58 protein-coding genes, 3 tRNA genes and 1 rRNA gene (1 of these 62 running past the window's edge) are annotated in these 56,162 nt (G+C 71.3%); 52 read left to right on the forward strand and 10 right to left on the reverse strand.

Going from position 1 to position 56,162, the window contains the following annotated elements; genetic code table 11:
• From rrf to DEI83_RS13370, 6 genes are all read left to right on the forward strand, one after another.
• Positions 1-99, forward strand: a 5S ribosomal RNA gene (rrf, locus tag DEI83_RS13345); the annotation flags it as partial.
• 109 nt (positions 100-208) lie between these two features.
• A complete protein-coding gene (gltX, locus tag DEI83_RS13350; protein WP_111082441.1) occupies positions 209-1,696 on the forward strand; it encodes a glutamate--tRNA ligase in 1,488 nt (495 codons plus the stop codon).
• A gap of 5 nt (positions 1,697-1,701) precedes the next feature.
• Positions 1,702-2,625: an NAD(P)/FAD-dependent oxidoreductase gene (locus DEI83_RS13355; protein WP_375334674.1), complete on the forward strand. Its 924-nt coding sequence runs from the start codon at positions 1,702-1,704 to the stop codon at positions 2,623-2,625.
• A 44-nt stretch (positions 2,626-2,669) separates the two neighbouring features.
• Positions 2,670-2,744: transfer RNA gene (locus DEI83_RS13360), tRNA-Gln, on the forward strand.
• A gap of 84 nt (positions 2,745-2,828) precedes the next feature.
• The gene (locus tag DEI83_RS13365) at positions 2,829-3,239 is read left to right on the forward strand and encodes a zinc ribbon domain-containing protein (protein ID WP_146243345.1); all 411 of its coding nucleotides are present in this window, start codon (positions 2,829-2,831) and stop codon (positions 3,237-3,239) included.
• Positions 3,240-3,259: 20 nt separating this feature from the next.
• Positions 3,260-3,892 (forward strand): MBL fold metallo-hydrolase, encoded by a 633-nt coding sequence (locus DEI83_RS13370; RefSeq protein WP_111082444.1) that lies wholly within the window; start codon positions 3,260-3,262, stop codon positions 3,890-3,892.
• 71 nt (positions 3,893-3,963) lie between these two features.
• Here the strand turns inward: DEI83_RS13370 and DEI83_RS13375 are convergent, their stop codons facing one another.
• Positions 3,964-4,773, reverse strand: a complete 810-nt coding sequence (locus DEI83_RS13375) for a DUF72 domain-containing protein (RefSeq protein ID WP_111082445.1) — start codon at positions 4,771-4,773, stop codon at positions 3,964-3,966.
• Between the two features lie 103 nt (positions 4,774-4,876).
• On the opposite strand from DEI83_RS13375, the gene DEI83_RS13380 reads away from it, so the two are divergent.
• The 5 genes from DEI83_RS13380 to DEI83_RS13400 all read left to right on the forward strand — a co-directional run bounded on the left by DEI83_RS13380 (position 4,877) and on the right by DEI83_RS13400 (position 6,785).
• Positions 4,877-4,952 (forward strand) — tRNA-Glu (locus tag DEI83_RS13380).
• A 33-nt stretch (positions 4,953-4,985) separates the two neighbouring features.
• Positions 4,986-5,061: transfer RNA gene (locus DEI83_RS13385), tRNA-Glu, on the forward strand.
• 250 nt (positions 5,062-5,311) lie between these two features.
• Positions 5,312-5,815: a CrcB family protein gene (locus DEI83_RS13390; RefSeq protein ID WP_111082446.1), complete on the forward strand. Its 504-nt coding sequence runs from the start codon at positions 5,312-5,314 to the stop codon at positions 5,813-5,815.
• Positions 5,812-6,186, forward strand: a complete 375-nt coding sequence (crcB, locus tag DEI83_RS13395; protein ID WP_111082447.1) for a fluoride efflux transporter CrcB — start codon at positions 5,812-5,814, stop codon at positions 6,184-6,186. Before DEI83_RS13390 ends, crcB begins: the two co-directional genes overlap by 4 nt.
• Positions 6,183-6,785 (forward strand): histidine phosphatase family protein, encoded by a 603-nt coding sequence (locus DEI83_RS13400; protein WP_111082448.1) that lies wholly within the window; start codon positions 6,183-6,185, stop codon positions 6,783-6,785. Before crcB ends, DEI83_RS13400 begins: the two co-directional genes overlap by 4 nt.
• 16 nt (positions 6,786-6,801) lie before the next feature.
• Here the strand turns inward: DEI83_RS13400 and DEI83_RS13405 are convergent, their stop codons facing one another.
• Both DEI83_RS13405 and DEI83_RS13410 read right to left on the reverse strand, forming a co-directional pair.
• Positions 6,802-7,239, reverse strand: coding sequence for a GNAT family N-acetyltransferase (locus DEI83_RS13405; protein WP_111082449.1), 438 nt, complete (start codon positions 7,237-7,239; stop codon positions 6,802-6,804).
• Positions 7,240-7,347: 108 nt separating this feature from the next.
• The gene (locus DEI83_RS13410; protein WP_111082450.1) at positions 7,348-8,415 is read right to left on the reverse strand and encodes an FUSC family protein; all 1,068 of its coding nucleotides are present in this window, start codon (positions 8,413-8,415) and stop codon (positions 7,348-7,350) included.
• Between the two features lie 145 nt (positions 8,416-8,560).
• Between DEI83_RS13410 and leuC the strand changes: the two genes are divergently transcribed.
• From leuC to DEI83_RS13440, 6 genes are all read left to right on the forward strand, one after another.
• Complete coding sequence (leuC, locus tag DEI83_RS13415) at positions 8,561-10,012, forward strand: 3-isopropylmalate dehydratase large subunit (RefSeq protein WP_111082451.1); 1,452 nt, start codon at positions 8,561-8,563, stop codon at positions 10,010-10,012.
• Complete coding sequence (gene leuD / locus DEI83_RS13420) at positions 10,012-10,608, forward strand: 3-isopropylmalate dehydratase small subunit (RefSeq protein ID WP_111082452.1); 597 nt, start codon at positions 10,012-10,014, stop codon at positions 10,606-10,608. The genes leuC and leuD overlap by 1 nt, the downstream gene beginning before the upstream one ends.
• Positions 10,608-11,975, forward strand: a complete 1,368-nt coding sequence (gene murA, locus DEI83_RS13425; protein WP_110826129.1) for a UDP-N-acetylglucosamine 1-carboxyvinyltransferase — start codon at positions 10,608-10,610, stop codon at positions 11,973-11,975. Before leuD ends, murA begins: the two co-directional genes overlap by 1 nt.
• Position 11,976: 1 nt before the next feature.
• Positions 11,977-12,852 (forward strand): 1-acyl-sn-glycerol-3-phosphate acyltransferase, encoded by an 876-nt coding sequence (locus DEI83_RS13430; protein ID WP_258371214.1) that lies wholly within the window; start codon positions 11,977-11,979, stop codon positions 12,850-12,852.
• Between the two features lie 106 nt (positions 12,853-12,958).
• Positions 12,959-13,972, forward strand: coding sequence for an NAD(P)H-dependent glycerol-3-phosphate dehydrogenase (locus DEI83_RS13435; RefSeq protein ID WP_111082484.1), 1,014 nt, complete (start codon positions 12,959-12,961; stop codon positions 13,970-13,972).
• Positions 13,973-14,003: 31 nt separating this feature from the next.
• Entirely contained in the window at positions 14,004-15,134 is a 1,131-nt protein-coding gene (locus DEI83_RS13440) for a D-alanine--D-alanine ligase family protein (protein WP_111082453.1), read from the forward strand.
• A 68-nt stretch (positions 15,135-15,202) separates the two neighbouring features.
• On the opposite strand, the gene DEI83_RS13445 is transcribed toward DEI83_RS13440, so the two are convergent.
• Positions 15,203-15,685, reverse strand: coding sequence for a DUF3515 family protein (locus tag DEI83_RS13445; protein ID WP_111082454.1), 483 nt, complete (start codon positions 15,683-15,685; stop codon positions 15,203-15,205).
• 63 nt (positions 15,686-15,748) lie between these two features.
• Here DEI83_RS13445 and thiL point away from each other — a divergent pair, with 63 nt between their 5' ends.
• Positions 15,749-16,795: a thiamine-phosphate kinase gene (thiL, locus tag DEI83_RS13450; RefSeq protein ID WP_111082485.1), complete on the forward strand. Its 1,047-nt coding sequence runs from the start codon at positions 15,749-15,751 to the stop codon at positions 16,793-16,795.
• Positions 16,796-16,943: 148 nt separating this feature from the next.
• On the opposite strand, the gene DEI83_RS13455 is transcribed toward thiL, so the two are convergent.
• Positions 16,944-17,507 carry an RsmD family RNA methyltransferase gene (locus tag DEI83_RS13455; RefSeq protein WP_111082486.1) on the reverse strand — a complete coding sequence of 188 codons (564 nt, stop codon included), beginning with the start codon at positions 17,505-17,507 and terminating at the stop codon, positions 16,944-16,946.
• A gap of 180 nt (positions 17,508-17,687) precedes the next feature.
• Between DEI83_RS13455 and DEI83_RS13460 the strand changes: the two genes are divergently transcribed.
• The 7 genes from DEI83_RS13460 to DEI83_RS13490 all read left to right on the forward strand — a co-directional run bounded on the left by DEI83_RS13460 (position 17,688) and on the right by DEI83_RS13490 (position 26,854).
• The gene (locus DEI83_RS13460; protein WP_111082487.1) at positions 17,688-19,889 is read left to right on the forward strand and encodes an ATP-dependent DNA helicase RecG; all 2,202 of its coding nucleotides are present in this window, start codon (positions 17,688-17,690) and stop codon (positions 19,887-19,889) included.
• Positions 19,890-19,917: 28 nt separating this feature from the next.
• Complete coding sequence (gene coaD, locus DEI83_RS13465) at positions 19,918-20,406, forward strand: pantetheine-phosphate adenylyltransferase (RefSeq protein WP_111082455.1); 489 nt, start codon at positions 19,918-19,920, stop codon at positions 20,404-20,406.
• A gap of 82 nt (positions 20,407-20,488) precedes the next feature.
• The gene (locus DEI83_RS13470; RefSeq protein WP_258371215.1) at positions 20,489-21,067 is read left to right on the forward strand and encodes a DUF177 domain-containing protein; all 579 of its coding nucleotides are present in this window, start codon (positions 20,489-20,491) and stop codon (positions 21,065-21,067) included.
• Between the two features lie 46 nt (positions 21,068-21,113).
• The gene (rpmF, locus tag DEI83_RS13475) at positions 21,114-21,317 is read left to right on the forward strand and encodes a 50S ribosomal protein L32 (RefSeq protein WP_022905230.1); all 204 of its coding nucleotides are present in this window, start codon (positions 21,114-21,116) and stop codon (positions 21,315-21,317) included.
• Between the two features lie 13 nt (positions 21,318-21,330).
• On the forward strand, positions 21,331-22,062 hold the full coding sequence (gene rnc, locus DEI83_RS13480; RefSeq protein WP_111082457.1) for a ribonuclease III: 732 nt from the start codon (positions 21,331-21,333) through the stop codon (positions 22,060-22,062).
• 4 nt (positions 22,063-22,066) lie between these two features.
• On the forward strand, positions 22,067-23,032 hold the full coding sequence (gene mutM / locus DEI83_RS13485; RefSeq protein WP_111082458.1) for a bifunctional DNA-formamidopyrimidine glycosylase/DNA-(apurinic or apyrimidinic site) lyase: 966 nt from the start codon (positions 22,067-22,069) through the stop codon (positions 23,030-23,032).
• Positions 23,033-23,062: 30 nt separating this feature from the next.
• Entirely contained in the window at positions 23,063-26,854 is a 3,792-nt protein-coding gene (locus DEI83_RS13490) for a chromosome segregation SMC family protein (protein WP_111082459.1), read from the forward strand.
• Between the two features lie 84 nt (positions 26,855-26,938).
• On the opposite strand, the gene DEI83_RS13495 is transcribed toward DEI83_RS13490, so the two are convergent.
• Positions 26,939-27,967, reverse strand: a complete 1,029-nt coding sequence (locus DEI83_RS13495) for a TerC family protein (RefSeq protein ID WP_111082460.1) — start codon at positions 27,965-27,967, stop codon at positions 26,939-26,941.
• Between the two features lie 264 nt (positions 27,968-28,231).
• On the opposite strand from DEI83_RS13495, the gene ftsY reads away from it, so the two are divergent.
• The 3 genes from ftsY (at position 28,232) to ffh (ending at position 31,121) form a co-directional block, all read left to right on the forward strand.
• The gene (ftsY, locus tag DEI83_RS13500; protein WP_111082461.1) at positions 28,232-29,101 is read left to right on the forward strand and encodes a signal recognition particle-docking protein FtsY; all 870 of its coding nucleotides are present in this window, start codon (positions 28,232-28,234) and stop codon (positions 29,099-29,101) included.
• Positions 29,102-29,233: 132 nt separating this feature from the next.
• Positions 29,234-29,401: a hypothetical protein gene (locus DEI83_RS16030; protein ID WP_181431227.1), complete on the forward strand. Its 168-nt coding sequence runs from the start codon at positions 29,234-29,236 to the stop codon at positions 29,399-29,401.
• Positions 29,402-29,567: 166 nt separating this feature from the next.
• Complete coding sequence (ffh, locus tag DEI83_RS13505; RefSeq protein WP_111082462.1) at positions 29,568-31,121, forward strand: signal recognition particle protein; 1,554 nt, start codon at positions 29,568-29,570, stop codon at positions 31,119-31,121.
• Positions 31,122-31,180: 59 nt separating this feature from the next.
• Here the strand turns inward: ffh and DEI83_RS13510 are convergent, their stop codons facing one another.
• Complete coding sequence (locus DEI83_RS13510) at positions 31,181-32,311, reverse strand: glutamate--cysteine ligase (RefSeq protein WP_111082463.1); 1,131 nt, start codon at positions 32,309-32,311, stop codon at positions 31,181-31,183.
• 92 nt (positions 32,312-32,403) lie between these two features.
• On the opposite strand from DEI83_RS13510, the gene DEI83_RS13515 reads away from it, so the two are divergent.
• From DEI83_RS13515 to trmD, 5 genes are all read left to right on the forward strand, one after another.
• On the forward strand, positions 32,404-34,518 hold the full coding sequence (locus DEI83_RS13515) for an FAD-dependent oxidoreductase (protein ID WP_258371216.1): 2,115 nt from the start codon (positions 32,404-32,406) through the stop codon (positions 34,516-34,518).
• Positions 34,519-34,716: 198 nt separating this feature from the next.
• On the forward strand, positions 34,717-35,127 hold the full coding sequence (gene rpsP / locus DEI83_RS13520) for a 30S ribosomal protein S16 (RefSeq protein WP_111082464.1): 411 nt from the start codon (positions 34,717-34,719) through the stop codon (positions 35,125-35,127).
• 3 nt (positions 35,128-35,130) lie between these two features.
• Positions 35,131-35,367, forward strand: coding sequence for an RNA-binding protein (locus DEI83_RS13525; protein WP_110826143.1), 237 nt, complete (start codon positions 35,131-35,133; stop codon positions 35,365-35,367).
• 19 nt (positions 35,368-35,386) lie between these two features.
• A complete protein-coding gene (gene rimM, locus DEI83_RS13530) occupies positions 35,387-35,947 on the forward strand; it encodes a ribosome maturation factor RimM (RefSeq protein WP_111082465.1) in 561 nt (186 codons plus the stop codon).
• A 2-nt stretch (positions 35,948-35,949) separates the two neighbouring features.
• Positions 35,950-36,636, forward strand: coding sequence for a tRNA (guanosine(37)-N1)-methyltransferase TrmD (gene trmD / locus DEI83_RS13535; protein ID WP_111082466.1), 687 nt, complete (start codon positions 35,950-35,952; stop codon positions 36,634-36,636).
• Between the two features lie 110 nt (positions 36,637-36,746).
• Here the strand turns inward: trmD and map are convergent, their stop codons facing one another.
• Positions 36,747-37,529 carry a type I methionyl aminopeptidase gene (gene map, locus DEI83_RS13540; protein WP_111082467.1) on the reverse strand — a complete coding sequence of 261 codons (783 nt, stop codon included), beginning with the start codon at positions 37,527-37,529 and terminating at the stop codon, positions 36,747-36,749.
• A 164-nt stretch (positions 37,530-37,693) separates the two neighbouring features.
• On the opposite strand from map, the gene rplS reads away from it, so the two are divergent.
• The 9 genes from rplS (at position 37,694) to DEI83_RS13580 (ending at position 44,951) form a co-directional block, all read left to right on the forward strand.
• Positions 37,694-38,047: a 50S ribosomal protein L19 gene (rplS, locus tag DEI83_RS13545; protein WP_110826147.1), complete on the forward strand. Its 354-nt coding sequence runs from the start codon at positions 37,694-37,696 to the stop codon at positions 38,045-38,047.
• A 160-nt stretch (positions 38,048-38,207) separates the two neighbouring features.
• Positions 38,208-38,957, forward strand: coding sequence for a signal peptidase I (gene lepB, locus DEI83_RS13550; protein WP_111082468.1), 750 nt, complete (start codon positions 38,208-38,210; stop codon positions 38,955-38,957).
• On the forward strand, positions 38,954-39,649 hold the full coding sequence (locus DEI83_RS13555) for a ribonuclease HII (RefSeq protein WP_111082469.1): 696 nt from the start codon (positions 38,954-38,956) through the stop codon (positions 39,647-39,649). The genes lepB and DEI83_RS13555 overlap by 4 nt, the downstream gene beginning before the upstream one ends.
• A gap of 67 nt (positions 39,650-39,716) precedes the next feature.
• Positions 39,717-40,040: a DUF2469 family protein gene (locus DEI83_RS13560; RefSeq protein ID WP_110826150.1), complete on the forward strand. Its 324-nt coding sequence runs from the start codon at positions 39,717-39,719 to the stop codon at positions 40,038-40,040.
• Between the two features lie 77 nt (positions 40,041-40,117).
• Entirely contained in the window at positions 40,118-40,468 is a 351-nt protein-coding gene (locus tag DEI83_RS13565) for an Lsr2 family protein (RefSeq protein WP_111082470.1), read from the forward strand.
• A 189-nt stretch (positions 40,469-40,657) separates the two neighbouring features.
• Entirely contained in the window at positions 40,658-41,044 is a 387-nt protein-coding gene (locus DEI83_RS16270) for a YraN family protein (protein ID WP_181431228.1), read from the forward strand.
• Positions 41,041-42,564 (forward strand): YifB family Mg chelatase-like AAA ATPase, encoded by a 1,524-nt coding sequence (locus tag DEI83_RS13570; protein WP_181431229.1) that lies wholly within the window; start codon positions 41,041-41,043, stop codon positions 42,562-42,564. Before DEI83_RS16270 ends, DEI83_RS13570 begins: the two co-directional genes overlap by 4 nt.
• Positions 42,561-43,823 (forward strand): DNA-processing protein DprA, encoded by a 1,263-nt coding sequence (gene dprA / locus DEI83_RS13575; RefSeq protein WP_258371217.1) that lies wholly within the window; start codon positions 42,561-42,563, stop codon positions 43,821-43,823. The genes DEI83_RS13570 and dprA overlap by 4 nt, the downstream gene beginning before the upstream one ends.
• A gap of 150 nt (positions 43,824-43,973) precedes the next feature.
• Positions 43,974-44,951 (forward strand): tyrosine recombinase XerC, encoded by a 978-nt coding sequence (locus tag DEI83_RS13580; RefSeq protein ID WP_258371218.1) that lies wholly within the window; start codon positions 43,974-43,976, stop codon positions 44,949-44,951.
• An 8-nt stretch (positions 44,952-44,959) separates the two neighbouring features.
• Here the strand turns inward: DEI83_RS13580 and DEI83_RS13585 are convergent, their stop codons facing one another.
• Positions 44,960-45,670, reverse strand: a complete 711-nt coding sequence (locus tag DEI83_RS13585) for a murein hydrolase activator EnvC (protein ID WP_220036804.1) — start codon at positions 45,668-45,670, stop codon at positions 44,960-44,962.
• Positions 45,671-45,921: 251 nt separating this feature from the next.
• On the opposite strand from DEI83_RS13585, the gene DEI83_RS13590 reads away from it, so the two are divergent.
• The 10 genes from DEI83_RS13590 to DEI83_RS13635 all read left to right on the forward strand — a co-directional run bounded on the left by DEI83_RS13590 (position 45,922) and on the right by DEI83_RS13635 (position 54,707).
• On the forward strand, positions 45,922-47,364 hold the full coding sequence (locus tag DEI83_RS13590) for a sugar porter family MFS transporter (protein WP_258371219.1): 1,443 nt from the start codon (positions 45,922-45,924) through the stop codon (positions 47,362-47,364).
• Between the two features lie 282 nt (positions 47,365-47,646).
• Positions 47,647-48,561 (forward strand): 30S ribosomal protein S2, encoded by a 915-nt coding sequence (rpsB, locus tag DEI83_RS13595; protein WP_111082473.1) that lies wholly within the window; start codon positions 47,647-47,649, stop codon positions 48,559-48,561.
• A gap of 89 nt (positions 48,562-48,650) precedes the next feature.
• Positions 48,651-49,478 (forward strand): translation elongation factor Ts, encoded by an 828-nt coding sequence (gene tsf / locus DEI83_RS13600; RefSeq protein ID WP_111082474.1) that lies wholly within the window; start codon positions 48,651-48,653, stop codon positions 49,476-49,478.
• 106 nt (positions 49,479-49,584) lie between these two features.
• Positions 49,585-50,304, forward strand: a complete 720-nt coding sequence (gene pyrH / locus DEI83_RS13605; RefSeq protein ID WP_111082475.1) for a UMP kinase — start codon at positions 49,585-49,587, stop codon at positions 50,302-50,304.
• Between the two features lie 54 nt (positions 50,305-50,358).
• Positions 50,359-50,913, forward strand: coding sequence for a ribosome recycling factor (gene frr / locus DEI83_RS13610; RefSeq protein ID WP_111082476.1), 555 nt, complete (start codon positions 50,359-50,361; stop codon positions 50,911-50,913).
• A gap of 50 nt (positions 50,914-50,963) precedes the next feature.
• Positions 50,964-51,905 carry a phosphatidate cytidylyltransferase gene (locus DEI83_RS13615; protein WP_111082477.1) on the forward strand — a complete coding sequence of 314 codons (942 nt, stop codon included), beginning with the start codon at positions 50,964-50,966 and terminating at the stop codon, positions 51,903-51,905.
• 67 nt (positions 51,906-51,972) lie between these two features.
• The gene (locus DEI83_RS13620) at positions 51,973-52,521 is read left to right on the forward strand and encodes a DivIVA domain-containing protein (protein ID WP_111082478.1); all 549 of its coding nucleotides are present in this window, start codon (positions 51,973-51,975) and stop codon (positions 52,519-52,521) included.
• A gap of 198 nt (positions 52,522-52,719) precedes the next feature.
• A complete protein-coding gene (locus DEI83_RS16275) occupies positions 52,720-53,616 on the forward strand; it encodes a lytic transglycosylase domain-containing protein (RefSeq protein WP_258371220.1) in 897 nt (298 codons plus the stop codon).
• A gap of 12 nt (positions 53,617-53,628) precedes the next feature.
• Positions 53,629-53,934, forward strand: a complete 306-nt coding sequence (locus DEI83_RS13630; RefSeq protein ID WP_181431230.1) for a hypothetical protein — start codon at positions 53,629-53,631, stop codon at positions 53,932-53,934.
• Entirely contained in the window at positions 53,931-54,707 is a 777-nt protein-coding gene (locus DEI83_RS13635) for an alpha/beta hydrolase (RefSeq protein WP_111082479.1), read from the forward strand. Before DEI83_RS13630 ends, DEI83_RS13635 begins: the two co-directional genes overlap by 4 nt.
• A gap of 108 nt (positions 54,708-54,815) precedes the next feature.
• Here the strand turns inward: DEI83_RS13635 and DEI83_RS13640 are convergent, their stop codons facing one another.
• Positions 54,816-56,162 carry the 3' portion of a hypothetical protein gene (locus tag DEI83_RS13640; RefSeq protein WP_111082480.1) on the reverse strand. Its footprint extends 486 nt past the window's final position, so the window shows 1,347 of its 1,833 coding nt (coding positions 487-1,833); its start codon lies beyond the right edge, outside the window — the gene reads right to left on this strand; it ends in the stop codon at positions 54,816-54,818.

A 56,162-nucleotide genomic window follows, 5' to 3' on the forward strand; every position in this document is an offset into this window, starting at 1 on the left:
AGGGAAACGCCCGGTCACATTCCGAACCCGGAAGCTAAGCCTCTCAGCGCCGATGGTACTGCAAGGGGGACCTTGTGGGAGAGTAGGACGCCGCCGGACTCCTTTTCACAAAAAGAGCCCCTGGACGGGCGAGCAGCAATGCTCACCCGCCCAGGGGCTCTTTTGCGTCCCCGGCGGGCGGGCCGCGCCACGGTAGGATCGGGAGGTCATGACTGCGCCATTCTCTTCTGCCACCGAGACCGACGTCCGCGTCCGGTTCTGCCCGTCGCCCACCGGAACGCCGCACGTCGGTCTCGTCCGCACCGCCCTCTTCAACTGGGCCTACGCGCGGCACACGGGCGGGAAACTGGTGTTCCGCATCGAGGACACCGACGCGGCCCGTGACAGCGAGGAGTCCTACGCGCAGATCATCGAGGCGCTGCGCTGGTTGCGGCTCGACTGGGACGAAGGCGTCGAGGTCGGTGGCCCGCACGGTCCGTACCGCCAGTCGGAGCGGACCGAGGTCTACGCGGACGCGATCGCGCAGCTCCAGGCCGCCGGTCACGTGTACGAGTCCTTCGTCACGCCGGAGGAGATGGAAGCCCGGAACATCGCGAACGGTCGTGACCCGAAGCAGGGCTACGACAACCACGAGCGCGACCTGACCGAGGCCGAGCGTCAGGCCTTCCGCGACCAGGGGCGGGTGCCGGCACTGCGCCTGCGGGTGCCCGACCGGGACCTCGGGTTCCAGGACCTCGTCCGTGGCGAGATCACCTTCCCGCAGGGCTCCTTCCCCGACTTCGTCGTGGTCCGGCCCAACGGCAAGCCCCTGTACACGTTCACGAACCCACTCGACGACGCTCTGATGGGCATCACCCACGTGCTCCGAGGCGAGGACCTGTTGTCCTCCACGCCGCGGCAGATCGCCCTCTACGAGGCCCTGTACGAGATCGGCCTCGCGCAGTTCATCCCGCAGTTCGGCCACCTGCCGTACGTCACGGGGGAGGGCAACAAGAAGCTCTCGAAGCGCGACCCGGAGTCGAACCTCTTCCACCACCGCTCGAACGGCATGGTGCCCGAGGGGCTCGTCAACTACCTCGCGCTGCTCGGCTGGTCGATCGGCCCCGACCGTGACGTGTTCTCGGTCGACGAGATGGTCGCGGCCTTCGAGATCACCGACGTCAACCCCAACCCGGCGCGGTTCGACCACAAGAAGGCCGAGTCGATCAACGGAGACCACATCCGCCTCCTCGACCCTGAGGACTTCCGTGGCCGGCTGAAGCCGTACCTGACCGCGTACCTCGACGAGCCGGTGACGGCCGAGCAGGATCGCGTCCTCGCCCTCGCGGCCCCGCTCGTGCAGGAGCGCATGCAGCTCCTCAGCGAGGCGCCGTCGATGCTCGGTTTCCTGTTCACCTCCGACCAGGAGCTGGTCGTGGAGGACGACGCCCTCGCCTCGCTCAAGGGCGACCCGCTCCCGGTCCTGCACGCCGGCATCGCCGCCCTCGAGTCGCTCGACGACTGGCAGACGGCCGCGATCGAGCAGACCCTCCGCGTCGCGCTCATCGACGGTCTCGAGTTGAAGCCCCGGGTCGCGTTCGGTCCGCTCCGGGTCGCGGTGTCCGGCCGTCGGATCAGCCCGCCGCTCTTCGAGTCGATGGAGATCCTCGGCAAGGAGTCCACGCTCGCGCGACTGCGCTCCCTCGCGGCGCGCTGACCTCCGTGTACGACGTCGTCGTCGTCGGCGCGGGTCCTGCCGGGCTCAGCGCCGCGTTGAACCTCGTGCGCGCCAGACGGACGGTCCTGCTCCTCGATGCCAACCGGCCGCGGAACGCAGCCACCCTCCGGTCGCACGGGTTCATCACCCGGGACGGGATCTCGCCGCTCGAACTGCGCCGGCTCGGCCGTGACGAGGTCGCCGGCTACCCCGAGGCGACGGTGACCCAGGCCGTCGTCGACCGGGTGGAGCACGACGGGGAAGCGTGGCGGGTGCACGGCACCTGGCGTGGAGCCGAGGTGGACGCGACCGCGCGTGCGGTCGTGCTCGCCACGGGCCTCCGCGAGGTGTTCCCGGCCCTGCCGTCGCTCCGCGCGTTCTACGGCACGGACGTGCACAGCTGCGTCGAGTGCGATGCGTACGACAAGGCCGGCCAGCCGCTGGCCTTCATCTGCGAGGCCGACGACGTCGTGGACCGCGCGCTGCTCGTCGGCGCGTGGACGGACGACCTGGTCGTCTACACCAACGGGGTGGCAACGGTGTCGGATGCCGGACGAGCGCGGCTCGACGGTGCCGGGATCCGACTCGACGACCGTCCCCTCGCCGACCTCGAGGGGGACCGCACCGGGATGACCGGCGTGCGTCTCGCCGACGGACACGTCGAACCGCGGTCCGGTGCCTTCGTGCGACCGGTGTGGCACGCCGACCTGGACTGGGTCGACGCGGAGCTCGACCGCGACGAGCTCGGTCTGGTGCGGGTCGACCGGCTCGGTCGGACGGGCGCGCCCGGGTTGTACGCCGTGGGGGACATCACCCCGCCCGGACCCGAACAGCTCATCGTCGCGGCCGGTCACGGTGCGTCCACAGCGGCGGCGGTGCACCGTGACCTCGTGGGTGGTCTCGAAGACCTCCGGGATGCTGTACAGTAGTTGATCGTGCCCCGGACAACGGGGCGCAGGACCGCAAGGTCCATTGGGGTATGGTGTAATTGGCAACACAGCGGTTTCTGGTACCGTCGTTCTTGGTTCGAGTCCAGGTACCCCAGCCAGCAACGTGATCGAAGGCCCTCGGGAGTCCGAGGGCCTTCGTCGTTCCCGGGGCGGTCCTCGCGTCAGTCCGGCAGGCAGCACCGGTGGCGGGGGATAGCGTGGGGTGGAACACGCTCGCCACGCCCGAGTGCCGCGCTGGAGCCCGGACCGGACAGCACGAGGGCAGCACGGGCAACCCGAGCAGCACCACCACAGGGGACGTCATGATCATCTTCGGCAGCCGCACCAGGACCGCCCTCGTCGGCGTCCTCTTCTTCGCCTGCGCACTCTGCGGATCGACCGCCGCGCAGCGCCTGCACCGCCTGCGCACCTGGTTCACGCTCTTCTTCGTGCCGGTGTTCCCGTTCGGACACGGCCGGTACGTGCTGCAGTGCTCGTACTGCGGGGGTCAGTCGGCGATGCCCCGTGACGGCGCCGAACGCTTCATCGCCGATGCCGAGCGCGCCCAGGCCGCGCACCTCGCGCAGGAGACCCTGCCGCCCGACGCCCGGTAGGGCGGCGTACGCTCGTCGCCATGCTGGTCACGAAGCTCGAGCACGCCTGCCTCGTCGTCGAGGAGGACGGCGCCCGTCTGGTCATCGACCCCGGCGCGTTCACCCGTCCCGTCGAGGCGACGGGCGTGGTCGCCGTCGTCGTCACGCACGAGCACCCGGACCACGGCACCGCCGAGCAGGTGGCCGGACTGCTCGACCGCAACCCGGGCATCTCCGTCTTCGGTCCTGCCGGGGTCGCCGCGGCGCTCGCCCAGGTCGTCGACGTCGACGTCGTGACCGACGGGGAGGCCCGGAGCGTCGGGCCGTTCCGGCTCACCTTCCACGGCACACGGCACCAGCTCATCCACTCCTCGGTCCCGGTGGTCGACAACACCGGGGTGTTCGTCAACGGGGTGCTCTTCCACCCGGGTGACGCCTACATCGACCCGGGCGTGCCGGTCGAGGTCTTCGCGACACCGGTGGGTGCCCCGTGGCTCCGCGTCGGCGACCTCATGGACCACCTCGCGTCCGTCGCACCCCGACGGGCGTTCCCGATCCACGAAGCGACGCTCTCCGACATCGGCTTCGCGGGCCACACCGACCGCATCCGACAGGTCGTCGAACCCGCGGGCGAGGTCGTCGTGCTCGCGCCGGGGGAGTCGCTCACGGCCTGACGTCCCTCGTCGGACGTCGGTCAGCACCCGGCGCCGTCCCCGCCTGCCGTCGGTCGCCGGGCGGGGCCCGGTCAGTCGACGAGCCGGGCGAGTCCGAGCGCGTCCCAGGGAGCGTGCCGTTCGGCGTCGTTGTCGAAGTAGACCCACACGTCCCGGCCCGCGTCCACGTGCCCCCGGACGGTGTCCGCCCACGCCGAGAGTGCTTCGGGCGTGTAGCCGTCGTGGTAGGTGTGCGGTGCTCCGTGCAGCCGGAGGTACGCAAGTGGTGCACCGGTGTCGTGGACGAAGCGGGGGAAGTCGCCGGCGTGCGAGTCGACGAGCGCGACACCGTGCCGCCGCAGGACCGCGAGGTGCTCGGGCGTGACGGCGTCCGGCGAGCGGACCTCCAGGGCGTGGTCGACGGGCAGGCCTGGGTCTGCTGCCACGGTGGCGGGTTCGACGACCTTCGCGTCGTGCTCGGCTGCCAGTGCCGCTGCCGCGCCGTGGGTGCGGGGGAGGGCCGTCAGGAAGGCGTCGAGGACCTCCGCGGTGGGCACCACGTGTTCCGGGAGCTGCCAGAGCACCGGGCCGAGGGTCGGGCCGAGCTCGAGCGGGCCGGAGGCGAAGAAGTTCGCCAGGGCGGTGTCCACGTTCCGGAGGCGGAGCATGTGCGTGACGTAGCGTCCGCCCTTGAGCGCGAAGCGGAAGTCCGCCGGGACCGCCGCTCGCCACGCGCGGTACCGGGACGGACGCTGCAGCGAGTAGAAGGAACCGTTGACCTCCACGGTCGGGAACCGTTCCCCGACGTGCTCGAGCCACCGACGCTTCGCCAGGCGCGCGGGGTAGAAGTCTCCGCGCCACGAGTCGTACTGCCAGCCGGACAGGCCGATGCGCACCGTCATCGACCCACCGTATGCCCGGGTGGGGTCGACGACACACCGGGAGTGCCGGGCCCGTTTTGGTGCTCGCTCGCACCCTGTGCCATACTTGTCGAGTTGTCGGAACGGCCCCATCGTACAGTGGCCTAGTACGCCGCCCTCTCACGGCGGTAACGCGGGTTCGAATCCCGCTGGGGTCACCACGCGTGACACACTCCGTACCGACACATCGCCGCGGCCCCATCGTATAGCGGCCTAGTACGCTGCCCTCTCACGGCGGTAACGCGGGTTCGAATCCCGCTGGGGTCACCAGCACGAAGGCCCCCACCCGGTCGGGTGGGGGCCTTCGTCGTTCCCGATCCGCTCCTCCGGGCGGACGGGGCACGCATCCCGACTCGGTGAGCCGGAGCGGGTGGATGCGCCCTCAGGCCGAGGCCGGCTGGCGGTGGTCGTCAGAGCGAGACCGACACCGATTCGAGGTCGACCGAAGCGGTGTGCAGATCGCCGCCCGGCGCCGCGCGCAGCGGTACGATCGCGACGGCTCGACCCTGATCGGAGGCCCATGCCGCACGCAGAACCCGCCGCACCCGGACGACCCGTGCACCTCCGTCCCGCCGCCGTCGCCCTGGTCGCCCTCGGGGGAGCGGTCGGCACCGCGGCCCGAGCCCTCCTGGCCGAGGCGCTGCCCGCGGTCGACGGCATCAGCTGGACCATCCTCGGGATCAACGTCGTCGGTGCCTTCTGCCTCGGGGTGCTGCTCGAGGACCTCGCCCGGCGCGGACCGGACGTGGGCCGGCGCCGCACCGTCCGGCTCGTCGTGGGCACCGGCGTGCTCGGCGGATTCACGACGTACAGCACCCTCGCCGACGACACGGCACGGCTCCTCGACGCCGGTCGGTGGGGTGCCGGGAGCGGCACCGCGCTGCTGACCGTGCTGCTCGGCCTCGTCGCGGCCGTCGCGGGCATCGCCCTGGCCGCGGCACTCCGTCGACGTCGGCCGGCAGCGCCGATGACGGATCCGGGGACCGGGGCAGGGGCAGTCGACGGGCCAGGGGAGGCGCGGTGACCGTCCTGGAACTCCTGCTCGTCGCGATCGGCGGCGGCGTTGGGGCCGCGCTGCGCTTCGTGCTCGACGGTGTCGTCAGGACCCGGGTGACCGGGTTCCCGCTCGGCACGCTCGTCATCAACGTCAGTGGGTCCCTCGTCCTGGGGCTCGTCACGGGCCTCGGGGAGAGCGGCACGTTCGCTGCCCCGGTGGTCGCTGTGGTGGGGACGGGCATGATGGGCGGGTACACGACGTTCTCGACGGCGAGCGTCGAGACCGTGCAGCTCCTCCGGACCGGCAAGACCCGGCTCGCCGTCCTGAACGGCCTCGGCATGCTCGTCGTCTCGGTCGGCGCCGCAGCGCTCGGCCTCTGGCTCGGAAGGAACTCATGACCTCGGAACGCCCCGGCGAACTCGTCCTCGTCCGTCACGGAGAGACGGAGTGGTCGAAGAGCGGGCAGCACACCGGCCGCACCGACATCCCCCTCACGGAGAACGGGGAGGCGCAGGCTGAGCGGGCCGCCCGGTACCTCGCCGACCGCGAGTTCGCGCTGGCGCTGTCCAGCCCGCTCACGCGGGCCCGCGAGACGGCGCGCATCATCGGCGTCGACCCGGAGCTCGACGAGGACCTGTACGAGTGGGACTACGGCGCCTACGAGGGCCTCACCACCCCGCAGATCAAGGTGCAGCGGCACGGTCCGTGGGACCTCTGGACCGACGGCGTCCCCGCGGGGCAGACCCCGGGTGAGAGTGCGGCCGAGGTGCGGGTCCGTGTCGAGCGGGTCATCAACCGCGCACGACCCGTCCTGGCCGAGGGACACGACGCGATCGTCGTCGCCCACGGACACGTGCTCCGTGCGCTCGGAGCGGCCTGGATCCGCCTCGCCCCGCAGGACGGCGCGGTGCTGAAGCTCGGCACGGCGACCGTGAGCACCCTCGGGTACGAGCACGGGCGTCCGGTCATCGACTCCTGGAACATCGAGCCGCGCTGAGCGCGAGGCGACGCGATCAGTCGCCCGGGCCGAGGACCATCGCCATGCCGATGCTCGGAGCGACGTCCTCGAAGCCGAGCGAGCGGTAGAGCCGCTGCCCGGGCGGGTCGCCGACGAGCGACACGTACGCGCCCTCCGGTGCCCGCTCGCGGACGTCGGCCACGAGCCACTCCACGACCGCTCGTCCGAGTCCCCGTCGCTGGTGTGCAGGGTCCGTGGCGATGTCGACGACGTGGAAGTACCAGCCGCCGTCGCCGATGACCCGTCCCATCGCGACGGGCGTGCCCGTCGCGTCGACGACGTGACACGCCGACCACGCGCCGGTGATCGCGGGAGCGCCCTGCTCCGCGGTCACCGGCGTCAGACCGGAGTCCCGCCGCAGGCGGAGGTAGTGCTCGAGCGGCGGAGCGGTGGGCAGCAGGGTGTACGGCTCCGCCGCGGTCGTCTCGTCCATGCACCCAGCCTGCCCGACACGTCCGACAGGTGGCGGGCCTCCCGGCCGTGCTCGGCGCACGGCCTGCCGGGAGGCCCGGCGCGCCCGCGGCAGGCCGGGGGCCGGTCCTCAGACGGTCCGGATGCTGCTGGTCGCGCCGAGCGGGTGGCCGCGACGCCGTTCGACCGCCCGCCCGACCGCGAGGAGCGCGACGCTGACGACGGCGCCGAGGAGCGTCTGACCGATGCGGTCGAGGGCGAGGAGTCCCGGCGCCTCGGGGACACTCAGCCACGACACGGCGAGGGCGAGCGGGGTGAGGAACAACAGGCACACGGCGTAGTTGCGCGCGACGAAGACCTCGGCCCCGAACTGCCCGACGACCGCGATCACGACGATCCACCAGGCCGAGGGCTCGAGCAGCAGGACGCCCACCGCGATCACGGTGCCGCCCACGGTGCCGACGACACGTTGCACGGCACGTGAGACCGTGTGCCGCTGCCGGAGCGCGGGCAGTGTCGAGACCACGGCGATCACCGCCCAGTACGGGTGCCCGAGGCCCGGCAGGACCTCGGCGACACCTCCGGCCACGAGGGCGCCCACGACGTTGAGCCCGACCGTCTCCCAGAGCGCCGGCGTGCGCAGGACCGCGAGGGACCGGTGCTTCCGGTCGGCGAGGGGGCGGAAGCGGTGCGGCGCGTGCGGGTGCAGGACGCGTCGGAAGCCGGCCCCGGACATCGCGACCGACCACGCCCACAGCACCGAGCCGATGATGATCGTCGCCACGAGGGGCAGGTCGGACGCCCGGACGGGCACCAGTGCCGAGACGACGAACGCGAACACCGGGAAGATCGGCTGCGCGGGGATCGCCCGGAGCGCGGTGAGGGTCACGACCGCGAGGACGACGACGGCCACCAGTCCGACCGCCTGCAGCCACAGCGGCGACCCGAGCAGCGCGACCCCGATCCCCGCCGCCATGCACACGACCTGCATCAGCCCCGCGACGCCCGTCGTGACGGCACGCTGCCGGTAGGGCTCGGTCGCGCCGAAGATCGCGGTGAAGCCGGCGAACACGGCGAAGGCCGCGTACTCCGGCAGGCCGAGCCCGATGAGCAGTGCCAGGGGCACCCCTCCGGCGACCGCGGCGCGGGCCGCGCCCTCGAGGTTGGTGGTCCGGGTCGAGTGCGGGGGCGTCGTCATGTCCCCGCCATCTTCTCACCGCGACGGGTTCCGCCGACGCGGGACGGGCCTCCGGGGCACCGGCCGCAATTGGTATACCAACCTGCTACAGTGCTCGTACGACGTCGTGACAGCGGCGTCGGAACGCGGATGAGGAGGCACGGGCATGGGCAGGACGCTCGCCGAGAAGGTGTGGGACGACCACGTCGTCGTCAAGGGCGAGGACGGCAACCCGGACCTCCTCTACATCGACCTCCACCTCGTGCACGAGGTCACGAGCCCGCAGGCCTTCGACGGGCTGCGACAGGCCGGCCGCCCCGTCCGTCGTCTCGACCTGACCATCGCGACCGAGGACCACAACACCCCGACGCTCGCCATCGACCGGCCGATCGCGGACCCGACCAGCCGCACCCAGATCGAGACGCTCCGCCGCAACTGCGAGGAGTTCGGCGTCCGCCTGCACTCGCTGGGCGACAAGGAGCAGGGGATCGTGCACGTGGTCGGTCCGCAGCTCGGGCTCACCATGCCCGGCATCACGGTCGTCTGCGGTGACTCGCACACCTCCACCCACGGGGCGTTCGGCGCCATGGCGTTCGGCATCGGCACCAGCGAGGTCGAGCACGTCCTGGCGACGCAGACCCTGCCGCTCAAGCCGTTCAGGACGATGGCCGTCACGGTCGAGGGCACGCTGCGCCCGGGCGTCACGGCGAAGGACATCATCCTGGCGGTGATCGCGCAGATCGGCACGGGCGGCGGCCAGGGCTACGTGCTCGAGTACCGCGGCTCCGCGATCCGGGCGCTCTCCATGGAGGGCCGCATGACGATCTGCAACATGTCGATCGAGGCCGGCGCCCGTGCGGGCATGGTCGCCCCCGACCAGACCACCTACGACTACGTGCAGGGCCGCGACCACGCCCCGACCGGTGCCGACTGGGACGAGGCCGTGGCCTACTGGGACACCCTCGCCACCGACGACGACGCCGTGTTCGACGCCGAGGTCTTCATCGACGCCGACGCCCTCGAGCCCTTCGTCACCTGGGGCACGAACCCCGGCCAGGGCGTCTCGCTGTCCGACTCGGTCCCGTCGCCGTCGGACTTCGCGGACCCGAACGACCAGGCCGCCGCGTCCCGAGCGCTGGAGTACATGGACATCGAGGCGGGCACCCCGATGAAGGACATCGCCGTCGACGCGGTGTTCATGGGGTCGTGCACGAACTCGCGCATCGAGGACCTCCGTGCCTTCGCCTCGGTGATCCAGGGGCGGCAGAAGGCCGAGGGCGTGCGCGTCATGGTCGTGCCCGGTTCCGCTCGTGTCCGGCTCGAGGCCGAGGCCGAGGGGCTGGACAAGGTGTTCACCGACTTCGGCGCCGAGTGGCGTTTCGCTGGCTGCTCGATGTGCCTCGGCATGAACCCCGACCAGCTCGCGCCGGGGGAGCGATGCGCCTCCACCTCGAACCGCAACTTCGAGGGCCGACAGGGCAAGGGCGGCCGGACCCATCTGGTCTCGCCGCTCGTGGCCGCGGCGACCGCTGTCCGCGGAACGCTGTCGAGCCCGTGGGATCTGGAAGAGGACGACGCCCGCCTGGCCGTGCCGGCGACGGCTGGAGGGAACAACTGATGGAGAAGATCGGCACCGTCACCGGGATCGCCGCGCCGCTGAAGCGGTCGAACGTCGACACCGACCAGATCATCCCCGCGGTCTACCTCAAGCGGGTCACGAAGACCGGCTTCGAGGACGCGCTGTTCTCCGGCTGGCGCCAGGACCCCGACTTCGTGCTCAACCAGCCCGCGTACCAGGGCGCGAAGGTCCTGGTCGCCGGACCCGACTTCGGCACCGGCTCCTCGCGCGAGCACGCGGTGTGGGCGCTGCGCGACTTCGGGTTCCGCGTCGTGGTGTCACCCCGTTTCGCGGACATCTTCAAGGGGAACGCCGGCAAGCAGGGACTCGTCACCGCGATGGTCTCCGAGCCCGAGATCGAGCGGATGTGGGCGGCGATCGAGGCTCAGCCGGGCATCGAGGCGACCGTCGACCTGGCGACACAGCGCGTGTCGCTCGGCGACATGGACGTGGCTTTCGAGATCGACGCTTACACTCGTTGGCGGTTGATGGAAGGGCTCGACGACATCGGGCTCACCCTCCGTGACGAGACCTCGATCACGGAGTTCGAATCCCGCCGCTCCCGTTGGCGGCCGAAGACATTGCCGGTGAAGTAGTGAACTCTCTCGTACAGGACGCAGCAGCTGCAGGGGCGCGCGTCGGGTTGAAGTCGGACGAGATCGTCATCCGCGGGGGCAAGCCCCTCGTGGGACGCATCGAGGTCCGCGGTGCGAAGAACCTGGCGACCAAGGCCATGGTCGCTGCGCTCCTCGGTGACACCCCGTCGATCCTCAAGGACGTCCCGGACATCTCCGACGTCAAGGTCGTACGCGGCCTCCTCGAGGTGCACGGCGTCCGCGTGACGGACCCCGCCCGCGGCGAGCTCATCCTCGACCCCTCCCGCGTGGAGTCGGCACACTTCGCCGAGATCGACGCGCACGCCGGCTCGAGCCGCATCCCGATCCTGTTCTGCGGCCCGCTGCTGCACAAGCTCGGCGAGGCGTTCATCCCCGACCTCGGCGGCTGCCGCATCGGTGACCGCCCGATCGACTTCCACCTCGACGCACTGCGCGCCATGGGGGCCGTCGTCGACAAGCAGGTCTCGGGCATCCACATCACCGCCCCGAACGGCCTCAAGGGCGCGAACATCGAGCTGCCCTACCCGAGCGTCGGCGCGACCGAGCAGGTCCTGCTCTCGTCCGTCCTCGCCGAGGGCACCACCGAGCTGCGGAACGCCGCGATCGAGCCCGAGATCATGGACCTCATCGCGATCCTGCAGAAGATGGGCGCGATCGTCACGGTCGAGCCGAGCCGCACGATCTTCATCGAGGGCGTCAAGTCGCTCCGGGGATACACGCACCGCGCGATCAACGACCGCAACGAGGCCGCGAGCTGGGCCTCGGCCGCGCTGGCCACCAACGGCGACATCTTCGTCGAGGGCGCCAAGCAGCAGGAGCTCATGACGTTCCTCAACGTCTTCCGCAAGGTCGGCGGCGGGTTCGACATCCAGGAGGACGGCATCCGGTTCTACCGCGAGCTCGACGTCCTCAAGCCCGTCGTCATCGAGACCGACGTGCACCCCGGGTTCATGACCGACTGGCAGCAGCCCCTCGTCGTCGCGCTCACGCAGGCCGAGGGTCAGAGCGTCGTGCACGAGACCGTCTACGAGAACCGCTTCGGTTTCACCGACGCGCTCAACGAGATGGGCGCCGACATCGTCGTGCACAAGGAGGGCCTGCCCGGTCACGACCGTCGGGTCGCCCGTCGTCCCTTCGAGCAGGCCGCGGTCATCACCGGCCCGACCAAGCTGCACGGTGCCAACGTCCGCGTCCCCGACCTCCGCGGCGGCTTCAGCCACCTCATCGCGGCACTGACCGCCGAAGGCGAGTCGCACATCACGAACGTCGGCATCATCAGCCGCGGCTACGAGCACTTCATCCCGAAGCTCCGCAAGCTCGGCGCGGACTTCGACTTCGCCGGCTGACGTGACGGAGCAGCACGACCACGGCGGCACCGGTGACGGTGCCGCCGTGGCACGACCGACGACCGGACCCGATGCGCTGGAACTGCCGCAGGTGGGACGACCAGGAGAGGTCCGCACGGGCCTCCCGGTCCCCGGGCGGCGGTGGCGACGCGGCGAGCTGAACCGGGCCTTCCGGATCACCGGGTCCGTCGTCATCCCGACCATCCGGTTCGCGTCCGGGTACCGCTGGCACGGCCCGAGCCGGCTGCCGGCGGAGGGCGCGTTCGTCCTCGCGCCGAACCACTACACGAACATCGACCCGCTCGTCGTCGGGACGACCGTGTGGCTGCACCGTCGGTCGCCGCGGTTCCTCGCGAAGGCCTCGCTCTTCCGTGTGCCGGTGTTCGGCAAGCTCATGAGCGGCATGGGGCAGATCCCCGTCGAGCGCAACGGCCGGACGCGGCTGAACGACCCGCTGAAGGGCGGCAAGGGACTCGTGTCGACCGGCGGCGCGGTCATCGTCTACCCCGAGGGCACGCTCACGCGTGACCCGGACCTGTGGCCGATGCGCGGGAAGACCGGGGCGGCGCGGATCGCCCTCGAGAACGACGTCCCACTCATCCCGATGGCGCACTGGGGCACACAGCGGATCATGGCGCGGTACGGCAAGAAGCTCCGCCTGTTCCCGCCGGCGAAGGTCGACATCGTCTACGGCGAGCCGCTCGACCTGTCCCGGTGGCGGGGGAAGCCCGTCGACCAGCAAGCCCTGACCGAGGTGACCGCGCTCCTCATGGACCGGATCACCGCGTTGCTCGAGGGACTCCGCGGCGAGCAGGCGCCCGCCGAGCGCTGGGACCCGGCCGCCAACAAGCAGAAGGAGACCGGCAGGTTTGAGTGACGCAGCCGACCGGACCAGTGCGCCCGGCCTCCGCCCGCACGACGACCACCCGGACCCCTCCGTCGCCGCCCGCGGCGCCGTCGACACGGCCGCGATCCGTGTCGTCATGCAGTCGACCGACAAGCCACGGGTCGCCGTCATCGGTGCCGGCAGCTGGGGGACCACGTTCGCGAAGGTCCTCGCCGAGGGTGGAGCCGAGACCGTGCTCTGGGCGCGTCGACCCGAGGTCGCGCGGGAGATCACCGAGACGAAGCGGAACTCGGAGTACCTGCCCGGCATCAACCTGCCGCGGACCCTGACGGCGTCGACGTCGCTGGCATCGGTGCTGTCCGGTGCCGAGCAGGTCTACGTGTCGGTGCCGTCGCAGACGCTGCGCTCGAACCTCGCCGCCATCCGTGAGCTCCTGCCGGCGGACGTGCCCGTCGTGAGCCTCATGAAGGGCGTCGAGAAGGCGACCGGCCTGCGGATGAGCGAGGTGCTCCTCGACGGCCTCGGCATCGACCAGGACCGCATCGCCGTCGCGAGCGGGCCGAACCTGGCGCTCGAGATCGCCCGCCGGCAGCCGACCGCGGCCGTGGTCTCGTCGTCGAGCGCCGACACCGCGACCGCCGTCGCCGCCGTCGCCACGAACCCCTACTTCCGATCCTTCATCAACACCGACGTCATCGGCACCGAGTTCGGCGGCGTGCTGAAGAACCTCATCGCGGTCGCCATCGGCATCGTCGACGGGGTCGGGTACGGCGAGAACACGAAGGCCTCGATCATCACGCGCGGCCTCGCCGAGATGACCGAGTTCGCGGTGTCACTCGGCGCGCAGCCGTCGACGCTGTCCGGTCTCGCCGGCCTCGGCGACCTCATCGCCACGTGCCAGTCGCCGCTGTCGCGCAACAACACCGCCGGGCGGCTGCTCGGCCAGGGGTACCGCTTCGACGAGGTCGTCCGGCAGATGAACCAGACGGCGGAGGGCCTGGCCTCGGTGGCGCCGATCCTCGAGCTCGCCCGCGCCAACGGTGTCGACATGCCCATCGTCGGGCAGGTCGGCGAGGTGCTCGCCGGTAGGCTCGATCCGCGCAACATCGCGCCGCACCTCACGGAGACCGACGAGCCCCAGGGCGAGTGACCGGTCCCGGTACCCACCGCTTGGAGCGTCCATGAGCAGCACTGCGCCCGCATCCGCACCCACCGATCGTCCCGCACCGGCACGGACCACCGTCGCCGTGCTCTTCGGTGGACGCTCGAGCGAGCACGAGATCAGCTGCGTCACCGCCGGCGGCATCATGGACGTCGTCGACCGCGACCGCTACGACCTCCTGCCGGTGGGCATCACGAAGGACGGCGCGTTCACGCTCCAGGCGGACGACCCGTCCGCCTGGGCGCTGCGCGGCCAGGAGCTGCCGACGGTCCCCGACAACGGCACCCGCGTCCGCTTCCCCGTCTCTGGCGGCTCCCGCGAGCTGTTCGTCGAACTCACCGATGGTTCGGTCGAGTCCCTCGGCGACGTCGACGTGGTGTTCCCGATCCTGCACGGCCCGTTCGGCGAGGACGGCACCATCCAGGGCCTCCTCGAGACCGCGGGGCTGCCGTACGTCGGCGACGGCGTGCTCGCCAGCGCGCTGGCCATGGACAAGCACGTCGCGAAGGCGGTGCTCGAGCACGCCGGCCTCCGGGTCGCCCCCTGGACGACGGTGCTCCGTCGGCAGTGGCAGGCCGATCCCGTCGACGTCGCCGAGACGGTCGCCGCGCACGGCTTCCCGCTGTTCGTGAAGCCGGCACGCGCCGGCTCGAGCATGGGCGTCTCCCGCGTCGACGAGCCCGCGCAGCTCGGCGCCGCGATGGACCTGGCGTTCGAACACGACGGCAAGGTCATCGTCGAACCGCGGGTCATCGGCCGCGAGGTCGAGGTCGCCGTGCTCGAGGGCCGCGACGGGACACCGCGCACGAGCCTCCCCGGCGAGATCGTCGTGGCGGAGGACGGCTTCTACGACTTCGCCGCCAAGTACCTGGGTGGCGACGAGCAGCTGCTCTGCCCGGCACCGCTCACCGAGGCCGAGACCGACGAGATCCGCTCCGTCGGTGCGCGGGCCTTCGAGGCGATCGGTGGCGCCGGCCTCGCCCGTGTGGACTGCTTCCTGACCGACGACGGCTTCGTCGTCAACGAGGTCAACACGATGCCCGGGTTCACGCCGTTCTCGATGTACCCGCGGTGCTGGGCCGCGTCGGGTCTGCCGTACCCGGAGCTCGTCGCGGAGCTCATCGAGCTGGGACGTACAGCGGTGCGCTGACGGACGCCGCGCGGTCCGTGGGCGCACGTCCGTCACTGGTGGCGCTGGGGCGAGTCCCCGGCTCGGCGTCAGTCGACGTCCTGTGGGTCGAGGCATCGGTGACCGTCCTGCGGCAGCCGCGACACCGCGTCCCCGAGGTCCTGCAACGCGTCACTCGTCGCCCGTGTGGTGTCGACGACGACCTGGACCGCGGGGGAGCGGCCGAACGTCGTGTAGACGACCTGCTGCCCGCGGTCGTCCCGGATCCAGTCGACCGACCCCTGCGAGAAGCACGGCAGGTCGGAGACGGTGGGCACGGCGACACCGCAGTGGTAGAGCACGGCCGAGGGCGACCCCCATGCCGCCGTGGACTGCGCCGAGGTCTCGCGGAGCGCGAGTGTGTCGTTGACGACGGCGGGCAGGCGGACCTGGGCGCTCGCGCACGCAGCCGCGTTCGCCGACGGGGCGGGCTGCATCCGGACCGCGTTGGTGCACCCGGTCAGCCCCGCCACGACGGCGGCCGCAGCGAGCACGGTCGCGATGATGCGGGGTGGTCGGCGCGCGGTGTCCATCGGCGTCCAGGCTACCGTTCTCGTGTGGACGCGACGCACGACGAGCACGAGCACGAGCACCGCGTGGACGGTGGAGTCCCCGAGGTCGGTGCGCCCACGGTCGGGGAACTCGGCGAACTCGCGGTGCTCGAGCGCGTCACCGGGCGCCTGCCCGCCGGCTCCCCGCTGTTGGGGCCCGGGGACGACTGTGCCGTCGTCGCCGCCCCCGACGGTCGCTTCGTCGTGACGACCGACATGATGGTGCACGGCCCGGACTTCCGGTGGGCGTGGTCCTCGCCCGAGGACGTCGGGTGGAAGGTCGCCGTGACGAACCTGTCGGACGTCGCCGCGATGGGCGCTGTGCCCTCGGGGCTCGTCGTGGCGATCGCCGCACCGCGCGAGACGCCGGTCGCGGTGCTCGAGGGGGTGGCCGACGGTCTCCGTCTCGCGGTCGACGCCCTCGCTCCGGGGTGCGGCGTCGTCGGTGGCGACCTCTCCACGTCGGCGACGTTCTCGCTGACCGTCACCGCGTTCGGTGACCTCGACGGCCGCGCACCCGTCGTCCGGTCCGGCGCGCAGGTCGGTGACGTCCTCGCCGTGTCCGGCGAACTCGGTCCGGCGGCTCGTGGCCTGGCGCGGTTGTTCCGCGACGGCGTCGACCCGTCGGGCGAGCCCGACGCCGAGCAGGTGCGGGAGAGCGGGGCGGACGCCGACCCGGACGTCGCGCGCCAACGTCGCCCGGTCCCGCCGATCGCCGACGGTCCGCTGGCTGCTGCCGCCGGTGCGACCGCCATGCTCGACCTCTCCGACGGGCTGGCGATCGACGCAGGGCGGCTCGCCCGGGCGAGCGGGGTGACCCTCGAGATCGACGTCGACGCCGCCGCCACGACGGACGGGGCACCACTCGACGCCGTCGCGTTGCACGGCGGCGAGGACCACGGACTGTTGGCCACGTTCCCGGCCGACGCGCGCCTCCCGGGCGGGTTCCGCCGCATCGGCGTGGTGCGCGACCGGTGGTCGGACGGCTCGGGGGACCTCGGCCGCACGTCCGTCGACCTCGTGCGCGGCGGTGTCCCCGTGTCGACCACCGGGTGGGACCCGTACGCCGACTGGGACGGCGCTGCCGGATGAGGTGCGCGGCAGCCGGAACGACCGGGTGATGACCGGAACGACCGGCTGCTGACCTGAGGGCCGTCGCGACCCGTCGGCCCGGCGTCCGTCACACGGTGTCCGGTCCGCGGCGCCCGTCCGGTGGCGTCCGGTCCGGGCGTCCCACGCCTCAGGCGGCGTCGGCGACGGCCTCCCACGCCACCGTGTCGCCCCAGGAGCGCTTGCTGAACCGCGTCAGCCCGGCGGGCCAGGTGGGCTCCGGCGACCGGGTGCCGCGCTCGACGACCACGACGGCGTCGGGCGTGAGGCGGGACACGAGGGCGTCGAGGACGTCGGTGATCTCGGACTCGGCGACCTCGTACGGCGGGTCGATGAACACGAGGTCGAACGTCTTGGCCGTGCTGCGCAGGTAGCCCAGCGCGGGCTGCGCGTGCACGTCGATGCGGACCCCGGGAGCGCGCTTCTGCACCGCGCGGGCGTTCTCGCGGCAGGCGGCGGCGGCCGGGGCGGCACGGTCCACCAGGGACACCTCGACCGCGCCCCGTGACGCGGCTTCGAGCCCGAGTGCCCCGGTCCCTGCGTACAGGTCGGCCACCGAGGTGTCGTCGATCAGCCCGCGCGACTCGAGCGACGAGAAGAGCGCTTCGCGCACACGGTCGCTCGTCGGCCGGGTGCCGGACTTCGGCACCCGGAGCGTCGTGGAGCCGGCTGCGCCGGCGATGATGCGGGTCATGCAGCCACCGTAGCGGGCCGGGGCACCGTCACCGGAGTCGTCCACAGGCGCACGGGAGGCCCGTGACGGGTCGGTCGTGCCGGGTACCGTTGCCGTGTGGCCACCTCCAGCACCGATGCCGCTCCGACGCCCTCCGACACGCCTGCCGACGGCACGACGCCCCCGGTCGGCACGGACCCGGTGCAGTGGGGTCCGGCGCCGCTCGACGTGCGGTTGGCGAACGTCCTCGGCGGTCGGACGGCCAAGGCGATCGAGAAGGCCTTCGGACACCGCACGGTCGGTGAGTTCCTCGAGCACGCCCCGCGTCGGTACGCCGAACGCGGGGCACTGACCGCGCTGGACTCACTCGCGATCGGGGAGCCCGTCACGATCGTCGCCGAGGTGGTCGAGGTCCGCGAGCGCACCATGCGGGCGCGGCGCGGTTCCATCCTCGAGGCCAAGATCGGCGACGGCACGGGCCTGCTGACCCTGACCTTCTTCAACCAGGGCTGGCGGACGAAGGACCTCGTGCCGGGCGCCAGGGGGATCTTCGCCGGCAAGGTCGGTGACTACCGAGGAGCCCGCCAGCTCGCGCACCCGGACTACGAGCTGTTCGACCGTGACGACCCGCGGGCCACCGCGGACCCCGGCTCGGACGAGGCGATCCGGTGGTCCCGCCAGCCCATCCCGATCTACCCGGCCACGGCCTCGCTGTCGTCCTGGCAGATCGCGAAGGCCATGGGGGTCGTCCTCGACACCCTGCCGGACGTCCCGGACCCGATCCCGGCGTCCGTGCGGACCCGGCTCGACCTCGTGCCGTTCCGCCGCGCGCTCGAACTGCTCCACCGACCGGACAAGGTCTCCGACTTCAAGCGGGCACAGGACGCCCTGCGCTACCGCGAGGCGTTCGTCCTGCAGACCGCACTGGTGCAGCGCCGGATGGCGGCCCGCGCGACGGCGTCCGTGGCGAGGACGGCCTCAACGGGAGGGATCCTCGAACGCTTCGACGCCAGCCTCCCGTTCACCCTGACGGACGACCAGCGAGCCGTCGGGGCCGAGATCGCCCAGGACATGGCGGGCACGTGGCCGATGCACCGGCTCGTGCAGGGCGAGGTCGGTTCCGGCAAGACCCTCGTCGCCATCCGGGCGATGCTCACCGTGGCGGAGTCGGGCGGACAATCCGCGCTGATCGCCCCGACCGAGGTCCTGGCGGCGCAGCACCTGCGCTCGATCGTGAAGTTCCTCGGGCCCGACCTGGCCGCCGAACTCCGTCCGGTGATCCTCACCGGCTCACAGTCCACCGACGAGCGACGGCGTGCGCTCCTCGCCGCGGCCTCCGGCGGCTCCCGCCTCGTCGTCGGCACGCACGCGCTGCTCGGCGACCGGGTGGACTTCGCCGAACTCGGCCTGGTGGTCGTCGACGAGCAGCACCGTTTCGGCGTCGAGCAGCGCGAGGCCCTGCGGACGAAGGGGGCGACACCCCCGCACGTCCTGGTGCTCACCGCGACGCCGATCCCGCGAACGGTCGCCATGACGGTGTTCGGCGACCTCGACGTGTCGACGATCCAGGGCATGCCGTCCGGCCGCGCCGGGGTCGAGACCTTCACGGTCGGACTGGCCGAGCACCCGGGGTGGGAGCACCGCATCTGGACCCGGATGGCCGAGGAGCTGTCCGCCGGCCGTCAGGCGTTCGTGGTCTGCCCCGCGATCGACGACACCCACGGCGAGGACGACGGCACGCCCGGTCCTGCCGCCGACGGCACCGAGACCGAGGGCGCGCCGGCCCGGAAGCCGGCGACCGTCCTCGCGACCGCCGAACGGATGCGGACGATGCCCGTGCTGGAGGGTCGACGGATCGAGGTCCTGCACGGGCGCATGACCGCGGAGGAGAAGGACCGCGTGATGACGTCCTTCGCCGACGGCGTGGTCGACGTGCTCGTCGCCACGACGGTGATCGAGGTCGGCGTCGACGTGCCGAACGCCTCGATGATGGCGGTGCTCGACGCGGACCGGTTCGGGGTGTCGCAGCTGCACCAGCTCCGCGGGCGCATCGGCCGCGGACAGTACGCCGGCGTCTGCCTGCTCGTCACCTCCGCCGAGGCCGAGACGGTGTCACGCGAGCGCGTGGACGCCGTCGCCGCGTCCGACGACGGCTTCGAACTGGCCCGGGTCGACCTCGAGCTCCGGCGCGAGGGGGACGTGCTCGGCGAGCGGCAGTCCGGCGGCCGGTCCTCGCTCACCCTGCTGCGGGTCGTGCAGCACGCCGACCTCATCGTCGACGCACGTGCTGAGGCCGAGCGCGTCCTCGAGCACGACCCGGACCTGAGCGGCAGCCCGGCCCTCCGCGACGCCCTCGCGCGTCGCCTCGACGAGTCCGACGCAGCCTTCCTCGGCAAGAACTGACCAGCACCCGGCCGGTATCGTCGCCGGCATGACGAAGATCGCCGTGGTGCCCGGTTCGTTCGACCCCGTGACCCTGGGGCACCTCGACGTGATCACGCGCGCGGCGGAGCTGTTCGACGAGGTCCACGTGCTCGTCGTGCACAACCCCGAGAAGACGGGGGCACTGTTCGACGCCGGCGACCGCGTCCGGCTCATCGAGGCCTCGCTCGCCGAGCTCGGCGTCCCGGGACGGATCGTCGTGGGCGAGTGGACCGCGGGGCTCCTCGTCGACTACTGCCGGCAGGTCGGGTCGACGATCCTGGTGAAGGGCGTCCGGTCGGGCGCGGACGTCGCGTACGAGACGCCGATGGCGATCATGAACCGGCACCTGGCCGGGGTCGAGACGGTCTTCCTCCTGCCGGACGCGGCCCGTGCGCACGTGTCGAGTTCGCTCATCCGGCAGGTCTCGTCGCTGGGGGGCGACGTGACGCCGTACGTGACCGACGCGGTGGCCAGGGCGCTCGCCGGACGGGGCTGACCTCCGGCAGCGGACCGACACCGGTCCGCGACACGCGTCGGGTGCTCGACTCGTCGGCCCGGGCGCGCTAGGCTGGTTGATCGTGTCTTCCTCCGTGAACAGCCCCTACGCCCTGCGTGTGCGTGACCTCGCGCACCGGCCGGGCGACATGCGCGAGGTGTCGCTCGACATCACGGTGCCGAGCACCCTCGGTGCCGGTCTCATCGCCGTGCGCGAGGGCGACCAGATGCACCTCGACGTCAAGCTCGAGGGCCTGCACGAGGGTGTCCTCGTCTCGGGCACCGCCCGGGCCGAGGCGACGGGGGAGTGCTCGCGCTGCCTCATCGACATCAGTGAACTCGTCGAGGTCGAATTCGCGGAACTGTTCGCGTATGATGCCTCGGAGGAATTCGACTACCAGGTTCACGACGACCACGTGGATTGTGAACCGGTCGTCCGAGACGCGGTGGTGCTGTCGCTGCCGTTCCAGCCGGTCTGCCGACCGGACTGCCCAGGACTCGACCCGGAGACGGGTGAGCGTCTGGCGGACGTCGGCGAGCGACCGACGACGTCGGCCACCGACCCCCGGTGGGCTGCGCTCAGCGGGATCCAGTTCGACGACAGCACCCCGCACCAGACCACCGTGGACGAGGAGCGGACGCAGGCTGACCAGGCCGAGTGACCGCCACATCCACGACTGACCACCGACCAAGCGAAAGAGAACCACCATGGCCGTCCCCAAGCGCAAGCAGTCCCGTGCGAACACGCACGCCCGTCGATCGCAGTGGAAGGCCGCACCGGTCCAGCTCGTGAAGACGATCGAGAACGGCAAGGTCACCTACAGCCTCCCGCACCGCGCGAAGGTCGTCGAGGACTCGGCCGGCACGCCCCTGTACATGGAGTACAAGGGCCGCAAGGTCGCCGACGTCTGATCGGACTCCTCCCATGACTGCGACGTCCGGCGCCGCGGGGTCCCGCCCCGTGGGGCCGGACGTCCTTCGTCTGCGCGAACTCCTCGATGTCCCGGTGGACCCGGAACTCCTGCAGCTCGCCCTCACCCACCGCTCGTACGCGTACGAGCACGGCGGGATCCGGCACAACGAGCGGCTCGAGTTCCTCGGCGACTCCATCCTCGGGCAGGCCGTCACGGTCAAGCTCTTCCGCGACTACCCGGAACTCGACGAGGGTGAGCTCGCCAAGCGCCGCGCGAGCCTCGTCTCGACGGTCGCCCTCGCCGAGATCGGCCGGCACATCGGGCTCGGCGCGTACCTGCGTCTCGGCAAGGGCGAAGAGCAGACCGGTGGTCGCGACAAGTCCTCGATCCTCGCGGACACCGTCGAGGCCGTGATCGGTGCGACCTACCTGTCGGCCGGGGCCGACGCCGCCACCGACCTGGTGCTGCGACTCGTCGCACCGTTGCTGGTCGACCCCGCCCGGTTCGGCGCCGCCATGGACCCGAAGACGAGCCTGCAGGAACTCGCGTCCGCGCTCGCCCTCGGCAACCCGGCGTACCGGATCACCGAAGAGGGCCCGGACCACGACAAGACCTTCCACGCGACGGTCGTGCTGCAGGGCGAGGACGTCGCCACCGGCACCGGCACGAGCAAGAAGACCGCGGAGATGTCCGCGGCGCTGGACGCCTGGACGCGACTGTCCGGACGCACCACCGAGGGCTGACCGGGTGCCCGAACTCCCCGAGGTCGAGGTCGTCCGTGCCGGCCTCGAACCCGCCGTCACCGGCGCCCGGGTCCTCGGAGTCCAGGTGCTCGACGAACGGGCGCTGACCCGACACGACGGCCCGGGCGAGGACTTCGCCTCCCGCCTGACCGGGCGGACCATCGCCGCCGCCGTCCGGCGTGGCAAGTTCATGTGGTTCCCGCTGGACCCGGACGCCGAGCGCCCCGAGGCCCTCGTGGCCCACCTCGGCATGAGCGGCCAGATCCTGCTCGGGCGCGACCGGCCCGCGGCCCGTCACCGTCGCATCGTGCTGGACGTGCAGCCGCAGGGCACGGACCGCGACGGTGCCGCGGAGGTCCCCGTGCAGCTGGAGTTCGTCGACCAGCGCACCTTCGGGTCGATGGCGATCGACCGGATGCTGCCGACGGTCGACGGCGCTCCCGCCGGCGTCGCCGGCGCGGTGGACACCCTCGACCCGGACGCCTCCTGGCGTCGGCGGATCCCGTTCCAGGTCTCACACATCGCGCGGGACCCGCTCGACCCCGCGTTCGACGACGAGCGCTTCATCGCGGCGGCGCGGAAGCGCGCCAGCGGCATCAAGCGCGTGCTGCTCGACCAGGGCGTCATCAGCGGGATCGGGAACATCTACGCCGACGAGTCGCTGTGGGCGGCGCGTCTGCACTTCGACCGACCGGCGGGCCGGCTGCCCCGGGCGACGCTCCACCTGCTCCTCGACGAGGTCCGGGCGGTGCTCCGCCGTGCGCTGGAGGACGGTGGGACGAGCTTCGACGCGCAGTACGTCAACGTCAACGGGCAGTCCGGGTACTTCTCGCAGCGCCTGGCCGTGTACGGGCGGCAGGGTGAACCGTGTCCGCGGTGCGGCACGCCGATCGTGCGCGAGCCCTGGATGAACCGGTCGAGCCACCGCTGCCCCGTGTGCCAGCCCGCTCCGCGGCAGCGCAGGCGTTAGCCTGACGCCAGCCGAGCACCCGGAGACCACATGTACCTGAAGAGCCTGACCCTCAAGGGGTTCAAGTCCTTCGCGCAGCCGACGACGTTCGCGTTCGAACCCGGCGTCACGTGCATCGTCGGTCCGAACGGCTCCGGCAAGTCGAACGTCGTCGACGCCCTGGCCTGGGTGATGGGGGAGCAGGGGGCGAAGACCCTCCGCGGCGGCAAGATGGAGGACGTCATCTTCGCCGGCACCGCCACCCGCGGCCCGCTCGGTCGAGCGCAGGTGACGCTGACGATCGACAACTCCGACGGCCTGCTGCCGATCGAGTACGCCGAGGTGACGATCTCCCGCACGCTGTTCCGCAACGGCGGCAGCGAGTACGCCATCAACGGTGAGAACTGCCGACTGCTCGACGTCCAGGAGCTGCTGAGCGACACGGGCCTCGGCCGTGAGATGCACGTCATCGTCGGTCAGGGGCAGCTGGACAAGGTCCTGCACGCAACCCCGGAGGACCGTCGCGGCTTCATCGAGGAAGCCGCGGGCATCCTCAAGCACCGTCGCCGCAAGGAGAAGACGCTCCGCAAGCTCGACGCGATGCAGACCAACCTGACGCGTCTGTCCGACCTGGCTGGGGAGATCCGGCGTCAGCTGAAGCCGCTGGGCCGCCAGGCAGAGGTCGCCCGCAAGGCGCAGTCGGTCGCCGCGGTGGCCCGTGACGCGAAGGCCCGCCTGCTCGCCGACGACGTCGTGCGTCTGCGCCGGGAACTGCGCGACCACCTCGAGGTCGAGACGGGTCGGAAGTCCGAGCGGATCGTCCTGCAGGAGCGTCTCGAGCAGACCAGGCAGCGGCAGCAGCAGGTCGAGCAGAGCATGGTCGGCGATGACGTCGACCGGGCGCGCACCGTCGTGCACCGCCTCGAGAGCGTGCAGGAGCGCTTGCGCAGCCTGTCGATGCTCGCGAACCAGCGCCTCATGTTCCTGGCGCAGCAGGCCGAGGCCCCGCAGCAGGGCCCCACGATCACGCCCGAGCGGGTGGCCGGCGCGCGGGCCGAGGCCGACCGCCTCGACGACCGCGCCCGCGAGATGCAGGGCGGCACGACCGCCGTCGGCGAACGGGTGCAGGCCGCCCGTGCCGCGCTCGACGCCCTCGACGAGCAGATCGCGGCCCAGGCCGCCCTGGTCGCGCAGCACGACCTCGAGGGCCAGCGGCTCGCCGGTGCGGTGGAGGTGGCCCGGTCGAGGCGCTCGTCCGCCTCGGCGGACCGGGAACGCCGAGAGCGCGCCCTGGCCGAGGCGGTCGCCCGTGCCGAGCAGGCCGCGTCGGCGCTCGAGGACCTCGGACGGGACCCGGCGCTCGACACCGACGAGGCCGCCCTGACGGCGACGCTGGCCGCTGCCACGGCGCAGCTCGACCAGGCCCAGACGGACCGGGACACGCACCGCGACCGGCTGCACACGCTCGAGCGGGAACGCGACGCCCTGGACGCCCGCATCGCCGCGCTCGCCCTGTCGATCGACGTCCGCGACGGTTCGCAGGCGCTCATCGACGCGGGCCACGCCGGCGTCGTCGGTCGACTGGCGGACCGTCTCACCGTCACGTCGGGCTTCGAGGCCGCCGTCGCGGCGGCACTCGACGGCCTCGCCGACGCCGTGCTCGCGGCGGACCGGGCGGTCGCACTCGACGCGGTCGAGCACGCGCGGACGGCCGACCTCGGCCGCATCGACGTGGTGGTCGCCGACGTCACCGGGAGAGGTTCCCGACTCCCCGCCGTCCTGCCGGCGTCCGTCCGCCGCGCGCTCGACCTGGTCGACGGCCCGCCCGCACTCACCGCGATCCTGTCCGACACGCTCGTGGCGGACACCGACGACGTCGACCTGGAGGCGGTGCTCGCGGCTGCCCCGGACGCGACCGTCGTGACGCGGTCCGGTGACCTCGTCCGCGCTGCCCGGGTGACCGGCGGCGGGGAGCGCACGACGTCCCGCATCGAGCTCGTCGCCGACCGTGATGCGGCTGCGACCCGACGGGAGACCGTCGTGACCGAGGCGGAGGACGCGGCCACGCGCCTCCAGGCCGCCAGGGCCGCGGCCGAGGCGGCCCGACGGGCGGTGGACGAGGCGGACCGGGCTGCTCGCGCGCACGCCCGCGCGACCGCGGAGTACGACCGGACGAGCGCTTCCGCGCGTGCCCGGGCCGAGAACACCGCGGCCGAGGTCGAACGCCTGCGCGCTGCCCTGGCCGAGACGGACGGGGCGACGGCGACCACCGAGGCGGCGCTGGCGGAGGCGGAGGCGGCACTCGGGGCGTTCTCGGATCGGCCGAAGCCGGTCGTCGACGCGTCGGCCCGCCCGGCGGCGCAGGAGGCCGTCGACGCCGCGCGAGCCGCGGAGATCGAACACCGCATCCAGGTCGAGACCGCCAGGGAGCGTGCCCGGGCCGAGCGGCGTCGCGCCGACCAGCTCGAGCGGCAGCTGGAGGCGGAGCGGGCGGCGGCCGAGGAAGCGGCACGGTTGGCCGTCATCCGCCGAGGGCAGATCGCGTCCGCCGAGGGGGTGCTCGCCGACCTGCCGGTCGTGCTGGCCGCCGTCGACCGGTCGCTGGCCGAGGCGCGCGTGCAGCTCGCGACCGAGGAGTCCGAGCGCTCGAGACGCAACACGGAGCTCCAGACCATCCGGAACGAGGAGCGTGAACTCCGCGACCGGTTGCAGACCATCACCGACGGCGTGCACTCGCTCGAGATGGAGATCTACGAGAAGCGTCTGCACGTGTCGGGGGTCCTCGACCGGGCGCAGAGCGAACTCGGACTCGGCGAGGCGGTGCTCGTCGCCGAGTACGGCCCCGACGTCCCGGTGCCGGTCGACGTGCTCGTCGACCCCCGGGTGCTCGCGCGCCGCCACCGGGAGGCGGCACGAGCGGCCGCTGAGGCGGGCCGCGTCACGGACGCCGTCACGGATCCGGATGCCCCGGCGGACGCGCAGCCCGAGACCGACGGGGACTCGGACGGGTCCGCCGGGACCGCCGTGGACGCGGGGGACGACACCGACGTCCCGCTCGTCGACGCCGAGTCGACCCTGCCCGGCGGTCCCGCCCTGCCCGAGTTCGAAGCGCCTGACGTCGACCCCGCCAGCGTCCCGACCACGCCGTACGTCCGAGCCGAACAGGAGCGCCGCCTCGCCGACGCCGAACGCGACCTCGGGCGGCTCGGCAAGGTGAACCCGCTGGCGCTCGAGGAGTTCCAGGCGCTCGAGCAGCGGCACGCGTTCCTCTCGGAGCAGCTCGACGACCTGCAGCGGACCCGCACCGACCTCCTGACGATCATCGAGGAGCTCGACGGCAAGATGCGGACGATCTTCGCCTCGGCGTTCGAGGACACGCGGGCGGCGTTCGACGTCGTGTTCCCGATCCTGTTCCCGGGCGGCTCCGGGTCCATCGCGCTGACGAACCCCGACGACCTGCTCACCACCGGCATCGACGTGCAGGTGAAGCCGGCGGGCAAGAAGATCGACCGGCTGACCCTGCTGTCCGGCGGCGAGCGGTCCCTGGCTGCTGTGGCCCTGCTCGTGGCGATCTTCACCGCGCGGCCGAGCCCGTTCTACATCATGGACGAGGTCGAGGCGGCGCTCGACGACGCCAACCTCGGCCGGCTGCTGACCGTGTTCGGCCGACTGCGCGAATCGTCGCAGCTCATCGTCATCACGCACCAGAAACGGACGATGGAGATCGCGGACGCGCTCTACGGGGTGTCGATGCGGCAGGACGGCGTCTCGGCGGTCGTCGGGCAGCGGGTGCAGCGGCCCGAGCCGGCCGCGGACCCGACGGCTGAACCCGCGGTGGCGTAGCGGCCGGTCGCGACCGCACCCGGACGCGACGGGAGGCCCGGTACCAGCTGGTACCGGGCCTCCCGTCGTGATGCGTGGGGATGCTTACTTCGCGTCCGCCTGGACCTCTGACGGCTTCTCGCCCGTCGGGGTGAGTCCGCGCTCCTGCCGGCGCTTCGACACGACCAGGCTGGCCACCGTCGCGACGGTGATCGTCAGCAGGATGAACCCGAGCGAGAACCAGATCGGGATCTCCGGCGCCCACTCGACGTGCTCACCGCCGTTGATGAACGGGACCTCGTTGACGTGCAGTGCGTGGAAGACGAGCTTCACACCGATGAAGCCGAGGATGACGGCCAGCCCCTGACCCAGGTAGATGAGTCGTTCGAGCAGTCCGGCGATGAGGAAGTACAGCTGGCGCAGACCGAGCAGCGAGAACGCGTTCGCGGTGAACACGATGAAGGCGTCCTGCGTGAGGCCGAAGATCGCGGGGATCGAGTCGAGCGCGAACAGCACGTCCGTCAGGCCGATGGAGACCATGACGAGCAGCATCGGGGTGAAGAGGCGCTTGCCGTTCACCCGCGTGGTCATGCGGTCGCCGTCGTAGTGCTCCGAGGTCGGGATGATGCGGCGGAGCAGGCGGATGAGCTTCGAGTCGCCCTCTTCCGCGCCGTGCTCGTCACCACCACGTGCCTGCGACCAGGCGAGCCAGAACAGCAGGAGCCCGAACAGGTAGAAGACCCACGAGAAGTTCTCGATGATGGTGACGCCGAGGGCGATGAAGATGCCTCGGGCGATGAGGGCGATCGCGACGCCGACCAGCAGGACCTTCTGCTGGTACTCCTTCGGCACCGCGAAGGTCGTCATGATGATGAGGAAGACGAAGAGGTTGTCGACGGACAACGCCTTCTCCGTCAGCCAGCCGGCGAAGTACTCGCCACCGGCCTGTCCGCCGCCGAACACCCAGACGCCGACACCGAACAGGATCGCGAGGGCGATGTAGACGACCGACCAGAAGGCCGATTCACGGATGTGCGGCACGTGCGGGGTGCGCACGTGCGAGAAGAAGTCGAACACGAGCAGGGCGAGGATGCCGGCGATCGTGATGAGCCATACGTACAGGGGAACGTCCACTGGAGTCTCCAGGTCAGGGGCGTACCGCACCGTCAGTCGACGGATCCCGCCACACCCCGAGGTGGACGGAAAACGGGTACGCCAGAGCCTGAAGGTCTCTTCCGCCGCGGTCCCGTCCGGTGCTGCTGATCGGGGCCGCGACCGACGCCCCGGGTCCGGGTCGTTCCGGGCCGTACTGACGGGGTCGCCGAGAGGGAATACTCCCCTTCGCGACTCCGACTCTAGCGAAGGTCCCGCCCACTCGGTCACCCGTAAGCTGGGAACATGGCGAGTAGTTGGTCACTGTCCTCCCGGCTCCGGGGTCTCTTCCAGCGGAAGACCATCGACGAGACGACGTGGGAGGACCTCGAGACCGCGCTGATCGGCGCTGACTTCGGGCCCGACATCACCGAGGAGATCATCGAGGACCTCCGTGCCCGCGTCGCACGGTACGAGACGACGGACCCCGCCGACCTCAACCGCATGCTGCGCGAGGTGCTCGAGGAGCGGCTGTCGAAGCTCGACACGACCCTGAAGCTCAGCAACCGTCCGGCGGTCGTCCTCGTCGTCGGCGTGAACGGCGTCGGCAAGACCACCACCATCGGCAAGTTCGCCAAGTTCCTCCGCACCTACGACCGCACCGTCCTGGTCGGCGCGGCGGACACGTTCCGCGCGGCAGCGGTGGAGCAGGTCGCGACCTGGGCCCAGCGCGCCGGCGTCGACGTGGTCCGTCCCGCCCAGCCCGGACAGGACCCGGCGTCGGTCGCGTACCAGACCGTCGAACGGGCCATCCGCGAGGGCACCGAGATCGTCGTCATCGACACCGCCGGCCGACTCCACACCAAGGCCGGGCTGATGGACGAGCTCGGCAAGATCAAGCGCGTCGTCGAGAAGCAGACCGAGATCGCCGAGGTCCTGCTCGTGCTCGATGCGACGACCGGGCAGAACGGACTCGCGCAGGCGCAGGCGTTCATCGAGGGAGCCGGAGTCACCGGACTCGTCATCACGAAGCTCGACGGCTCCGCCAAAGCCGGCTTCGTGCTCAGCGTGCAGGAGAAGACCGGCATCCCGATCAAGCTCATCGGGCAGGGCGAGGGCATCAACGACCTCACCGGGTTCACGCCGCACGTCTTCGTCCAGAACCTCGTCGGGTGACCGCTGGTCGGAGGTCCACGCAGGCGGGCCAGACCGCACCGACGACATGCGACGAACCGGGTCGGCGGGCATGAGCGCCGCCTGACGTGTACCGTCCCGGGCGACCCTGATCGACCGGGAGAGGACCCCACCATGCCCGCACTGCTCATCATCGCCATCATCGTCGGGATCGTCCTGCTCGTGACCGGCATCGTCAGCGCCGCGCTCAAGGCGCTGCTCTTCATCGGCATCGTGCTCATCGTGCTCGCCGTCGTCGGTTGGATCCTCCGCCTCGTGCGTGGTGGTGGTTCGCGGGTCTGACGACCGGACCGGACGACGAACGGGAGGCCCGTCACCAGCTGGTGACGGGCCTCCCGTTCGTCGTCATGGCGGCCAGACCTCCTGGCGGCCCACGGAGACGTTCCTCGATCTCGCTCCCTGCCGCGCCTCCCGGGCCGACGACCGTGGACGGTAGGATGGTCGGATCATGGCGCAATTCGGTTCACTCTCCGATCGGCTCACCGAGACCTTCCGCAACCTGCGGAGCAAGGGACGGCTGACCCCGTCCGACGTGGACGGCACCGTCCGCGAGATCCGGCGGGCGCTGCTCGATGCGGACGTCGCGCTCGAGGTGGTGAAGTCGTTCACCGCCGCGGTGCGCGAGCGCGCCCTCTCCGACGAGGTCAACAAGGCGCTCAACCCGGCGCAGCAGGTCGTCCAGATCGTCAACGAGGAGCTCGTCGGGATCCTGGGCGGGCAGCAGCGCCGGCTCGAGTTCGCCAAGCGACCCCCGACGGTCATCATGCTCGCCGGCCTGCAGGGCGCCGGCAAGACGACCCTCGCGGGCAAGCTCGGCAAGTGGCTCAAGAAGGACGGCCACACCCCGATGCTCGTCGCGGCGGACCTCCAGCGTCCCAACGCGGTGCAGCAGCTGCAGGTCGTCGGCGAGCAGGCCGGCGTGCACGTCTTCGCACCGGAGCCCGGCAACGGCGTCGGCGACCCGGTGAAGGTCGCCAAGAACGCCATCAAGGCCGCGGTCGACCAGCAGTACGACACCGTCATCGTGGACACCGCCGGTCGACTCGGTGTGGACGCCGAGCTGATGAAGCAGGCCGCGAACATCCGCAAGGCCGTCGACCCGGACGAGGTCCTGTTCGTCATCGACGCGATGATCGGTCAGGACGCCGTGAACACCGCGCGTGCCTTCCAGGAAGGCGTCGACTTCACCGGTGTCGTGCTCTCGAAGCTCGACGGTGACGCGCGCGGTGGTGCGGCCCTGTCCGTCGCCTCGGTCACCGGACGCCCGATCATGTTCGCCTCGACGGGCGAGTCGCTCGACGACTTCGAGCCGTTCCACCCGGACCGCATGGCGAGCCGCATCCTCGACCTCGGCGACATCCTCTCCCTCATCGAGCAGGCGCAGGGTGCGTTCGACGAGGAAGAGGCCCGCAAGGTCGCCGACAAGATCGCGACCGACAACTTCACGCTGAACGACTTCCTGCAGCAGATGCAGCAGTTGCGCAAAGCCGGCTCGATCAAGGGCATGCTCGGCATGCTCCCCGGCGCGAAGGGCATGCGCGAGGCGCTCGACAACTTCGACGAGCGCGAGATCATCCGCACCGAGGCGATCATCCAGTCGATGACGCCGCAGGAGCGCGAACTGCCGAAGCTGCTCAACGGTTCCCGTCGCCTCCGCATCGCGCGCGGTGCCGGCTCGACCGTGACCGAGGTCAACGCCCTCGTCAACCGGTTCGAGCAGGCCGCGAAGATGATGAAGACGGTCGCACGCGGTGGTGTGCCCCAGATGCCGGGCATGGGGCCGATCCCGGGCATGCACGGTGGCAAGAAGCAGCAGCCGCAGACCAAGAAGAAGAAGGTCGGCAACCCCGCCAAGCGCGCGGCCCTGGCCGCTGGCGCCGCCGCAGCGCCGCAGCAGGCTCCGAAGGGCGCCGGTCTCGGTCTCGGTGCCGGAGCAGGGAAGAACGGGAAGGCGCCGACCGAGGAAGAACTCGCGTCGCTGCAGAAGTTCCTCGGCCGCTGACGCGACCGACGGGAGGCCCGGTACCAGCTGGTACCGGGCCTCCCGTCCGTCGCCGCCCGTCAGAGCGAGTCGCTGAGCTCCGTCACCAGGTGCTGGACCACCGCGCGGAGGTCCCCGCCGTTCTCCCGTGCCACCGCGAGCTGGCGCTGGTAGGACGCGCCCCGCTCGATCATCGTGTCGAGGTGGTGCAGCTCGTCCTGGCAGCCGAGGCGTTCGGCGACCGGATCGAGTCGGGTCACGAGGTCGTGCACCTCGTCCGTGACGAGACGTTCGTCGCCCGCGACGTTCGTGATGATCTCGGCCTCCATGCCGTAGCGGGCTGCGCGCCACTTGTTCTCGCGCACGAACCAGGGCTGCATCGCCTGCAGCGTCTCGCCGGCGTCGAGCCGGTCCGAGCTCTCGGTGACCAGGCACTGCACGAGGGCGGTGACGGCGCCGACCTCGTCGAGCGTCGAGATCCCGTCCGAGACGCGGTTCTCCAGGGTGCCCCAGCCCGGTGAGGGGCGGATGTCCCACCGCAGGTCCTTCACACCGTCGATCACACCGGTGTGGACGAGGTCGCCGACGACCTCCTCGAAGTTCGCCCACGCGCCGAGCTGTGGCGGGAGCCCGCCCGTCGGGAGCTGTTGGAACATGAGCGCCCGGTTCGAGGCGTAGCCGGTGTCGGTGCCGGCCCAGAACGGGCTCGAGGCGGTGAACGCCTGCAGGTGCGGCACGTGACCGAGCATCGCGTTCATGATCGGGACGGCCTTGTCGCGGTCGTCGATCCCGACGTGCACGTGGACGCCCCAGATGAGCATCTGCCGGCCCCACCACCGGGTCCGGTCGATGAGGGTCGTGTAGTGCTCGCTGTCGGGGGTGATCTCCTGCTGGTCCCAGAGGGCGAACGGGTGTGTGCCGGAGCACATCACCTGCGCGTCGAGCGGTGCGGCGGCGTCGATGACCTCGCCGATGATGCCGGACAGCTCGCGGGTCGCGCTCCCGACGGAGCGGTGCACGCCGGAGACGACCTCGACGGTGTTCGTGAGGAGCTCCTCGGTCACCCGGTCCGCATCGCCGAGTCGTTCCCGGACCGCGGCGAGCACGGCCGGTGCCCGCGGAGCGAGGTCACCCGTCGCACGGTCGACGAGGGGCAGCTCCCACTCGACACCGATCGTCGACGGAGCGGATTCGGAGAACCGGATGTCCATGGGCCCATCCTGCCCGTCCACCCGCGGGATCGACGGAGCCCCGGCGTGTCCACCCGCACCGGCGCGCGGCCGGTTCGCCTAGTCTTCGTTGCGTGACCGCTGTCGTTCCGCCTGTTGCCGACGTGCCCGCCGACCTCCGCACCGTCGCCTCGCCCTGGACGCTCGGCCCCCTGCACCTGTCGAACCGCGTGGTGATGGGGTCGATGCACACCGGGCTCGAGGTGCTCGACGACGGCGGGGTCGCGATGGCCGCGTTCTACCGCGAGCGTGCCGCGGGGGGAGCGGCGTGCATCATCACCGGTGGGATCGCCGTGAGCGACGAGGCGCGGGGTGGTCCGGACTTCGCGGTGTTCGGTGTCGGCGACTCCGACGAGCGGTTCCGCACGGCGGTCGAGGCCGTCCACGAGGAGGGCGGCACGGTCCTCGCACAGTTGTTCCACGCCGGCCGCTACGCCCTGGTCGGTGGGCTGCGGGACCGGCACGGTCGACCCCAGCGGGCGGTCGCGCCGTCCGCACTGCCCTGGGCGGCCGCGCGCGGCGTGGTGCCGGAGGAACTCACCGCGGACGAGGTCCGGCGCACCGTCGACGACTTCGCCACCGCGGCCAGGGCCGCCGCCGACATCGGCTTCGACGGCGTCGAGATCATGGCGTCGGAGGGGTACCTCGTCAACCAGTTCCAGTCGCCGCTGACGAACCTGCGCGACGACGAGTGGGGCGGGACCCCGGAGAAGCGCCGTCGCTTCGCGGTCGAGGTGGTGCGCGCGGTCCGAGCCGCCGTGCCGGACCTCGCGGTCACCATCCGGCTGTCCGGTACGGACCTCATGCCGGGGTCGTCGACCGACGAGGACGTCGACGCCCTCGTCCTCGAACTGCTGCCGCTCGGGCTCGACGCGATCTCCGTCGGCATCGGCTGGCACGAGTCGCGCACCCCGACCATCCAGGCCGCGGTGCCGCACGGCGCGTGGATCGACCAGGCGGTCCGGATCGCGGACGTCGTGCGCGCCTCCGATCACCCGCAGGTCCGGGTGATCGCCTCGAACCGCATGACGGACCTCCGCGACGGTGAGGCCGTGCTCGCCGACGGCCGGATCGACGCCGTCGCGCTGGCCCGACCGTTCCTCGCCGACGCCGGGATCGTCGAACGGTCCCTCGCCGGCCGCTTCGACCTCGTGAACACCTGCATCGGCTGCAACCAGGCGTGTCTCGACCGGTCGGTGGTCGGCGCCCCGGTGTCGTGCCTCGTCAACCCCCGTGCCGCACGGGAGCTGCTGTTCCCGCTCCGGCCGACCGCTCGGCCGAAGCGCGTGGACGTCGTGGGTGGGGGACCGGCGGGACTGGCGGCAGCGGTCGACGCAGCCCGACGTGGGCACGACGTCCGGCTCTGGGAGGCCTCGGACGTGCTCGGCGGGCAGTTCGGTCTCGCGGCGGCCGTCCCCGGCAAGGAGGACTACGCGGGTCCGGTGCAGGCGGCGCGCGCGGAGCTGGCGGAGCGCGGCGCGACCGTGCACCTCGGACGCGCGGCACGGGTCGAGGACCTGGCCGACAGCGACGCCGTGGTGCTCGCGTCCGGCGTGCTGCCGCGGGAGGTGCCCCTGCCCGGTGCCGACCTGCCGCACGTCCTCACCTACGAGCAGGCGCTCCGGGACGGAGCGCCGGAGGGCAGCGTCGCGGTCATCGGCGGTGGGGGGATCGGTGTCGACACCGCCGCGTTCCTCACCGAGTCACCCGACGAGGCCGTCCGTGCAGCGGAGTTCGCCGCCCGCTGGGACGTACCGGTGTCCGACGCGCTGGTCGGGGACCTGCCGCAACGCCAGGCGACGGTGCACCGGACGACCCGCCCCGGACATCAGGTCACGGTGCTCCGGCGGAACGGCAAGTTCGCGCAGGGTGTCGGGCTCACCTCGCGGTGGGTGGCGCTCGGCCGGCTCCGCGACGCCGGGGTGCGGATGGTCGGCGGCGTGCAGGAGTACCTGCGGATCGAGCCGGGAGCGGTGTGGATCCGCGACGAGTCGGGCACCGAGGTCGCCGTGCCCGCGGACGTGGTCGTGCTCTGCGCCGGACAGGAGGCGCGGGACGACCTGGTCGCGGGCCTCCGGTCGGCCGACGTGCCGTTCGCGGTCGTCGGCGGCGCTCGGGACGCCCGTGGCGTCGACGCCGTCCGCGCCACGAGTGAGGCCCTGGAGGCGGTCCGCGCGCTGGCGCCCTGACCCCCCGCGGTGGTGACCTGCGGGCGCGCCGCGCGTCACGGCTCGCTTCCCGCCCGGGAATCTGCAAGAATGAACGGTCGAATCGTGTCCGCTCGACCCTCTATCCAGCGGATCACGAGTCTCTCAGAGCTTCCACCGTGTGTGCCCCCACGCCCGCGGTTCCGGTTCAACCACAACACGTACGCAACAGGAGTCATTGTGGCTGTCAAGATCCGTCTCAAGCGTCTCGGCAAGATCCGAGCGCCGTACTACCGCATCGTCGTCGCCGACTCGCGCACCAAGCGCGACGGTCGTGTGATCGAGGAGATCGGCAAGTACCACCCCACCGAGGAGCCCTCGTTCATCGAGGTCCAGTCCGAGCGTGCGCAGTACTGGCTCAGCGTCGGCGCGCAGCCGACCGAGCAGGTCGCCGCGCTGCTCAAGCTGACCGGTGACTGGGCCAAGTTCAAGGGCGAGAAGGACACCGAGTCCAAGGTCAAGGTCCGCGAGCCGAAGCCGGCCTTCACGGTCGACAGCTCGAAGAAGGCCGTCCTCAAGCCGAAGTCGGAGAAGACGGCTCCCGCCGCTCCGGCCGCGGACGAGACCGCCGACGAGACGACCGAGGCGTAGTCCTTGCTCGAATCCGCGCTGACGCACCTCGTCAAGGGGATCGTCGATCACCCTGACGACGTGCGCGTCGCCAGCTCCACCTCCGCGCGGGGCGAGGTCCTCGAGGTGCGTGTGCACCCCGAGGACCTCGGCCGCGTGATCGGTCGCGCCGGACGCACCGCGAAGGCGCTCCGCACGCTCGTCACGGCCCTGGCCGACGGCAAGCGCGTGCGGGTCGACGTGGTGGACAGCGATTCCTAGGGAGACGACCCAGCTCCGGGTGGGTCGCATCACGAAGGCGCACGGGCTCAAGGGCGGTATCAAGCTCGAGCTCTACACCGACGACCCGGATCGTCGGTTCACGCCGGGAGCGGTCTTCACGCTCCAGGTCCCCGACGACTCTCCGTGGTCGGGCAAGACCATCGCGCTCGACGAGTTGCGCTGGTACAACGGTCATCCCGTCGCGTTCTTCGCCGGAGTCGCCGACCGGAGCGTCGCCGAGACTCTCGCGCGGGCGATCCTCTGGGTCGAGCAGGACACCGAGGAAGGCACCGGCGAGGACGACGCCTGGTACGACCACCAGCTGGTCGGCCTCACGGTCCTCCGCGACGGCGTCGCGGTCGGTACGGTCGCGCGCGTCGACCACCTGCCGGCGCAGGACCTGCTCGCCGTGGACACGGCCGACCGCGGCGAGGTCCTCGTGCCGTTCGTCTCGGCGATCGTGCCCGCGGTCGACCTGGACGCGGGCACCGTCACGGTGACGCCGCCCACGGGTCTGTTCGAGGACCCGGAGGACACGAGCCGTCCCGAGACCGTCACGCCTCCCGCTCCCGAGGGCTGACCGTGCGGATCGACATCGTCACGATCTTCCCGGAGTTCTTCGGGGTGCTCGACGTCTCCCTGCTCGGCAAGGCACGGCAGGGTGGCCTGCTGGACCTGCACGTGCACGACCTCCGTTCGTGGACGACCGACCGGCACCGCACCGTCGACGACACCCCGTACGGTGGTGGTGCCGGCATGGTGATGAAGCCGGAACCGTGGGCCCAGGCCCTCGATGCCCTGCTCCGTCCCGACGGGTCGTCGACCCTCGTCGTCCCGACGCCCGCCGGGACCCCGTTCCGGCAGACCATCGCGCGGTCCCTCGCCGAGCACGAGCACCTCGTGTTCGCCTGCGGCCGGTACGAGGGGATCGACGCCCGCGTGTTCGAGTGGGCCGCGACGCGCAGCACCGTCGTCGAGCTCTCCCTCGGGGACTACGTGCTGAACGGCGGCGAGGTCGCCGCGATGGCCATGATCGAGGCCGTCGGACGGCTCGTCCCGGGCGTCGTCGGCAACCCCGAGTCACTCGTCGAGGAGTCCCACGAGGACGGCCTGCTCGAGTACCCCTCGTACACGAAGCCGGCATCGTGGCGTGGCCTCGACGTGCCCGACGTGCTGCTCAGCGGACACCACGCGCGCGTCGCCTCCTGGCGGCACGAGCAGCAGGTGGAGCGGACGCGGCGCGTCCGGCCGGACCTGCTGCCGGACTGACCGGGTCAGCGCGACCAACGAACGGACGGGAGGCCCGCCACCAGCTGGTGGCGGGCCTCCCGTCCGTCCGTGACGTGTCGTCGCATCCGACGGCCGCTGCGACGGTCCCGTCAGGCGTCCCGCTGGGCGCGTCGGAGGGTGAGGACCTCGGGGCCCTGGTCGGTGACGGCGACCGTGTGTTCGACGTGCGCGGCGCGCGAGCCGTCGACGCTCCGGAGAGTCCACCCGTCGTCGTCCTGGAACAGCTCGTCCGTGCCCTGCATCAGCCACGGTTCGATCGCGACGACCAGCCCCGCGCGGAGCTTCATCCCGCGTCCGGGGCGCCCGTCGTTCGGCACGTGCGGGTCGCCGTGCATGGTGCGGCCGACCCCGTGCCCGCCGAACTGCAGGTTGACGTCGTAGCCGGCCCCGCGCGCGACCGACCCGATCGCGGCCGAGACGTCACCGAGCTTGTTGCCGGGGGCGGCCTGGGCGATCCCGGCGGCGAGGCACTGCTCCACCGTGGCGATGAGGCGCTGGTCCTCGTCACGCGGCGTCCCGACCTGCACGGTGACGGCCGAGTCGGCGACCCAGCCGTCGACGCTCGCGGCGAAGTCGAGACTGACGAGGTCCCCGTCCTGCAGCACGAGGTCGTGCGGCAGTCCGTGCAGCGCGGCGTCGTTCACCGACGTGCAGAGGTTCCTGCCGAACGGCGACTTGCCGAACGACGGGTGGTAGTCGACGTAGCAGCTCTCCGCACCACGGTCGGCGATCATCCGGGCGGCGACACGGTCGAGGTCGAGCAGGTTCACGCCGACGTCGACGGTCTCGAGGAGGGCGTCGAGGACATCAGCGACGAAACGGCCGGCGACACGCAGTCCGTCGAGTTCGGCGGGGGTGCGGAGTTCGATCATGGGACCATCCTGCCGGTTGGCTGCAGTGCCCTCGTTGTGGCATGATGATCGATCGTGCCCTGGCTGGACTCTGCCACGGGGGAGTCGCCGACACCGGGCACGTCTCGTTCTTTCCGAATTCGATCCGCGGCGACCCGTGTGCGTCCGCAGGAAGTGACACCATCATGCAGCTCCTCGACCACGTGACCGCCGGTGCCCTGCGCACCGACCACCCTGACTTCCGCCCCGGCGACACCGTCAAGGTCCACGTCAACATCGTCGAAGGCACGCGCTCGCGTATCCAGGTCTTCCAGGGCGTCGTCATCGGCCGCCAGGGTCACGGCATCGGCGAGACCTTCACGGTCCGCAAGGTGAGCTTCCAGGTCGGCGTCGAGCGCATGTTCCCCGTGCACTCCCCGATCATCGACCACGTCGAGATCGTCACCCGCGGTGACGTGCGTCGCGCGAAGCTCTACTACCTCCGGGAACTCCGCGGCAAGGCGGCCCGCCGCAAGATCAAGGAGAAGCGCGACAACTGATCGCCTTCACAGCGAAGCCCGGAACGCCGGGCCCGCTGCGAGCCCCTCGTCCATGTACGGTTGTGCATCGGCGGGGGGCTCGCCCGTTCCCGGAGCCGCTTCCGCCCCGGGGTCAAGCGTCCCGATGCGACACCGCAGGGACTGGTCGACGAGAGTGGAAATGACGGACACGACAGAGGGAGAGGCCCGTCGGCCCCGCACCGCGAAGAAGCCGCGCAACGGGGTGCTGACCTTCCTGCGGGACCTCGTCATCATCTTCATCGCCGCGCTCCTGGTGTCCTTCCTGGTGAAGACCTTCCTGATCCGGTCCTTCTACATCCCCTCGGCATCGATGCAGGACACGCTGCAGATCAACGACCGCGTCATCGTCAACGAACTCGTCCCGGACGCCGTCGGCCTGAAACGCGGCGACGTCGTCGTGTTCAAGGACCCGGGCGGTTGGCTCGACGGCGAGCAGCTGCCGAACGTCACCCCGACGTCCCCCATCGGCGAAGCCGCCGACTGGCTCCTCACCCAGGTCGGTCTGGGCACCGGTGACAGTGACGACCACCTCATCAAGCGTGTCATCGGGTTGCCCGGCGACACGGTGGCGTGCTGCAACGACCTCGGTCAGATGTCGGTCAACGGCGTGCCGATCACGGAGCCGTACCTGAAGCTCCCTGCCGGCGACACCCGCGCGTCGTCGACGGACTTCTCGGTCACCGTGCCGAAGGGCACGATCTGGGTGATGGGCGACAACCGGAACAACTCGCGGGACTCCCGCTACAACGGGGACACCCCCTCGAAGGGCTTCGTGCCGCTCTCCGACGTGACTGGTCGGGCGTTCGTCATCTCCTGGCCGATGAGTCGCTGGACGTGGCTCGACGACCACCCCGAGGTCTTCGCCGGCGTGGAGGAGCGGGACGAGTGACCCCGGTCCGTCCGTCCCTGCGGGTCGAGAAGTCGTTGTTCGCCGCCGGTCGGGTCACCGTGATCGGTGTCGACGAGGTCGGCCGCGGAGCGATCGCGGGCCCGGTCGGCGTCGGGGTGGCAGCAGTGACCGTCGACGTCCGGCGCGTGCCACCGGGGCTCGCGGACTCGAAGCTCCTGACGCAGGCGAGGCGCACGGCGCTCGTCCCGGCGGTCACCCGCTGGGCCCGGACCGCGGTCGGGATGGCGTCGGCCGAGGTCGTGGACGACCAGGGCATCGTGGCGGCGCTCGGGCTGGCCGGCGCCCGAGCCCTCACGACCCTCGTCGACGACGGTGTCTCGCTCGAGGGGGCCGTGGTGGTGCTCGACGGGTCGTTCGACTGGCTCTCGCGAGCACTGCCGCCGGAACACCGCCCGTTGGACGTGCAGGTGCGGATCAAGGCGGATCGCGACTGCGCATCCGTCGCCGCGGCCTCCGTCGTCGCCAAGGTGGCCCGGGACGGCCTGATGACCGCCGCGCACGACGATGCTCCGCACTACGCCTGGGCGTCGAACAAGGGCTACGGCTCGACGGCCCACTACGACGCGATCCGAGCGGTCGGACCGCACGCGCTGCACCGGAAGACGTGGTTGCACGCGGCGTCGAGCGTCGCCCTGGACGGCTTCGACGAACTGGACCGGGTCGTCGGCTGAACGGTCGTGCGCGGTTCGGTGGCCCGGGCGGTGCACACGGCGGACGGCGCTCTAGACTGGTCGCGCGATGGATGACGAAGAATTCGACGACTACGACCGCGAGGTCGAGCTGGCCCTGTACCGCGAGTACCGCGACGTCGTGGGGCAGTTCCGGTACGTGGTCGAGACCGAGCGGCGTTTCTACCTGGCGAACGAGGTCGAACTCGTGCGCCGGGACACCGAGCACGACTTCTACTTCGAATTGACGATGAACGACGTCTGGGTCTGGGACGTCTACCGTTCGGACCGGTTCGTGAAGTCCGTTCGTGTCCTCACGTTCAAGGACGTCAACGTCGAAGAACTCACCGCGCGTGAACTCGAACTCCCGAAGGAACTCGCGCTCGACGAGTAGGGATCGCCGTTGAATTCGGCCGTGCTGCAATGTCCTGCGATACTCTGGGCCGTGATACGACTCTGAAGGAGTGAGAAATGGCGCAGAAGGTCACTGTCCAGCTCGTCGACGATCTCGACGATTCGCCGATCGCCGCTGGCGATGGCCGTACGGTCGAGTTCGCATTCGACGGTTCGTCCTACGAGATCGACCTGTCCAACGACAACGTCGACAAGTTCCGGGACGCGATCTCGGACTACATCGCCGCGGCGCGGAAGACAGCCGGTCGTCGCACCGGCACGACGGGCAAGAGCTCGTCGGCTCCGAAGCGTGGGAACTCCGAGGAACTCGGCAAGATCCGCGAGTGGGCGAAGGAGAACGGGTACGAGGTCTCTTCTCGTGGTCGTATCTCGACGCAGGTGCAGGAAGCGTACGCAGCCGCACACTGAACATCCCGACCGACGTTCGTCGTCGGTCGCCGCAAGAGCCGGACATTCCGTGAGGAATTGTCCGGCTTTTGTCGCATCAGGGTGCATGGCTGTGCAATGCATTCCTGCACAGGACGGTCGTTCTGCTCTTCCGTCCACAGATCGGCTGCAGCTGCTCCGTCGAATCCTGACGCAGATCATGGTGGCTCCATGACGAATCGCGTAGATCTCCGAGACGCAACCCATCCCCGGAAGACGACGGGGAACACCGGTGAAGACCATGCCGTGGAATGGCTCGTCCGGCACGGGTTCGCGATCATCGACCGGAACTGGCGATGTGCCCGCGGCGAACTCGACATCGTTGCCCGGGACGGCGACACCATCGTCTTCGTCGAGGTGAAGACCCGGACCGGACAGACGACCGGGCACCCGCTCGAAGCCGTCACGCCACGGAAACTCGGACGCATCCGAGGGCTCGTCCCCGCCTGGTTCCACGCGCACCGCGAGCAGACAGCGCGCGCGATCCGCATCGACTGCATCGCGGTGACGATCGTGGCGGGCCACGTCGCGATCGAACACGTCGAGGCAGTCGGATGAGCGACATCGGGCGGACGTCCGCCGTCGCTCTGGTGGGGGTGCAGGGGAGCCTGGTCGAGGTCGAAGCCCACCTGACCAGCCAGCTGCCGACCTTCAGCATCATCGGTCTCCCCGACACGTCGCTCGGAGAAGCCCGCGAGCGCGTCCGGTCCGCAGCAGCCGTGGCGGACTGCCCGCTGCCGGCCCGTCGGATCACGGTCAACCTCACCCCGGCCAGCGTTCCGAAGCGCGGATCCGGGTTCGACCTGGCGATCGCGATGGCCGTGCTCGCCGCCGCCGGGACCGCTCCCGGTGCCGACCGACGCATCGTGTACGTCGGTGAGCTCGGCCTCGACGGCCGGGTCCGCCCGGTGCCCGGCATCATCCCGGTCGTGCTGGCAGCGCGGGAAGCCGGCATGGACCGAGTGGTCCTGCCCGTCGGGAACCTCGCGGAGGCGCAGGCCGTCCCGGGTGTGGCGTTGAGCGGTGTCGATTCGCTGCGCTCCGCAGCCATCGACGCGGGAGCAGACCTCCCGGCCGGGTTCGTCGACCCGGTCCTGACGCCGGTCCCCGGCGGCGACGACCCACCCCCGCTCGAACTCGCCGACGTGGTCGGCAACGCCGTCGGCGTCCGAGCCGTCATCGCAGCAGCGGCCGGGGGACACCACGTCCTGCTGCTCGGACCGCCGGGTGCCGGCAAGACGATGCTCGCCGAGCGGCTCCCGGCCCTGCTGCCCGACCTCGACGACGACGCCGCGCTCGAGGTCGCTGCGGTCCGGTCCGTCGCCGGCCACGGAGCACGCTCGTGGACCCGCCGCCCGCCGTGGGAAGCTCCGCACCACTCAGCATCCGCTGCAGCGCTCATCGGAGGCGGGACCGGGCAGCTCCGACCCGGAGCAGTGTCGCGGGCGACCCGGGGCGTGCTGTTCCTCGACGAGGCCACGGAGTTCCCGCGGGTCGTCCTCGACGCGCTCCGGCAGCCGCTGGAAGCCGGGCGGATCACCGTCCACCGCGCCGGTGGATCGGCTGACTTCCCCGCCCGGTGTCAGCTCGTGCTCGCTGCCAACCCCTGCCCGTGCGGGAACGCCGGGTCGATCGGCGGGCCACCGTGCACCTGTCCGCCCAGTGCTGTCCGGAGGTACCTCGGCCGGTTGTCCGGGCCGTTGCTCGACCGCATCGACATCCGTGTGGCAGTACCTCGGGTGACGACCGGGACACTCCGTGCGAGCGACGGGACGGCCCCGAGCACCGAGGCAGCCAGGCGGACGATCGCCGACGCCCGGGAACGCATGCGGGCGAGGCTCCGCGGGACCGGATGGACCAGGAACGCCGAGGTCACCGGTCCGTGGTTGCGCACGGACGGCCGAGCGGCTCCGGGGGCCTCCGACCTGCTCGACCGCGGACTCGACCTCGGCACGCTGACGATGCGCGGCTGGGACCGCGTCATGCGCCTGGCGTGGACGATGGCGGACCTCGCGGGCGATGACCGGCCCGAGCGCGGTCACGTCGAGCGGGCACTCGCGTTGCGGACCGCGCTGTGACCGCCCACGCCGGGAGCGACGGCCGCGGATCGCTGGCGCGGTTGCGTGCCGGAGTGGGCGGTACCAGCGAGTCGGACGACGACGAGCTCCTCGCACGGGTGGCGTGGTCGACCGTCGCCGAGCCGGGGGACAGGACCGCGGGGGAGTTGGTCGGTCGTCTCGGGGCCGCCCGTTCCATGCGTGCAGCCTCCGCGGCACTCGAGGACGGTCCGGCGGTGCTCGGCAGGATGCTCCTGGGAGCGGCTTCGCACGCGGAGCAGGACGAGGTCCACCTCGAACTCGCCCAGACGGCGGCGGACGCACTCGTGCCGGCACTCGACCGATGGCGGCAGCGATTGGTGCGCCTCGACGTACCCGCCGTCCTCAGAGCGGCATCGGCGGTGGGCAGCACGCTGCTCGTCCCGGGGGACGACGACTGGCCGAGCGGGCTCGACGACCTGGGGCCGCACGCACCCCTGGTGTTGTGGCGCCGGGCGACCGGGCGGCTCGAGGACCGCCCGGGCCTGGCGGTGGTGGGGGCGCGAGCGAACACGGTCCTCGGCGCCGAGGCGGCTGCGGAGATCACCTCGTCGGCTGCCGATGCGGGGTGCCTCGTGGTGTCCGGCGGGGCGTACGGCATCGACGCCACCGCGCACCGGGTCGCCCTCGCGGCGGGGGTGCCGACCGTGGCGGTGCTCGCCGGCGGCGTGGACCAGCTCTACCCGGCGGCGAACAGCGCGATGCTCCGTGCCGTCGCCGAGCACGGAGCCCTCCTCGCCGAGTGTCCGCCGGGGACCAGACCGTCGCGCTGGCGGTTCCTGGCGCGCAACCGCCTGATCGCGGCACTGGGGACCGTCTCCGTCATCGTCGAGGCGGGTGCTCGGTCCGGTGCACTGAACACGGCGCACCACGCGGGGCAACTCGGGCGGCCGGTGTTCGCCGTGCCGGGGCCGTACTCGTCCTCGGCGTCCGTCGGATGTCACCGTCTCATCGCCGATCGACGGGCCGAGATCGTCGTCCACCCGAAGGACCCGGCCCACGCGGCGCTCCGTGCCCGATCGGGCAACGTGTTCGCTGAGCCCGTGGTGCCGATCGCAGGAGCGCGGACGGACCCGGACGTGCTCCGCGTCGTCGATGCCCTGAGTCGGCGGCGTGCGGTGACCCTCGACGAGGTCGCCCTGCGGTCGGGGCTGTCCCTGGCGGACACCACCGACGCTCTCGCGCTGGCAGAGCTGCAGGGCCTGGCGCAACGGGGTCCGACCGGCTGGACGGCCGGGTGACGCGACGTGGTCGGCGGTCCCCGCTCGGAGCCCGATGCGGACGGGGGACGTGCGTGGGCTCGGGGCAGGCCCGGCACCTCGGCGTGGCCTCGGCACCTCGGGGCGGGTTGCGCGGAACGCACCGTCGGTACCGGCCGTACCCTGTCGGATGTGCCAGACGACGAGGGACACCTGCCGGGGAGCGACCGGTTCGACCGGGTCGTCGTGGTGTTCCTCGACCACGTGCGACATGCTCGGCGGCTCAGCGAGCAGACCGTCCGGGCGTACCGCGCCGACCTCGAGGACCTCGTCGCCTTCGCAGCTGGACGGCAGGTCGAGCGGGTCGACGGCATCACCCTCGAGCTGCTCCGTGACTGGCTCTGGGCGGCGAACGAGCGAGGCCTCGCTCGGTCGACGATCGCCCGTCGGAGTGCTTCGGTCCGCGCGTTCACGCGGTGGGCGAGTGAGTCCGGCGTGCTCGCGGCGGATCCCGGGGTGCGGCTCCGAGCACCGAAGGGCGCCGCGCACCTGCCGCGTGTGGTCGCGCAGGACCAGGTCCGGGTCCTGCTCGACGGACTGGCTGCCCGGGCCGTCGGGGACGACCCCGGTGCCCTCCGCGACCGAGCGGCCGTCGAACTGCTCTACGCCGCCGGAGTCCGGGTGAGCGAGCTCGTCGGCTTGGACGTGGCGGACGTCGACCAGACGCGCTTGACCGTGCGCGTGTCGGGCAAGGGTGGGAAGGAGCGCGTGGTGCCGTTCGGGGTGCCGGCACGCGACGCGATCGAGGCGTGGCTCGAGCGCGGTCGGCCGGCGCTCCTCGTTACGGGCGCGGCGCAGACCCCTCCCGACGCCGCTCGGTGTCCCTCGGCCACGGACGCCCTGTTCCTCGGCGACCGGGGATCCCGTCTCGGCACGCGGAGCGCCTACCGACTCGTGGCCAGGGTCCTCGGGTCGCTCCCGGGCGAGGGACCGAGCGGACCGCACACCTTCCGACACACGGCGGCCACGCACCTGTTGGACGGGGGAGCCGACCTCCGTGCCGTGCAGGAGATGCTCGGGCACGCGAGCCTCGGGACCACGCAGATCTACACGCACGTGTCGTCCGCCCGGCTGCGGGAGGTCTACCGGACAGCGCACCCCCGCGCCTGACCGGACCGTCAGCGAGCCGGCCGCGGATGAGCTGCCCCGGGCAGCACGCCCTCGGGCAGCACGCCCTCGGGGAGCAGGACCGGCCAGCGGGGCGGTGGGAGGAACGGAAGCGGATCGACGTACCGCCCGTCGACGCGAGCACCGAGGTGCAGGCACGGAGTCTCCGGCGGGCAGTGCCCGGCGGAGACGACCCCGACCGGATCGCCGCGGTCGACCTGGTCACCCTTCCGGACCGATGGGCGCACCGGGTCGAGCGCGCTCACCAGCCCGCCGCCGTGGTCGATGGTCACGACCTGCCGACCACCGACCGATCCGGCGAACGCCACGGTCCCCGCGCCAGGGGCGGACACGGCGGTGCCAGGGGCGGCGACGACGTCGACGCCGCGGTGACCGGGTCCGTAGTCCGTCGCGGGGGCGTCCCACGGCCGCCACACGACGTGTCGGCTGGTCGGCCACGACCACCGCGAGGCCGCGGCGGTGACCGCCGGCGACGTCGGGTGCGAGCCGTGTGTCGCCGACGGTGCCCCGGCGGGAGCACCGGAGGTCGCTGCGGCAGCCGTGCTCGGCGCACCCGACACCACCCCGACCACCGGACTCACGACCGCGAGGGCCACCAGCACGACCACCCCGCACCACGTCGCCAGGGCGCGGACGAACCCGCGCCCTCCCGCGCCGACCCACATCCCGTCGTCCGGAGCGATCGCCGCCCCACGCACCACCGTCACCATGGTCCCGACACTGCCGTTCCCGGCACGGCCACGAGGCGGCCGAGCGCCGTCCTGTGGATGCCACTCCGAGCCTCCCGGCCGGTGGAGAGACGGGCACCACCACCCCGTCGATGTGCTCAGCCGCCCGTGAAGGGGTACTGTCGGCCCCGCTCCGGACACCGCAACGCCGCTCGGACGGCGATCCAGCCGACCGCCGGGGCACCGTGCACCACCCGGCACGGCGGCGGGAACCCAGGAGCATCGTGTCGACCAGGACAACCGAGCACGGCGAAGACCGTGCCTTCAAGGGGAAGGTCACCCTGTTCGCCATCGCGGCGGCGGTCGGTGGCTTCCTCTTCGGATTCGACTCGTCGGTCATCAACGGCGCGGTCGACGCGATCAAGGGGGAGTTCGACCTCTCCGACGGAGCCAGCGGCTTCGCGGTCGCCTCAGCCCTCATCGGCTGCGCGTTCGGCGCGTACTTCGCCGGCCGCCTGGCGGACCGCTTCGGCCGGACGCGCATCATGTTCTGGGCCGCCGTGCTGTTCTTCGTCTCGTCGATCGGCTCCGGCTTCGCCTTCGCCACGTGGGACTTCGTCATCTGGCGTCTCGTGGGCGGTCTCGGCATCGGCACCGCGTCGGTCATCGCGCCGGCCTACATCTCCGAGGTCTCCCCGAAGGCGATCCGCGGGCGTCTCGCGTCCTTCCAGCAGCTCGCCATCACGCTCGGCATCTTCGCCGCCCTGCTCTCCGACCAGTTCTTCGCGGTGACGGCGGGCGGCGCGTCCGAGGTCGTCCTCGGCCTGCCGGCCTGGCGCTGGATGTTCCTGGTCGGTGTGCTGCCGTCGGTCGTCTACGGCATCCTCGCGATCACCCTGCCGGAGTCGCCGCGGTACCTGCTCACCAAGGGCCGGAACGACGACGCTCGCGAGGTGATGGGCAAGATCGTCCCCCGTGACACCGTGAACACGAGCCTGGAGGAGATCCAGGACGGCATCAAGCAGGAAGCCAACGAGAAGAAGGGTTCCATCCGCGGCAACCGCTTCGGCCTCCAGCCCATCGTCTGGGTGGGCATCATCCTGGCCGTGCTGCAGCAGTTCGTCGGCATCAACGTGATCTTCTACTACTCGACCACGCTCTGGCAGGCCGTCGGGTTCAAGGAGGAGGACTCGTTCCTCATCTCCACGATCACCTCGGTCGTCAACGTCGCGGTCACGTTCATCGCGATCTTCCTCGTCGACAAGGTCGGCCGGAAGCCGCTGCTGGTCGCCGGTTCCGCGGGCATGTTCGTCTCGCTGACGATGGTCGCCATCGCGTTCTCGCAGGCCCGCATCGTCGACGGCGAGCCCTCGCTGCCGGGCGCGTGGGGCATCATCGCCCTCGTCTTCGCGAACCTGTTCGTCGTGTCGTTCGGCGCCACCTGGGGTCCGCTCATGTGGGTGCTGCTCGGCGAGATGTTCCCGAACCGCATCCGCGCGACGGCACTGGGTGTCGGATCGGCCGCCAACTGGATCGCGAACTTCATCGTCACGATCTCCTTCCCGGTCCTGTCCGGCTTCAACCTGACGGTCACGTACGGCATCTACGCCCTGTTCGCACTGCTGTCGCTGTTCTTCGTCATCGCGAAGATCCCGGAGACCAAGGGCCGCTCCCTCGAGGAGATGGGCATCAGCGCCGAGGGGGACACGGTCAGCGCCCGGTCCTGACCGCCCGACCGCGTCCTGGAGGCCCGGACCACGTCAGCCGATCGGCTCGCGTGGTCCGGGCCTCCTTTCTGTTACGCTCTCCTCAGCAGCGCGCTGGTCGCGCTGACTTCGCGTGTCCACCACCGCCGGCCTCCGGCGCGTCCTGCGACCATCGGTCCCGCTCTCGCGAGCGGGCGGTCGCACGGGCAGGACACCAGGGACCACGACCACCGGTCGTGATCGACACAACCGCAACCGTGCGCACGGCTCCAGTCCTGTGCGCCGAGAACAAGGAGGGACGGCATGGCCGTCGTCACCATCCGCCAGCTGCTCGACAGCGGCGTCCACTTCGGACACCAGACCCGTCGGTGGAACCCGAAGGTGAAGCGCTTCATCCTCGCCGAGCGCTCCGGCATCCACATCATCGACCTGCAGCAGTCGCTGGCCTTCATCGACCGCGCGTACGACTTCGTCAAGGAGACGGTCGCGCACGGTGGCACGATCCTCTTCGTGGGCACCAAGAAGCAGGCCCAGGGCTCCATCGCCGAGCAGGCGACCCGCGTCGGCCAGCCGTACGTCAACCAGCGTTGGCTCGGCGGTCTGCTCACGAACTTCCAGACGGTCTCCAAGCGCCTCGCGCGCATGAAGGAGCTCGAGGAGATCGACTTCGACGACACGACGAAGGGCTTCACCAAGAAGGAGCTCCTCATCAAGAAGCGCGAGCTGGACAAGCTCCACAAGACCCTCGGTGGTATCCGCAACCTCACGCGGACCCCGAGCGCGCTCTGGATCGTCGACACCAAGAAGGAGCACCTCGCCGTCGACGAGGCGCAGAAGCTCGGGATCCCGATCATCGGCATCCTCGACACCAACTGCGACCCGGACGAGATCACCTACCCGATCCCGGGCAACGACGACGCGATCCGCTCCGTCGGTCTCCTCACCCGCATCGTCGCTGACGCCGCGGCGGAGGGCCTGAAGACCCGCCACAACGGTGGCGACGAGGCCGAGGCCGAGCCGCTCGCCGAGTGGGAGCAGGAGCTCCTGTCCGGTGACGCCGCTGGCCAGACGCAGGGCGAGGGCGCCACCGTCCAGGAGAACGACGCCGACGCGCAGGTCGCAGCGAAGGAGATCGGCGAGCCGATCGCCGACGCCGACAAGAACGCCGAGCCGACGGCCGAGGCCGCGACGGCCGCGGAGACCACCCCCGCCGAGTGAGCACCAGGGGCGCCGGGCCGACACGGTCCGGCGCCCCTGCCTCGCTCTCCACTCTCCACACACGCACAGTCCAGAAAGGACTCCAGTCAATGGCAAACTTCACCGCTGCTGACGTGAAGAAGCTCCGCGAGGACCTCGGCGCCGGCATGATGGACGCCAAGAACGCCCTCGTCGAGGCTGACGGCGACTACGAGAAGGCCGTCGAACTGCTCCGCATCAAGGGTGCGAAGGCCGTCGCCAAGCGCGATGACCGCGCGACCTCCGAAGGCGTCGTGGTCGCTTCGGCCGACAACGGTGCCGCCACCGTCGTCGAGCTCGCGAGCGAGACCGACTTCGTCGCGAAGAACGAGAAGTTCACCACCCTCGCCGACAAGGTGCTCGGCGCGGTCGCCGCCGCCGGTGCCACCGACGTGGCGTCCGCCAACGCGGCTCCGCTCGACGGCAAGACGGTCCTCGAGGTCGTCAACGAGAGCGCGGCCGCGCTCGGCGAGAAGCTCGAGGTCCGCACGGTCCGCCGTGTCGAGGGCTCGTCCTTCGAGATCTACCTGCACAAGACGAGCCAGGACCTGCCGCCGCAGATCGCCGTCGTCGTCGCCTACGAGGGTGACAACGCCGCCGAGGCCCGTTCGATCGCGCAGCACGTCGCGTTCGCGAACCCGTCGTACCTCACGCGCGACGAGGTCCCGGCCGACGCGATCGAGAAGGAGCGCGCCACCGTCGAGGCGATCACGCGCGAGGAGGGCAAGCCCGAGGCTGCGCTCCCGAAGATCGTCGAGGGCCGCGTCAACGCCTTCATCAAGGGCATCTCGCTCCTCGACCAGGACTACGCGAAGGACAACAAGATCTCCGTCGCGAAGGCCGCCGAGAACGCCGGCATCACGATCCAGGGCTTCGCCCGCGTCAAGGTCGGCGCGTAACGAACCCATGACGGGGCCAGGAACCAACCGGTTCCTGGCCCCGTTGTCGTGCGCCCCGGCGCACCGAGTACATTTCCACGAGACCACGACGAAGGGTGCTTGACACATGACCGACGAGAAGACCGGACGCCGACGGGTCCTGCTGAAGCTCTCGGGAGAGGCGTTCGGCGCCGGTTCCCTGGGCGTGAACCCCGACGTCATCAGCACCATCGCCAAGGAGATCGCCGTCGCCGCCCGAGCGGTCGAGGTGGCCGTGGTGGTCGGCGGTGGCAACTTCTTCCGCGGCGCCGAGCTCTCGCAGCGGGGGATGGACCGGGGTCGAGCGGACTACATGGGCATGCTCGGAACCGTCATGAACGCCCTGGCGCTCCAGGACTTCCTCGAGCAGGCCGGTGCCGCCACCCGCGTGCAGTCGGCGATCAGCATGACGCAGGTCGCCGAGCAGTACATCCCGCGTCGCGCCGAGCGTCACCTCGAGAAGGGCCGTGTCGTCATCTTCGGCGCCGGTGCGGGCCTGCCGTACTTCTCGACCGACACCGTCGCCGCCCAGCGGGCGCTCGAGATCGGCGCGGACGAGGTCCTCGTCGCGAAGAACGGCGTCGACGGCGTCTACTCCGCCGATCCGAAGAAGGACCCCACCGCCGAGAAGCTGCACCACGTCACGTACCAGGACGCGCTGCTCCGGGGCCTCAAGGTCGTCGACGCCACCGCGTTCTCGCTGTGCATGGACAACGGCATGCCGATGCACGTGTTCGGCATGGAGGGCGAGGGCAACGTCCGCGCCGCGATCCAGGGCGAGCGCATCGGCACCGTCGTGAGCAACTGACCGGCGCACGACCGCCGACTGACTAGACTCGACCCGTACCGAAGGAGAACCACCGTGATCAGTGACGTCATGACCGAGGCGACCGAGAAGATGGCGAAGGCCGTCGACGTCGCGAAGGACGACTTCGCCACCGTCCGCACCGGCCGCATCAACGCCGCGCTCTTCCAGAAGATCCCGGTGGAGTACTACGGTTCGCCGACGCCCCTCGCGCAGCTGGCCTCGCTCCAGACGCCCGAGGCACGCACGCTCATCGTGACGCCCTACGACAAGACGGCGCTCAAGGAGATCGAGCGTGCGATCGCCACGTTCCCGAACCTCGGGGCGAGCCCGACGAACGACGGCGAGATCGTCCGCGTGACGATCCCGGAGCTCTCGGCGGAACGCCGCAAGGAGTTCGTGAAGATCGTCCGTGGCAAGGGCGAGGACCACAAGGTCGTGCTGCGCAACATCCGCCGCCGGGCGAAGGACGACCTCGATGCGCTGAAGGGCGAGGTGTCCGACGACGACATCGCCCGCAGCGACAAGGAGCTCGACGCGCTCACGAAGAAGCACGTCGACCAGATCGACGACGCGCTGAAGAAGAAGGAAGCCGAACTCCTCGAGGTCTGATGCGCCGTCCGGACCAGGGCGACGACCGCCCCACATCAGATGACCGCCGCATGACGGGGTTCCGACAGGACTTCGATGCGCGGGCGAGGGCGGCGCGGAGCGACTTCGAGGCGCAGATCCGTCAGCGCCGTGCGGAGTTCGGAGCGCGGAACGAAGCGCTCACCGCGCGGACCGGTCGGAACCTCCCGGCGGCCATCGCGATCGCACTCGCGTTCGCGGTGGTCATGCTCGGCTCGCTCTTGGTGTTCAAGCCGGTGTTCATGCTGGTCGCTGCGTTCCTGCTCGGGCTCGGCGTCTACGAACTCGCGAGTGCGATGCGCTTCGCCGGGCGTGACGTCCCGCGCATCCCGAGTGTCGCGGTCGCGGTGGGGACGGTCCCGGCTGCGTTCCTCGGCGGTCAGGACTGGGCGCTGTCCACGCTGCTCGGCGGCGTGGTGGTCATCTCGGTGTGGCGGCTCGTCGAGGTCGCGCTCTCGCGGTCGAGGCCGTCGGCACGGAACGTGTTCCGCGACCTCACGAACGGGTTGTTCGTCCAGGCGTACGTGACGCTGCTCGGTGCCTGCGTGGTGCTCCTGTCGGCGCAGGACCGGGGCGAACTCTGGGTGATCGCGTTCATCCTCGTGGTGGTCGCGGTCGACACCGGTGCCTACGCCACCGGGATCAACCTGGGCAAGCACCCGATGGCTCCGCGCATCAGCCCGAAGAAGACCTGGGAGGGCTTCGGGGGATCGGTCGCGGCGAGCATCGTCGTCGGCATCCTCGTGACCTGGCTGATGCTCGGCCTGCCCTGGTGGACGGGCATCATCCTCGGTGTGCTCATCTCCGGGTCCGCGACGCTCGGCGACCTGACGGAGTCGATGATCAAGCGCGACCTCGGCATCAAGGACATCTCGTCGTTCCTGCCGGGGCACGGCGGTCTGCTCGACCGGATCGACAGCATCCTGCCGTCCGCGGCGATCGCGTACCTGATGTACCTCGTCGTCGTCCGGTGACGCGAGCCTGAGGTCCTGTCCCGCGCGTCCAGGAAGTGCTCTGGCACAGGACTGGCACAATGGCGCCGTGCCTTCGACGTTCCCGACTGCCCCCCGCTCGGTCCTCGGCTACGACGCCGACGAGGTCGAGCGTTTCCTCGAGGACGCTCGCCGTGCCTACACGGCCAACGACAGCGCCCCGGGGATCGAAGCGGCCAAGATCCGCCGGACCGCCTTCTCGATGAAGAAGGGCGGCTACTCGACGCAGCACGTCGACGCCGCGCTGGAGCGGCTCGAGGACGCGTTCGCGGCGCGCGAGCGGGAGCGCGAGATCGCCGACATCGGGCAGAAGGCCTGGTACGCGGAGGCCCGTGGCAAGGCGTCCGACGTCGTCGCCCGACTCGGACGCCCCGACGGCCAGCGGTTCCAGCGGGTCAACTTCCTGACGACCGGGTACCACCCGAAGGACGTCGACGCATTCTCGCGTCGGCTGCACGGGTACTTCAAGGACGGCAAGCCACTGAGCCTGACCGAGGTCCGTTCGATCGTGTTCCGCCCGAAGCACGGCGGGTACCGCGAAGCGCAGGTCGATGCGCTCCTCGACGCGGTCGTCGAGGTCATGCTGGCGGTGCGCTGACCGCTCACGGTCGCCGGACCTCGCCCGGCGAGGCGTCCGCGTCGCCCGTCGAGAATCACCGTGCCCGGGTGCTTCGCTTTCCGTGATCGTTCCGTTATCCTGGACGGACTCATGGGCAGGCACACGGCAGACACTCGATCCGACCGCGGAACCCGCGAGCTGCACGATCACGCGATCGTCAGCGAGCGCCGAGCGGCGATGAACCGACCTCGCACGGCGGAGACCACGGTCGTCCGTCCCACCCCGACCCCGCAGGCGGAGCAGCGCGTCGCTCCCGTCATCGCCCCGGTGTCGGTCGCCGCGAACCGCGTGTCCGACGCCGATGCCGCGAACGCCGCGGCCGCGGTCGCTGCGCCGTCTGCTCGGATCGTCCGTCGTTCGCGTGCCCGGTCGCTCGCGCCGTCGAAGCCGACCACCCCGCGGTCGTTCAACGGCTTCGTCCGCCAGCGCTCCACGATCCCGGCCCTGTCGTTCTTCGCGGTGTCGGCGTTCGTCGGTGGCTCGCTGTTCAACCCGATGCAGACCGACGCCGCCACGGCCGCACCGGTGCTGGCTCCGGCGCCGATCGCCACCCCGCAGCAGTTCTCCGCGCACGGCACCTACGGTGACTTCGACGCCGCTCGCGACGGGTTCGACGTCGTCAAGCCAGCGCCGAAGCCGACGCCGACCCCCTCGGCCAGCGCGACGCCCGACGCGGACGACACGGCTGCCACGGCCACGGCGGACACCGAGTCGACCGACGACGCCCAGCCTGCAGCGAGCACGCCGCTCGCCGCCACCGCCGCGACCCCGGACCCGGGCAGTGCCCAGGCCATCGCGCAGCAGATGGTGACGGCCCGTGGCTGGGGCAACGACCAGTACAGCTGCCTGGTGTCCCTGTGGAACAAGGAGTCCGGCTGGCGGGTCAACGCCTACAACCCGAGCGGTGCGTACGGCATCCCGCAGTCGCTCCCGGGCAGCAAGATGGCCAGCGCCGGAGCCGACTGGCAGACGAACCCGGCCACGCAGATCACGTGGGGCCTCAACTACATCACCGGCGTCTACGGCACGCCCTGCGGTGCCTGGGCGCACAGCGTCTCCTACAACTGGTATTGATCGGCGGTCGCGGTGCCGCGGAGCAACCGGCCGCGTCGCCCGCGTGGCCGCGGTCACGAGGACGTGCCGGAGGGCGCGGGTCTCGAACGGCTGATGGGCGGCTGGCGCCGGACGGAGTTCCGGCGCGGCCGTGAGTGGTCCGTGCAGCCGATCTCGGCAGCGTCGGCGCAGAAGGAGTACCTGTGCCCCGGCTGCGGGCTAACGATCGAGCCCGGTACCGCACACGTCGTCGTGTGGCGAGCGGACGGCGTCCTCGGTGACGCCGCCGACCTCGCTGCCCGTCGGCACTGGCACCACCACTGCTGGAGCATCGCATGACGACCGAGCACACTGACGACGACTCGACGACCGTCGACGAGATCCGGTCCGGGACGGTACTGCCGGCCCGACGGTCCGACGTCGAGCTCGTCACCGACGACCACCTCACCCTCGTGGGGGAGCTCGCCGAACCGCTCGATCGTCCGGCGCGAGGGACCGTCGTCACACTGCACCCGCTGCCGACCGCGCACGGCTTCATGGACTCGCACGTGCTCAAGAAGGCTGCGGCTCGCCTGCCGGAGCTGGCTGACATCGCGGTCCTGCGCTTCAACTTCCGCTCGGTCACCTCACCGAGGGGGACCTCCGAGGGCAGCTTCGGTGACGGGGTGTCCGAAGGCTTCGACCTGCGAGCAGCCGTGACCGAGGTCGTCGACCGGGGCCTGCCGACACCGTGGCTCGTCGGGTGGTCCTTCGGGACGGAAGTCATCCTCAAGCACGCTCTCGAGCACGTCGGAGCCGGTCACGTGGCCGGCGTGGTCCTGCTCTCGCCACCGCTGCACCGCACGACCGACGACGAGCTCGCACGTTGGGCGGACGTCACCGTGCCGGTGGTCGCACTCGTGCCGGAGCACGACGACTTCCTCGTGCCCGACGCAGCTGCCCGCCGGTTCGCCATCGCACCGACGGTCCGGGTCGTCCCGGTCGCGGGCGCGAAGCACCTGTGGGTGGGGGAGAAGTACGTGCGGACCGTCCTCGACGCCGTCGCCGACCTCGTCGTGCCCGGCACTGCTCCGCTGCCGACGCACTGGGCGGCGTCGGGCGATCCGTCCTGAGCCGGACGCCCTGACGTCGTCGGACCGGGCTCGAGCGTGGTGCCCACCACGAGGACGCTCGCGGTGCACACCGGACACCTGCCGGCCAGCCGACCCGGTGCGGGGCGCTCAGCGCTCGGCGTCGTCTCCGGCCGGGACGGGTCGTCCGGCGACGCCCTGCTCGTCGATCACACCGGCCGCGTGGGTGAGGACGCCGCGGAGGTTCTCGAGGTAGCCGGCCACCGCCTCCCGTTCGGTGCGGATGGCGCCGAGGCGGTCCTCGGCCTCTGCCAGCAGGACCGCGGTGCGCTCCTCGGCATCGGCAACCAGTCGGTGTGCGCGCTCCTGGGCGTCGCGGACGAGGTCCGCCGCGCGCTCCTGCGCATCGCTCTCCTGCTGCCGAGCGAGGTCGGCGGCTTCCCGCTCGAGGCGGTCGGCGGTCTCGCGTGCGGCGGTGGCGCGGCGGGTCGCGTCGGCGAGCTGCAGGTTCGCTTCGTCGAGGTACTTCTGCGTCTCGGTCACCGTCGCACGGTGTCGCTCCAGGTACTCCTGCTCGGCGTCGTCGCGGCGTGCTGCCAGCTCTGTCTCGAGTGCTGCCCGGGCCTCGTCGCGCTCGCGCTCCACCGTCGCCCGGACCTCGTCGCGCTCCTGGGCGAGCGCGGCGCGCGCGGTGTCGATCTCCTGTCGCAGTGCCGTGCGCTCGGCGAACAGCTCGTCGAGCTCGGCGCTGCGACGGTCGGCGATCTCGGTGTCGACCTCGGCGTGCTCGCGCTCCCGACGAGCGGCGAGCTCGTTCTCGTGCTCGCGGGCGGCCCGCTCGGCAGCGGCCTCGGCTGCCGCGCGCTCCCGTTCGATGCGGGCGAGGTGCTCGGCGGTCTCGCGCTCGATCCGGTCCGTCGTCTCCTGGACACGACGGGCGTTCTCGGCCGCGGTCTGCTCGGTGTCGACGCGGAGCTGGGCGCGGGCCGCTTCGAGCTCCTGCTCGAGGGCGGTCCGGGCGCCTGCGAGTTCGCGCTCCCAGGCGGCTCGGGCAGCTGCGAGGTCCTCGTCGAGGTCGCGGCGGCGGTCGTCGATCTCCGCGGTGAGCTCGGCGCGTCGGCGCTCGACCTCGGCGGCCAGGTCGGCGCGTCCGGTCTCGAGTTCGAGTTCGAGGGCCCGGCGGGCTTCGCCGTGCTCGCGTTCCCACGCGGTGCGGGCCTCGGTCAGCGTGCGGTCGAGGGCGTCGCGGCGCGTGCGCTCCTCGCGGTCGAGGTCGTCGAGGCGGCGGGTCTGGTCGGCCTCGAAGACGCTGCGACGGTGCTCGGTCTCGCGGTCGAGATCGGCGGCGGCGCGACGGGCCTCGGCGGATTCGCGCTGTGCGGCCTCGCGCAGCTCGGCGACCTCGTGCTCGACCTGGGCGCGGAGCGCGTTCGTCTCGCGGATGGCGACCGATCGGACCTCGGCGGCCTCGGTGACCGCCGCACCGCGCAGGGCGGC

The organism is Curtobacterium sp. MCBD17_021, assembly GCF_003234525.1.
Taxonomy (GTDB): Bacteria; Actinomycetota; Actinomycetes; order Actinomycetales; family Microbacteriaceae; genus Curtobacterium.

Bases quoted from the DNA above. Each gene is read 5' to 3' on its own strand.
- gltX (WP_111082441.1), top strand. From the start codon at position 209: ATGACTGCGCCATTCTCTTCTGCCACCGAGACCGACGTCCGCGTCCGG.
- DEI83_RS13370 (WP_111082444.1), top strand. From the start codon at position 3,260: ATGCTGGTCACGAAGCTCGAGCACGCCTGCCTCGTCGTCGAGGAGGAC.
- DEI83_RS13375 (WP_111082445.1), bottom strand. From the start codon at position 4,773: ATGACGGTGCGCATCGGCCTGTCCGGCTGGCAGTACGACTCGTGGCGC.
- DEI83_RS13390 (WP_111082446.1), top strand. From the start codon at position 5,312: ATGCCGCACGCAGAACCCGCCGCACCCGGACGACCCGTGCACCTCCGT.
- DEI83_RS13400 (WP_111082448.1), top strand. From the start codon at position 6,183: ATGACCTCGGAACGCCCCGGCGAACTCGTCCTCGTCCGTCACGGAGAG.
- DEI83_RS13405 (WP_111082449.1), bottom strand. From the start codon at position 7,239: ATGGACGAGACGACCGCGGCGGAGCCGTACACCCTGCTGCCCACCGCT.
- DEI83_RS13410 (WP_111082450.1), bottom strand. From the start codon at position 8,415: ATGACGACGCCCCCGCACTCGACCCGGACCACCAACCTCGAGGGCGCG.
- leuC (WP_111082451.1), top strand. From the start codon at position 8,561: ATGGGCAGGACGCTCGCCGAGAAGGTGTGGGACGACCACGTCGTCGTC.
- leuD (WP_111082452.1), top strand. From the start codon at position 10,012: ATGGAGAAGATCGGCACCGTCACCGGGATCGCCGCGCCGCTGAAGCGG.
- DEI83_RS13435 (WP_111082484.1), top strand. From the start codon at position 12,959: ATGCAGTCGACCGACAAGCCACGGGTCGCCGTCATCGGTGCCGGCAGC.
- DEI83_RS13440 (WP_111082453.1), top strand. From the start codon at position 14,004: ATGAGCAGCACTGCGCCCGCATCCGCACCCACCGATCGTCCCGCACCG.
- DEI83_RS13445 (WP_111082454.1), bottom strand. From the start codon at position 15,685: ATGGACACCGCGCGCCGACCACCCCGCATCATCGCGACCGTGCTCGCT.
- DEI83_RS13455 (WP_111082486.1), bottom strand. From the start codon at position 17,507: ATGACCCGCATCATCGCCGGCGCAGCCGGCTCCACGACGCTCCGGGTG.
- coaD (WP_111082455.1), top strand. From the start codon at position 19,918: ATGACGAAGATCGCCGTGGTGCCCGGTTCGTTCGACCCCGTGACCCTG.
- rpmF (WP_022905230.1), top strand. From the start codon at position 21,114: ATGGCCGTCCCCAAGCGCAAGCAGTCCCGTGCGAACACGCACGCCCGT.
- rnc (WP_111082457.1), top strand. From the start codon at position 21,331: ATGACTGCGACGTCCGGCGCCGCGGGGTCCCGCCCCGTGGGGCCGGAC.
- DEI83_RS13490 (WP_111082459.1), top strand. From the start codon at position 23,063: ATGTACCTGAAGAGCCTGACCCTCAAGGGGTTCAAGTCCTTCGCGCAG.
- ftsY (WP_111082461.1), top strand. From the start codon at position 28,232: ATGGCGAGTAGTTGGTCACTGTCCTCCCGGCTCCGGGGTCTCTTCCAG.
- DEI83_RS16030 (WP_181431227.1), top strand. From the start codon at position 29,234: ATGCCCGCACTGCTCATCATCGCCATCATCGTCGGGATCGTCCTGCTC.
- ffh (WP_111082462.1), top strand. From the start codon at position 29,568: ATGGCGCAATTCGGTTCACTCTCCGATCGGCTCACCGAGACCTTCCGC.
- DEI83_RS13510 (WP_111082463.1), bottom strand. From the start codon at position 32,311: ATGGACATCCGGTTCTCCGAATCCGCTCCGTCGACGATCGGTGTCGAG.
- map (WP_111082467.1), bottom strand. From the start codon at position 37,529: ATGATCGAACTCCGCACCCCCGCCGAACTCGACGGACTGCGTGTCGCC.
- rplS (WP_110826147.1), top strand. From the start codon at position 37,694: ATGCAGCTCCTCGACCACGTGACCGCCGGTGCCCTGCGCACCGACCAC.
- lepB (WP_111082468.1), top strand. From the start codon at position 38,208: ATGACGGACACGACAGAGGGAGAGGCCCGTCGGCCCCGCACCGCGAAG.
- DEI83_RS13560 (WP_110826150.1), top strand. From the start codon at position 39,717: ATGGATGACGAAGAATTCGACGACTACGACCGCGAGGTCGAGCTGGCC.
- DEI83_RS13565 (WP_111082470.1), top strand. From the start codon at position 40,118: ATGGCGCAGAAGGTCACTGTCCAGCTCGTCGACGATCTCGACGATTCG.
- DEI83_RS16270 (WP_181431228.1), top strand. From the start codon at position 40,658: ATGACGAATCGCGTAGATCTCCGAGACGCAACCCATCCCCGGAAGACG.
- DEI83_RS13570 (WP_181431229.1), top strand. From the start codon at position 41,041: ATGAGCGACATCGGGCGGACGTCCGCCGTCGCTCTGGTGGGGGTGCAG.
- rpsB (WP_111082473.1), top strand. From the start codon at position 47,647: ATGGCCGTCGTCACCATCCGCCAGCTGCTCGACAGCGGCGTCCACTTC.
- tsf (WP_111082474.1), top strand. From the start codon at position 48,651: ATGGCAAACTTCACCGCTGCTGACGTGAAGAAGCTCCGCGAGGACCTC.
- pyrH (WP_111082475.1), top strand. From the start codon at position 49,585: ATGACCGACGAGAAGACCGGACGCCGACGGGTCCTGCTGAAGCTCTCG.
- DEI83_RS13615 (WP_111082477.1), top strand. From the start codon at position 50,964: ATGACGGGGTTCCGACAGGACTTCGATGCGCGGGCGAGGGCGGCGCGG.
- DEI83_RS16275 (WP_258371220.1), top strand. From the start codon at position 52,720: ATGAACCGACCTCGCACGGCGGAGACCACGGTCGTCCGTCCCACCCCG.
- DEI83_RS13635 (WP_111082479.1), top strand. From the start codon at position 53,931: ATGACGACCGAGCACACTGACGACGACTCGACGACCGTCGACGAGATC.